Source organism: Saccharicrinis sp. 156, assembly GCF_050589685.1.
GTDB lineage: Bacteria > Bacteroidota > Bacteroidia > Bacteroidales > Marinilabiliaceae > Saccharicrinis.
The window spans coordinates 1-57,671 of record NZ_JBNGOS010000030.1; the positions used below are offsets into that span (position 1 = coordinate 1).

Consider the following 57,671-nt stretch of genomic DNA (forward strand, 5'->3'; position numbering starts at 1 on the left):
TATGCCTCGTTTCAGTAATGCCTTGTTTTATTGTACTTGCAATGCTCATGACGAACCCCCAATACATAATCCGGGTTAAATCGGTAAGCATTTTATATTTGACTTTCAAAAATGCTTATGGGTTACCTCCGATTTTGCAACTCACTCTTTGGAGGATTGTATGCGAGCCAAGGAGATGGATGCTCCTAATTGAATCCACAAAAGATACAACCAGATAGCTGAGAGATTTTTTGCGGATTTTGGTGTAATACTTTTTATATTGCTGTAAACTATTCTGGAATATACTCGTTTAAGATTATATTTACATTTTCCTTTAAAAAGATGGTGATGGCACATAAAGTTCCGGTTATAGTATTTATCGTTTTAGCAATTAGTATTCATTCTTTGCGTTCTCAGGAAACATCGAAAGTATCCCTTGTTTTTATGGGGGATGTGATGGGGCACGGAACCCAAATAAAAAGTGCATTCAACCCTGAAACCAAGCAATACAGCTATGACGGATGCTTTAAGTATGTTAGCAATATTTTTGAAGATGCCGACTTTGCCATCGCAAACCTGGAAGTAACATTAGCCGGTCCCCCGTTTGAGGGATATCCTCAGTTTAGTTCGCCCGATGCGCTGGCCGTTGCCATGAAAGATGCGGGTATAGATGTTATGGTGACCGCTAACAATCATTGCGTGGATAGGGGAAAACAAGGATTGGAAAGAACCATTGATGTGCTGGATAGTCTGCATATTCCCCATACAGGAACGTTTAAAGATGAAACGGAAAACCAACGTAATAATCCTTTGTTGTTGCAAAAAAATGGAATAAAAATAGCTGTCATTAATTATACTTACGGAACGAATGGAATTCCTGTGACGAAGCCCAATGTGGTTAACTTTTTGGATAAGGATGTGATTGTTCGCGATATAAAGAAGGCCAAGAATCTTAAACCTGACAAGATTATCGCTTTTGTTCATTGGGGGCTGGAATACCAAACCCTGCCCAACGCCGAACAAAAAATGTTTAACGATTACTTTAAGGAGAACGGTGTTGATGTTGTCATCGGTTCACATCCTCATGTACTACAACCCATTCAATACGAAAAGGATCATTTTGTGGTATATTCCCTGGGTAACTTTATTTCCAATCAACGAACGGCTCCCCGGGATGGAGGGGTTATCATTCGGCTGGAGTTGACCAAAACAGGGAATAAAACGGAGGTTAGCGATGCGGGCTATTACCTGACCTGGGTTCATACACCACTGGTAAATGGTAAAAAAGAGTTTATGATACTACCAGTCACTGCCTTTGAGCGGGAGGCCCAGTTTATGGATCAAGAAGCTTATGAAAGATTACAAGAATACGGACAAGAAGCCCGTGATATCTACAAACAAAATACCAATATTCAGGAATATTTTTTCGATAAGAATCTACCTGGCTGGGTTAGGGTCGGTGATCAGTCAATAGTGATCAGTCAACAGTAACCCGGAGCTGAGTGTAATGATAAATTTCATATGTTTAGCAAACTAAGTTAACGGTTATATAAAGGTAAACTGGTCATTAATCATTGGTCAATTTTGGAGTCTGGTCCGCTCGTAGGGTACTGAAACGATATCCAATCTCAAAAGATTTAGTTTAACCAGATCATTCTGGTTTTTTCCTAAGCCGAGAGGCTCGGGTAATTACGGTTGCGCAGCAACTTGGCAGGAAGATTACCCGGAGATAATAGATGTTGGAAACTAATTGTTTAAAAGTATTGCCGGTGAATCAATGCTGTGATGTCTGTTTTTCCTATCTTTGCATTAAATTAGGATTCCATGAAGCTTCCAAAAATCAATTTGCCATCGTACCTAAAAAACAAGTACATACTTACACTTGCGGTTTTTGGCGTTTGGGTGGGTTTTTTCGACCAAAATAACCTTTGGGACAGGACCAAGCTTTCGTCAAGGATACGTCAGTTAGAAAAACAGAAGCACCACTACGAAATAGAAATAGAACAAAACGAGCGCAAGCTGAGCGAAATCAAGGAAAGCCCGGAAAGTCTTGAGAAGTTCGCACGTGAAGAATATCTGATGAAAAAGAAAAACGAAGATATTTTTGTGGTGATCGAAAACGAAGATTAAAGCTTGATTGAGTTACAATTGATTGCTTCGGACTGGCTATATATGATCTACTCCAATCATTTTCTTCTTCTTAGTTCTCTCGTACTGCCCGCAGCATTTCTCTCTTACCGGGAGGGCCGGGCAAACGTTCCACAGTGAATCCTACTGCCTGCATGGTTCTGCGAACCACACCTTTGGCACAGTAGGTAGTTAAGATCCCCCCTGGCAACAAAGAACTGTACGCTCTTTCAAATATCTCTTTGCTCCAAAGTTTGGGTTGGATATCCGGTGCAAAAGCATCAAAATAAATGAGGTTGTATTTTGGTTCGAGTCTTACTTCCTTAAAATCAACTTGCTGTTTGTTAAGGTAAAAACCGTCCTTTATTTTGTTTTCTTCTTCCCAGTTTGATTGATGTAAGCGCTTAAAAAGTTCCTTATGTTTTCCCTCAAAAAGATCACCATAATTGAGTTGATTGATCATGCTTGATTCTATGGGATATTTCTCCATGGAATGATAATGGATTTCATTACTCTCTTTATTTAAAGCAGTTAGAAAGGCATTAAGACCCGTTCCGAACCCAAATTCCAGGATGTTTATTTTGTCCGCGGTAACCAGTCTTAAACCAGCATTGATAAACACGTGCATCGATTCCTGCACGGCGCCATTGGTAGAATGATAGTGCTCGTTTAAATCAAGTACATAAAGTGTATGGGAACCATCGTTGGATGTTATTATTTTGTGTTTCATTAATATGCTTAATCTATTTTTTTTTATTTTTCTTCAATCTATATTCCTTAAAGTAGTCATTAATTATACTGATATAGGATTCATAAGCATTTATGCCATTTTCTGTAATAGTACAAGTTGTAAGAGGGTAATTGCCTTTAAACGATTTTTTTATATCTACATACGCTGCATCTTTTAGCTTGCTCAACTGAAAACTTAAATTGCCTTTTGTAGTGTTTATATTATCTAAAAGATAAGCAAACTCAGCACTTTCAACACCAACCAAAATGGACATTATAGCAAGCCGAATTTGTGAATGCAATATGGGGTCAAGATCTTTAAACATTATTTTTTTCTTTGCGTTGAGCATATAACATATGTCCGGGGATCACAAATGCAACAAACCAGGCAATAGCTTCAATAAGCATTTGACTAATTAATAAAAAATATGACGCTGTTAATCCCAATATGGCAAATAAAATACCCCCAATGATAATCATTTTATACCTGATAACAACGCCTGAAATAGTAATGGCAAAAGCAATTAGAATCATAAAAATTGGGTGTTGAAGTTCAAAATTTATCTTCTGCAATACGTTGAATTGAATAAGATTAATAAATACCATACAAAAGAACATTGACACCCAAATATACCTAAGCGAAATTCCTATGTAGGTTTTTACTTTCTTTCGCTCTTTGGTGATATAATATATGGTGAAACCAATTGCAAACAAAGGTAATAGTATTCGCAAAGGACGAACTATTGACATAACTTGCTGAGAAGTAACCAGAATACTTGTCAGATAGTTTAGAAAGAAATAATTGATAAACATGGTCCAGCCCCAAATGATAAAAAGAATTCCGTCATTTTGTAGTTTTTTACGTGAAACTTCAATCATATCCTTAATTACCCTTATGGATTGTTCTTCATCGAATACATGTATGTTTTCATCTGGTTTCATAATTAAATAATTTAGTATACAGACTAGTTTGTAATACAAACTTAATGAAGTTTGCGTTACAAACCAAAAATATTTGAATGAATAATTAATAACAAATCTTTACGGAGGTGTTTAAACAAAAGCTATTTTTACATGATACATGAAGAAGGAAGCGCAAATAGGAGAAGAGGGAAAAGTAAGGAAGATTATCCATATTGATATGGATGCTTTTTTTGCTTCGGTGGAGCAGAGAGATTTTCCGGAGCTAAGAGGTAAACCGGTTGTTGTGGGTAGTCCTTCACCACGGGGGGTAGTTGCGGCAGCTAGCTACGAGGCACGTAAATTTGGGGTAAAATCGGCTATGCCTTCGAAAATTGCACTAAAAAGATGCCCACATCTAATTTTTCAGCCACATCGGTTTGATGTTTACAAATCTGTTTCGGCACAAGTAATGGATATATTGTACGAGTACACCGATTTGGTAGAACCATTAAGCATTGATGAGGCTTTTTTAGATGTTACCACCAATAAAAAGAACCATAAGTCGGCCACCATCATAGCGCGTGAAATTAAGCAGCGTGTGCGGAAAGAGACTCAGCTGACAGCCTCGGCCGGAATTAGTGTAAACAAGTTTCTGGCTAAAATAGCATCCGATCAGGACAAGCCCAATGGCCTGTTTGTGATTAAACCCGATGAGGTACTTCCATTTATCGAAAAATTATCTATCAGGGATTTTTTTGGTGTAGGTAGAAAGACGGCGGAAAAAATGAACAAGCTGGGGATTTATACTGGCAAGGATTTGCAGGCCTGGAGTTTAAACGGACTGGTAAGGCATTTTGGGAAAGCGGGTAATTTCTTTTACTCCATTTCCAGAGGGGTAGATAACCGACCGGTTGTTCCCAATAGAGTAAGGAAATCTGTAGGTATTGAAAATACGTTTGGTAAAGACCTGGAAACTGATGCTGAGCGAAACGATCAGTTAGGCATACTTAAAACGGGTTTATGGCAGAGAGTCAATAAATCGAGGAAATTTGGAAGAACGATAACATTTAAAATAAAGTTCAACGATTTTAAGCAGATCACCCACAGCAAAACGGTTTTGCATAAAATTGAAACTGAGGAAGAAATGTCGAAACTTGTGATGCAGTTGATGGAGGAGGTGAAGTTCGACAAGAAAGTTCGTTTGATGGGATTAAGTATTTCCAATCTGGAAGGAGAGAAGACCCATCATAATCCGGTTCAGTTGACCATTGACTTTGACTGACCGGAAGAAACTTTTCCAAAGTTCTAAACTTTGGAAAAGTAGCAGTTGGTTATTTGATTTCTTGAATTTTTTCAAGCAGTTCTAGGGATTTGGTCATGAGGTCGCTACGGAGCTTGGTGTAGTATTTTTTCACCAATTTTTTGTTGTGTTTGCCGTCAGGGTGATTGGCTCTTGCAACGAATTCGTTTCTCATTTCAATCGCTTCGGTTAATATAGGCGTAAGATCTTCTTCTTTTACGTTTTCCATCAGCGTCAGCTTCAAATACCCTTGCGTTACAATTTCTGATGCCAGGTAATTAATATCTTTTTTAAGTTCTTTAATGTTTGCCATTGCATAAATTTTTACGATAGAATAATAATGCAAGATACATTATATTTTACAGGCGTCAATTAATACTATACGAAAAGTATTAATTGATTTTAAAATTAATCAGACAATTAAACGTGTTTATAAAAATATATATCTACTTGGCCTTTTAATAATATATTTAAGAATGATTATTACTATTTTTAGGGTAATTATGGGATTGTGTATCGAGCATGATGGGGTTGTAAGTTGTAATTTTTACAATTACCATTGAATTATTCTTGCTTAATAATGCCGAAACTCCCTTTTGTTTTGAATCGCAATGAGACCAAGTATTCTTTTTTGATGTTCGTTGGTTGTAATAGCGACTAGAATGTAATAGATGAATAAAAAGACCTAGCCTATGAAGAAAGTATATTATTTATCCACTTGTTCTACATGCCGCAGGATAATTAGGGAGGTGGAGCCAGATAGCGAATTTGTATTCCAGGATATAAAGAATGAAACGATAAGCAAGGCGCATTTGGATGGTATTTACAAACTTTCGGGCAGCTATTCAAGTATATTTAATAAGCAGGCCCGTAAATACAGGGAAATGGGATTGCATTCGCAAGAACTGGGCGAGGAAAGGATGCGCCAATTGATATTAGAGGAATATACTTTTTTGAAGAGACCTATCTTTATCATTGACAACCAAATATTTATTGGAAACAGCCGTAAAGTTGTGAATGAGCTAAGCACATTTATGCAGATTTATAAAAGGCATTCGGTTTCATCCAACTAACTGTCTAGCCACTCCTTAAAAACGGAGGCTTTAGCTCTGCTTACCATAAACTTTTCATCGAACTGAGGTAGTAGCTTAACCACCAGTTTACCGCCAAAATGATTTTCGAGCGAGTGAATAGCCTTAAGGTTAACTATTGCTTGTCTGTTGGCTCTTATAAATACGGCAGGGTCAAGTTCTTCTTCCAGCTTGTCGAGTGTGAAATTAATAATGTGTTGTTTCCTGTCAAAAGTCACCACATAGGTTATTTTAGCCTCAAAGTATATGTAAGCAACATCTTCTACCGGAATGGCAAAAAAAGCATCTCGTTTAGATACTAAAAAACGCTTGCGATAGTTGGCCTTCCCTTCCTTAATCCCCTTAACCAGCTCGGCGTAATTAATGTCCGGTTTATTCTCTTCCTCAAAGCGTTTAAGTATTTTTTCTACTTTTTCAATAGATTCCAGCAAAGATTCTTTTTTAACCGGTTTTAATAGGTAATCAATACTGTTTAACTTAAAGGCTTTTACTGCGTATTCGTCATAGGCTGTCGTAAAAATTATCCCACTCTCCACCTTTACCTTGTCGAAAATTGAAAAACTTAAGCCATCGGCCAGTTGAATATCCAAGAATATTAATTGGGGATGCTCGTTGCTTTGTAACCAGTTAACCGTATCTTCCACACTATCGAAAATACCAAGTATGTTCCAGTCAGGGCGTAGTTCTCTAATCATGCTTTCCAGCATTTGTGCGCTAAACTGTTCGTCTTCTATAATTATGGTGTTAAAAGCCATGGTCATTTTTTTAAGGTTAATCAATTAGCGGTATTTCGACCTTGAAGTTATACTCGTCTTCGGTAATCTTGTATTCCTCGTCGGTTAGTATTTTCAACCTTTTGCCAAGGTTGGATAGTCCCGTTTTAGTGGAATATGTAGACTCTTTCTTTTGTTTGTTATTAATCACATAAAGTTTTCCGTCCTCGGTACCAATTTTAACAGACAGTGGTTTTGAACGCGAGGTAATATTGTGTTTTATCGCATTTTCAACCAAAACCTGCAGTCCGAGGTGCGGTAACCGTTTGTTGAGCATATCGTCGGGTACATTCACTTCAACCTCTAATCCGTCCCCAATTCTGGCTTTATGCAATGTGGTATATGCTTCAACAAAAGCAAGCTCTTCCTTTAAACTAATGGCTACCTGTCCTTCTTCAATTAAAAGATATCGGTAAACATCGGTAAAGTTTTCTGCAAAATCAATGGCTTTTTCCTTATCTGTTCTGATAATAGCAATCAGCGTACTTAAGTTGTTAAATAAAAAATGCGGGTTCACCTGATCTTGTAGCGCTTTGTAATCGGTTAGTATTTTGTCCTGCTTTAGCTTTTCATTTTCCACCATAAAATACTCCATGCTTTTATGAAAGTTTCTTGCTATTATCATAATTAGGAAGATAGCCATATATAGAATACCAAAAGCAAAGGTGAGGTTGTATTTTTCGAGGTCGACTATGGGTCTGGATACAAAATATGGTTCGATTTGTGGTGCTATCCATTTTGTAAGTAGCATCCAAATGATTGCAAAAACTATCAAAAGGAAAGTCCTTGTTTTGACTTTTTCGTGCCAGGGGAATTTTTTTTCTATGAATTTATCGAATAAAACAACTGATTCTATGTAAAAAACAAAAATACCCGAGGTAAACACAAGACCTCCCCAATCAAATGTTTCACTACTGAAGATAAGTTTATGTACTATAATATAAAAAGATATGTTCATCATCAGCTCAAACACAATTCTTCTTCTGAAACTTACAAATCCTTTGTCTCGATGTAACTTTCTCCAATGTTTACACTTATCGTCTATGTTCAAAAGCTTTTTCATTCCCATGCATTAAAATTAAAGGTTACCCGCAAAAATCCAATAATTATGAAAAGATTATTTACACTGCATTTTAAAACCTAATTGTTAACATACCTTTGTATGCTTATTTTCGCAGGCAACCTTTTTCTTATAATAAACCTAATGCTTTTTGATATCTTGTTTTTAACACCTGAAAGTTTGTCAATGCTTCAATTTCTTTTGAATACGCATTTTGCCACGAAGCCTGTGCATTTAATAAATCTGTTGTGGTATTTAACCCCACATCGTAACTAGCCTGTGTTTCCTCCAGGCTTTCCTGTGCTTCTTGTTTGTTTTTTTGTGCCCAAAGTATCGATTCGTACTCTTCCTGTAGTTGAATCATCACTTGTTGAACCTCCAATTGAACCAGCTCCTGTGTATCGTGCAAGTTAAGTTGAGCCTGTTGAATACGGGCCTGCGCAGCCGACTTTCTGTGTTTCTTTTCTCCCCAGTGAAAAATAGGTATGGATAAAGAGGCACCCAAGGTTACCATTCCGTCTTGGTACAAATCGCCATACTGATTATATTGGTATGCCACCTGTGCGCCCAATTGAGGCAGAAACTCGGCATTAACCATCTTCTTTTGGTAATCTGAAATTTGAGCCTGACCATCCAATATTTTTAATTCCTGACGTCCGGCAAGGGCTTTTTCCTTACTGTCCGACATGTTGGGTAATGTTGGGTTTGGATTCACCTCCTCGGTTATGTCAATTTGGGTATTTAGGGGTAAGCCAATAATCCGGCACAAATTCATTTGCATAATACGATAGCCGTTACGGGCTTTTAAAAGATTCAGTTCTGCTTCATTTTTCTGAACGGTAACCCTTAGTTTTTCACTTTTGGGTATCAGGCGTAACTCGTACATGTCGTTTAGCTGGTCTTCCAGACTATCCAACATCTGCACGTATTTCTCGGCAAGTTTTACCGTTTCGTTCATGGCCGCCAATTGCCAATACGCTTCATCTGTATTTAAAATAACCTGGGCTTCCTGCAACTGATAAGCCTGCTCGCTGATTTCAACACCCGTTTTGGCCATCTTATTACCCAGGCGAACTTGTCCTCCGGCATATATCGCTTGCTGGGCAGTAACCCCAGCCTGAAGTATAGATAAATTTTCGGTTTGAAGAGCTATTCCCGGGAAATACGCATCACTTGCAGCTGCACCTTCTTCAGGTCCTGTTGGTAACTGGAAACCTGGCAGTTCAATATTATCCAATGTGGGTATTAAGGAAGCAGACCCGTTACCATCGATACTTGGTAAGTAATTGGTGAAAGCTTCTTTTCTTTGTGCTTCTGCTTCTACTTTTTGCAAGGCAGATATCTTTAAACTCTTGTTGAACTCCAACGCAAGGTTACGAGTCTCCTCAAGGTTTAAAGGTTTTTTTTGAGCTTCGGAGGATAGTCCAAAAACTACCCATCCTATGCCTAATATTATAATTTTTGAATAACCTTTCATATGTTTAATAATTTATTCTGGTCATGCCAGTTAATCATGTAAAACTTTAGTGTTCACTCTGTAAAGAATGGCGTACAATACAGGTACTACTAATAAGGTAACCAATGATCCGATTAACAGACCAAACATTACCGCTACTGCCATACCCTTAAACATCACATCAAACAATAATGGCATCATACCTAAAATAGTAGTTAAAGAAGCCATCATCACAGGACGCATCCTTGAAAGTGCGGAATTGATGATAGCATTCAACTGATCTACCCCCTGATTAATTTCAAAGTTGATTTCATCGAGTAAAACAATAGCATTTTTAATCATCATTCCAATTAGTCCCAGTGTACCAATAATTCCCATAAAACCAAATGGGGTGGCCATTACGTGATGCCCAAGGGCAACACCAACTAAAGCCATTGGTACAACGCCCATTACAATCATTGGTTGTTTTAAGTTGTTAAACAGTAGAATGATAATCAGTACCATAAGTCCAAGTGCCAATGGTAACAGAGCAAACAAATTCTTGTTTGCTTTTGCACTATCTTTATGGTCACCTAACCATTCTAGTTGGTAACCATGAGGCAGTTCTATAGCCTCAACACCTTCGTGAACAGAGTTCCATAACTCAGGAGCGGTAACGTCTGCAACCGGGTTGCATTGTGCCTTGATGGCTCTGATACCATCGTATCGACGTATGGTTCCGTCCTGCCAGCTTATGTTCACGGAATCGATAACCTGACCAAGCGGTGTGCTCGTCATGGCGTTACTCCAAACCGGTACCGACTCTATGTTTTCAACATGATTTCCAATAGGTTCTTCCATTTTTAAAATTACCGGGAGCATGTCTACTCCTTCGTATAATGCACCTACAGGCATGCCGTTAGAAGCTATGGCCAATGAATTAGCCACATTACTCCTGGAGATTCCTGTTAATCTTGCCTGATCAACAGAATATTCAGGTGTTAATATTTTGGATTGGTTTTTCCAGTTATCGGTGGCCACTTGCGTTAACGGGCTGGCTCGCATCGCTTCTTTTGCTTGTTTGGCCAGGTCGCGTAATACGGCTGGATCGGGTCCTGTAAATTTAGCTTCTACCAGATACTCGCTAAAAATTGGGCTGTAGGTTCTCACCCTTACAAACGCCTGCGGATATTTTTTCTGCAGAAATGGAAGGATTTCAGCTGATGATTTTTGATATGCTTCAAAATCCGTTGCGTCGATAATCAACTCGCCATAGTTGCTGTTCAATGTATTCATCGGACGTAATAACGTATACCTGGCAGGTGTTTGTCCTATGGCCATGGTGATGCTTTCTACGCCATCCCAATCTTTCAAATCTTCATATACATTGTCCAGATCTTCTTCTACCTGATATATATCACTACCTTGTGGTAACCAATACTCAATTACATACTGAGCATAGTCGAGTCCTGGCATAAACTCTTGCCTAACAAATTTGAAGGACCATAAGGATATAAACAATAGTATAGTTGTAATGGCTATAAATACTGATTTGTGCCATAACATTTGCTTCAGGGTATTTTTAAACCATCTGTAAATACCATTATCATATGGATCTTTGTCTTCACCGTCCTTTTTCAGCCCATCCTTCTTATAAAACCAACTGGCCATGTAGGGTGTTTGAATCATGGCAAATACCCAGCTCAGGAAAAGAGAAATGGCCAATACGTAAAAAAGTGACTTTAAAAATTCACCGGCCCCTCCTGGAGAAAACCCTAATGGCATAAAGGCCAGGATGGCAATAACCGTGGCTCCTAATAGTGGAACAGCTGTTTTTTGAGCGGTATTGACAAAAGCTTTTTTGCGCTCCACACCTTTTTTAAGGTCTATCAGAATTCCATCGGCAATCACAATGGCATTATCTACCAACATACCCATTGCCACAATGATGGCTGCCAAGGATACACGCTGTAGTTCAATCCCCATAGCCTGCATCACAATAAATGTAGCCAGTATGGTAAAAATAAGTCCACTAGCAATTAGTAAACCGGAACGAAGCCCCATTGCAAATAACAGTACAACGATTACAATTAATACCGATTCAATCAGGTTGATCATAAAACCTTTGATGGCAGTACTAACCGCATCGGGCTGAAAGTAAACTTTGTTGATTTCGATACCTACTGGTAAATCTTTTTGAATATCTGCAATTTTTTCGTCAAATACCTTTCCTATCTTAACTACGTTTACTTTACTTTCTACCGAAATAGCCAACGACATGGCAGCTTTCCCGTTGTATTTAAAAGCACTTCTTTGTGGCGTATAAAAACTTCTTTCTATCGTTGCAATTTCGCCTAAAACAAAAGAACCACCTTCTGGCACCTGCACCAATAAGTTCTTGATATCATCGATACTTTTAAATTTGGCACCGAGGCTTAATCTGATACGTTCGGTACCCACTACCACATCTCCCGGATTTACGATACTTGCCTGGTCATTGATAGATTGAACAATTAACATTGGGTTAATACCCAGTGAAGCAAATTTCTCAGTAGAGAACTTGATATCAATTGTTTCTGTTTGTTGACCGAAAATTTCGATTCTACGAATATCATCAACCAACAATAATTCACGTTTAATATACTCTACATAATCGTTCAGTTCACTGTACGAATAACCATCGGCACTGACCGATATAAATATACCATACACATCACCAAAATCATCCACTACTATCGGTTCGCTTGCTCCTTCAGGGAGGCTACCCTTGGCATCGTTAATTTTTCTTCGCAGATGATCATACAACTGCGGCATTTGGGGTGTTCGTACTTTGTCACTAACATTTACAGTAATCTCAGACATGCCATCAACAGAACGGGATTCCACAAAATCGATGTTCTCTAGTTTTTGTATAGCTTTTTCCAGTACATCGGTTACTTCTAACTCTACTTCTGCTGCAGAAGCGCCTGGATAAGGAGTCATCACAACGGCCGACTTAATTGGAATTTCCGGATTTTCTAATTTTCCTAAGCCATCAAAAGCAAGAAAACCTCCCAAAAACACAGTAAACAAAAGGGTGGTGATAAACGCCTTTTGATTCAATACCTTTTCTAACATTCCTTTACTCATTATAGTAAACCTCCGATATTTGTTTCAGATTGTTTAGGTAAAACTTTTACTTTTTGGCCTTCGATTAAAGAATGCACACCGGCAGTTACTACTTGCTGGCCTGCTTTGATATGGTTTTTAATTTCGATTAAACCATTTTCGCGAACTTTAGATGCAAAGACTTCATGTTTCTCAACAGTTGAGTCTTCAGAAATAATCCAAACATGTTTTTTCCCGGCTTCGGCAAAAACAGATTCAATAGGAACCAACATTCCGTTTTCACCTTCTTCGAATTTTAAAACGTTTACTTTGGCCACCATACCGGGTTTAATGCCTTTGTTTAGGTCGTTGCCTTGCAATAGTATTTTAGCTTCAAACATACGATCGTCGCCAGTCTTTTTGCTTAAGGTTTTTACTTTAGCAGGAATATTGAACTGGTTCGCATTTTTAATATCGCATGTTATTTTGCTTATCTCGTTCATCGCATTGATCTGTCCTTCAGGGATACTGACAACCACTTCTAAATCTGAAAAGTCAAGCAACTCCACGACAGGTTGACCGGCGCCGACTGTTTCAAAGTTTTCAATTAGCTTTTGGTTTACATATCCGGCAAAAGGAGCTCTTAAATCGGTGTCGGTTAGAGCATTTGTGGCAGCTTCATATTGGCTTTTAGCCATTAGATAACCTGCTTTTAGCTGATCTAAAGTGTTTTCCGGAAGTTTTTTGCGTTCGTAAAGTTCCAGGTATCGTTCGTATTCCGCTTTCGCCTGGGTGTATCGGGCTTCCGTGGCCTGAACTTGTACATTGTAATCACGTTTATCTATACGTGCTAGTACTTGACCTTTTTGCACATAGTCACCTGCATCTACTAATAACTCTTGAACCGGGCCACCCACTTTAAAGGATAACGTAACTTGTCGGTTTTCCTTTACCACTCCATTGTAAATTAGTTTGCTGTTTCCGTTGGCGGGCAACACTTCACTTGACTTTACATACCTTACTTGTTCTGCTTCCTGTGTTGCGCACTTATCGCCACACGATGTAAATACTACGGCAATCAAAACTAGCATTGAGAGCCATAAACTTTTACTTTTCATCTTAATTATTTTAGGTTTTATTTTTATCGGTTTTATGACGTTACAAATGTATTATTTGAATACGTGCGCGTAATGTTTAAATAAAACGAAATGGTTAAATTTCTGATTGAAATAAATGATGACGGAATTGGATGGGGAATGGTTGGTGTCTTCTTAAATTTAAGGGAGGAAGTGTTTAAGAATGTTAAACCCGGATTATGCAATAGAACTTCCTCGTGAACATTGAAAGTGCAATCTTACTAGGTTTTCATCGTTATGGTGAGTTGAAGTGAAGCAGCGGAGTGTCTTGTTTTGAAACAATTTTAATGTGTAATAGATTTTCTAATGCATATTGCGGGTTAAAGTTAAGGTGGCTTTTAAAGCCAGGTGGCATTTTATAATGATAGGTGAAAATGATCCGGCTAGTCACTTTTGTTCAAGCAATGCCCACTTTTGTTCAAGCAATACTTTCTATAGTTCAAACAATGCCCATTTTAGTTCAGGCAATAACCTCTTTAGTTTAAACAAAGCCTTCTTTAGTTCAAGCAATGCCCGCTTTAGTTCAAGCAAAGCCTACTATTGTTCAAGCAAAGCCTACTATTATTCAAACAATGCCCACTTTAGTTCAGGCAATAACCTCTTTAGTTGAAGCAATGGCTTCCCATTGTTTTATGGCAAGAGAATAAAACAACCATACCCCTTGGTAAAATTGCGGCATAAATGCTTAGTTTCGAATCATTAAGTTTTATAATTTAGGTTCATTCTAATAGGAGCGGCTATGATCAACATTTGAGCAGTATCTATATCTATAATAAGTTAGAAAGCTACTTACTTTACCGGTACGGTAAATTTAAATTCACTACCTTTCCCAAGTTCGCTTTCCACCCAAATTTTACCGTTGTTTTTTTCAACAAATTCTTTGCAGAGAATCAAACCTAAACCTGTACCTCTCTCCCTGGCAGTTCCTGTTTCCGATAGTTTGCTGTCAATTCTAAAAAGTTTGTCGAGATATTCTTTTCGGATACCGACTCCGTTGTCCGAAATTCCGAATTGGATGCCGTGTTTTATGCATTGTGTGGTTATTTGCACCGTTCCTCCCTCACCTGTAAATTTTAAGGCGTTGGAAACCAGATTTCGCAATACGGTTTTAAGCATGTCCTGGTCTGCCCATATTTCAAGGTCACATTCTATTTTCGACAACAATTGAATCCCCTTTGCCTTTGCTTGTTGATCTGCTTGTGAAATGATTGCGTTGATGGCTTCCGAAGGTCTAAATCTTTGTGGGTTTGTATTCAGCTTATTGGATCTAAGGCGAGACCAATCCAGCAGATTTTCAAGCAATTTAAAGGTGTGTGTAGCCGCTTCGGTAATTGAATTAGCATACTGTTGTATTTGATCTAAGTTGCCGTTTTTTACGCTGTCGGACAGTATTTTGGATAATCCCAGTAAAGAATTGAAAGGATTTTTGAGGTCATGGGCTATTATCCTAAAAAACTTATCTTTTGTAGCATTTAACTGGGATAGTTGATCAATCTGGTCGCTAATCAACTCCTCGATTTCCTTTCGTTGGGTAACATCTCGTTCAATATACAACACCCCAACAGGTGTATCGTTCCCATCGCGCAGCACATTGGTGTTGACCTCGCTATAAAACTTGCTGCCATCCTTACGGACCATTAAATATTCGGCGGCACCGGTTAAATTGCCTTTTATCACTTCCGAAATAAAGAATACCGATTTGTCGTGAAAGCTTGGGTCAACAAATTCCAGTGCATTCCTACCGATGATCTCATCTTCATAATCATATCCCCACATCGAAACTATTTTAGCGGTAACAAATTCTACTTTTCCGTCCAGGTCTGTTATCGCAATTCCATCAGGAGACGTTTCGATGATGGTTTTGAATTTTTGCTCGCTTTCTTTCAGTGCTCTTTCAACCAATTTTCTTTCCTGTAACGTAAAAATAAGTTTGTTAAAATAGAAGGATGTGTCTCCCAGGTAACTAAAGTCTTGATGCAGATCGCCTTCCGAGATACGCTGAATTTGCCACATTAAGTGGTTTAGGTTGGTTTGCAGTTGCTTGAAAAGAGCTATGTATGGGTTGTTTTCCGGAGCCTGTGTTTCAAAGTTCCCTTTGGATAATTCTGTAATAAAATTCCGGGATTCGTTGTTTTTGTGGGCAAGATCGATGATAGAATAATATAGGTCCTTTTCGTCACGATCCGCGATTTTTTCTAGGTCCGATTTGAGGTTGTGGAGAGAAAGATCGACACTTTCGCCTTTTGATATTTGCTTTATGATTTCGGTTAATTTTTTTTTCAATTTGCGGATGTTATATGATGAGAGCAATGTTATATCGACAAACTGCGTGCCAGTCGACCGATAAATTATTTCTCTTACATTTTATAAAAATAAGCAGGCGCCACAACTAAATAAACATCGATTTTGACTATTCCTCACCACTAAACCAACAACTGGTATAGGAATAATCAACAGGTTTTATTGGGGCGTATTCTGTCGCGCTAAATTAACACAAAAAATCAGATTTTCATTAAACATTGATGCAGGCATCAGTTGAACGTATCTCATCCAATATTATTCAATCGTAAGGTTATAGGCACCTTTGGTAAGTACTTTTCCACTGAGGTTTATTTTTTCTTTCAGTTCGGAATAAAGGTTATTTTCGCGAACTATATTTACTTTTACCTTTTTAAAGGAATAACTTTCATTGGTTTCATTATGAAGGAGTAAAATAAATCGATCATTATCGCTATTTAAAACAGCGGATGTATTTATGGCCAAAGCGGAATCTTCTGTTAATATGATATCTCCTTCAACATACTGATGGTTTACCATATTTGTAACATTCTCTATGTTGGCAAAGCATTCGACGGCTTTGGTGGTTGAATTTATGGTTTTTCCAACATGAGTGATTTTACCGTAATAAGCATTGCGGCTACTACCGGTAGTATTAAATTCAATTCTTTGGCCGTTAAATATTTTCCCGATGTCCTTACCGAAAATAGGAATGGATAAACGGAAGGTAGATTGATCGACAATTTCGGACAATGCGACCTGCGGTTCCACAAATTGACCAATAACTGCATTCAATTGCGTAATATAACCATCAATTGGTGTTTTTAAAGTATAGCTTGCTGAGAATTTGCCATTGGCAATTGGCGTAGTGTTTAATCCGGCGTTTTCAAGTTTTATTTTAAGTGCATTGTTCCTGGCCAATTCCACCTTATATTCACTTTCCGATTGCATAAAGTCTTTTTGGGCACCAATGTTTTCCTGAAACAAATTACTGGTTCGTTCAAACTCTTTTGTTAGGCGATGAAGGGTAGCCGCAGACTCGGCAAAATCTTTCTGTAAATCGATAATGTCCAGGCCTGAAATCTCAATTACGGGAGTTCCCTTTTTTACCTGATCACCATTGGCAACACGAATACTTTTTATGGTTCCTGCAATAGGTGCGCTGATGATCGCTGTTCCATTGGGAGAAGAAACAACTGTTCCCGTAAAATGGAGCTTATCTGCAAATGGAATGGACTCTATTGATCCTAACTCCATGTTTTCCGACTGAAATTGTAGTTTGCTAATTTCAATCAGTTCTAAACCAGAATTGTCATCAGACTCAACCGCCTGGTTTTTGCAGGCTGTCAAGAGCAAGATAATGGCGAATAGGAGGGTGTTTATTCTATTGTTCATGGCGGAGTTGTTTATTCGGATATGTACATTAATTCAGATGTGCAGCGGTTATACTGATAAAGGTTTTCTAAATAATCGATTTTTATTTTTAGGGCATTTTCATACCCGTTGATAAATTGATGAAAGCCGATTTGCCCCAACTGGTATGATTTTAAAGTGGTTCTGGTCAGTTCTTCTTGCAGCTCTTTTCCTGACGAAATATAATTGTCAATCAGGGTTTTGTGTTTTAACTGTTCGTTTTTCAACGCTTTCAAACGGGTTTTGAACGCAATGGATTTATATTCGTTTTGCAAATGTTGTGCGCTGCTGGCAAATTTAGCCGCTTTAATTTTGGCGGAGTGACTCCCATAAAATAAGGGCACGGCCACACCAATTTCAAAACCATGATAGTTTTTAGCGTTGTCGTAGCTATTGCTGCCTACAAAATAGTTGAGTGACAAATCGGGCAGTACCTTCTGTTTTTCTATTTCTATTAAGGCATTGGAATAATCGTTTTTGTACTGGTAAAACTGCTCTAGGTGAGATGTGGCTTGTGTGCCTTGTGGCGTTTCAATCATCTCTGGGAGATTGGAGATCTCAAAGTCATCCTGATAATTCATCAATGTTTTCAGGTTGCTGTATTCGCTCTGAATATCTAATTGGGTGCCATTTAGCAACGCCAAGATTTCATTGCGTTTGGCTTTTATGTTAAGCATCTCCAAATAACTGGCGTCTTCCTGTTTCAATCGTTTTTGTGTTTGCAGATGCAATTCATAAAACAGGCTATCCAGATCGTCATACACCAGTTTTTTATTGAGCAGCATTTGGTATTTATAGAATACATCGGCTATATTTCTTTTAAGCTCATTTTTTAGTAATTCTAATTCTAGCTCAGCAATTGAAATATTAATCTTACCGGCTTTTTTGTTTTTCAAATACAAAGTAGGAAAACTAATTTCCTGACCTATTGCCCATACGTTGAGTGGATGGTTGTTTTCTGCGATGTTATTTTCGTCCGTGCTATACGCAATACTGGTTTTGTTAATATCAAAAGAAGCTTTTTTCAAGCTTTTGCTTTGCTCAATATTTAAGGTATAAGCCTTTATTTTCTGATTGTTCTGCAGGGCAATATCAACAATCTGATTCAGGTCCAATTGCTTTTGTTGTGCTGTGCCTGTAACGCTGAAAAATGCGAATAAAAGAATGACAACGGTGCATTTGCTTCGTATCACCCTAAATGGAAAAAGTTTAATAGCTGTTACATTGTAAAATATTTCAAACAATAAAGGCAAAGCGATCATTGTGAGCATGGTAGATGTGATAAGGCCTCCAATTACAACCGTGGCTAGGGGACGCTGTACTTCGGCTCCCGCACCTGTGGAAATGGCCATGGGTAGAAAACCCATGGCGGCAGCACCTGCCGTCAGCATCACAGGGCGTAATCGATCTTTGGTTCCTTTTATTATTAACTCCCGCATGGTGTGTTTTCCTTCTTTTTGCAGTTCTTTTAGGTGTTCTATCAATACTATTCCGTTTAAAACCGCAATACCAAACAATGCAATAAAGCCAACCCCAGCCGATACGCTGAAAGGCATGCCTCTAAGCCAGAGTAACAGTACACCACCAACTGCCGACAAGGGAATGGCCGTGTAAATCATAATGGCATCCTTGACCGACCGAAAAGCAAAATGAAGAAATATAAATATAAGCAACATAGCTACGGGAACAGCTAACATCAGTCGATTGGTAGCGTTTTTTAGGTTCTCAAATTGTCCCCCGTATTCAATGTAGTTGCCTGGTCTCATTCGTACGTTTTCGTCAATTTTGGTTTGGATATCTTCGATAACGGATTGCAAATCGCGGTTTCTGACATTGACACTGACTACCACACGCCGGTGCGTATTGTCCCGGGATATTTTGGCTGGGCCGGTTGTATATTTAATATCGGCCAATTCAGATAAGGGAACTTGGACTCCGTTGATGACCGGTACCTGTAGCTCGCGTATGTTGTTAATATCGGTTCTGCTGTTCTGGTTGAAACGCATCGCCATATCAAAGCGTTTTTCTCCTTCGAATACCACACCGCTTATTTTTCCTCCAAAAGCCGTGGATATATACGAATTCAAAGTATTTATATCTATGCCATAGTAGGCCATTTTATTTCGGTTGTAGCTTACTTTTATTTGCGGCAACCCGGTTGTTTTTTCAAGGATAATATCTCCCGCACCCGGAATGTCAGCTATCAAGTTTTTAATTTCAGCCGCTTTCGTATTGATATAATCCAAATCCTCACCGAACACTTTGATAGCGATATCGGATCTTACCCCCGTAATCAGTTCGTTAAAACGCATCTCTATGGGCTGGGTAAACTCGTATTCAATGCCCGGGATAATCTCTAAAGCTTCTTTGAACTTGTCGGCAAGTTCTTCCTTGTTTTCAGCATGTATCCACTCGTTTTTTGGTTGGAGTTTGATGATCATGTCAATTTCCTCTATCGACATAGGATCCGTTGGGACTTCGGCAGCCCCAATCCGCGAAACGATTTGATCGATCTCATCAGGAAAGGCTTTTATTAGTATTCCTTCCATTTTAGTGGTGGTTTCAACCGTTTTTGTTAGGGATGTCCCGGTTTTTAACACGGGCTGAATAACAAAGTCGCCTTCGTCCAGTGTTGGCACAAATTCTCCACCCATGTTGTAAAACAGCCCTCCGGTCAAAACCAATACAGCAACGGCTACCCCTAGCACAAGTCGTTTATTACGGCACGACCAATGCATAACGGGTGTATATGAGCGCTTAACCATTTCCATAAACTTATCGGAAAAATTGGGTTGTTCACTTTTCTGGGGGCGCAAAAATAACGAAGAGGCAACGGGCAACCAGGTTAAGCCCATGACCATGGCACCTATTATGGCAAATGAAAAGGCCAGCGCCATAGGCCGAAACATCTTGCCTTCAACGCCTGTAAGGGACAAGATTGGAATAAAAACAATAAGTATGATGACTTGACCGAAAATGGCTGAATTCATCATTTTGGACGAGCCTTCAAAAGATATTTTATCCATTAGGTTTTGTCGTTCCTCCCCTGAGCCATTGATAAGATCCTTTCTTTTGAGCGTGGTTTTAATAGCAATATATTCCACTATTATGACCGCTCCATCAATGATAATTCCAAAATCGAGTGCGCCCAGGCTCATCAGATTTGCATCCACCCCAAAAACATACATCATGGAGATGGTAAATAGGAGAGCAAGGGGTATCATAGAAGCTATGACCAAAGCAGAGCGCAAGTTCCCTAGCAATAAAAGTACCGTCAACATAACGATGATGGCACCCAGAATTAGGTTTTCGGCGACAGTGTTTGAGGTTTTCGAAATCAGTTCACTACGTTCTAATATTGGATTCACGAAGACACCTTCGGGCAGGTTCTTTTGAATTTCTGCTACCCTGGTTTTTACTTCGTTTATAACTTCTTTTGAGTTTGCATTCTTCAACATCATTATTTGGCCGAGCACGGTTTCGCCTTTTCCATTTGCGGTTATTGCTCCATAACGATTGGCATAACCAAAATTCACCTCTGCAACATCTTTCACCAGAACAGGAGTGCCTGAATTATTTTCTATTAATATATTTTCTATGTCACTGAGCGACTTTACCAGCCCATCTCCACGGATGAAATAGCTCTGGTTGGTTTTTTCAATATAAGAACCTCCGGTAATGTTATTGTTGTTTTCCAGAGCTACAAATATTTGCATCAGGGTAATGCCCATGCTTTTTAATTTGAACGGATCAATAGCCACTTCGTATTGTTTCAAAAAGCCGCCCCAGCTGTTAATCTCTACCACGCCATTTATTCCGGATAGCCGGCGCTTTATCACCCAATCCTGAATGGTTCTTAATTCCATGGCTGTATATCTGCCCTCGTATCCGGGTTTAACATCAACGATATATTGGTAAATTTCGCCCAGGCCGGTGGATATGGGGCCCATTTCGGGAGTGCCGTAGGCTTCAGGAATATTGGCGGAGGCGCTTTTAATTTTTTCAGCAATGAGCTGTCTTGGCAAATAGGTGCCAAGATTTTCTTCAAACACCACCGTCACCACCGAAATGCCAAATTTGGAAATCGACCGGATTTCTATAACTCCGGGTAAGTTTGCCATCTCCATTTCTACCGGAGCCGTGATAAACTGCTCAATTTCCTGGGTGGAGAGATTTCCTGATGTTGTGATTACCTGTACCTGGTTGTTGGTGATGTCAGGTACGGTTCCTACCGGTATTTTAAAAATGGCATGTACACCAAAGAGCACAATGGATATCGTAAAAAGAATGACGATGAGCTTATGCTTTACACTGAAATTAATTATTTTTTCAAGCATAGTAATGTTGTCCGGGTTATACTTTTAGCATATCTGTCTGTATCAACGGTATCAAACTATTGAACAATACGTTTATGAATCTGAAAATTTAGCGATAATTTTAGTTTTTTGCAAATCGCAAAACATAGGACATGAACAAATAGTTCAAATAGTAAAATTATGCTTTACAGCAGATATGTATGTTTTTTGTTTAGGAAATCTTACTATTTTGCCAACGAAATTGGGGATAAACAATTAAGAATGGTTTGGTGTTACTTGTACATCGAACAAACCAAATACGCGAAAAATAATTATTATTTAACGAATTACTTGATTAACTTCGGTTACTGAAAACATTTTCGGTAGCCACCAATACAACTATCAACTAAGTATATACCTATGAACGACAATAGGATTCCATTTAAGAAGTTTCATTTACGAAACGAAAGCCTTCAAAGCCAGTACGATGAAACTTATTTTTCGAAACAACATGCCAAGGGAAAACTGACTGCCAGAGAGAGAATTGAATTTTTAATGGACGAGGGCAGTTTTCGTGAAATAGATGCTTTTGTAAAGCCATTGGGAAACGAAAGTGAAAAAAAATATGGCGATGGCGTTATAGTAGGAAACGGAACCATCAATGGCCGAAAAGTATTTTTGTTTGCCCAGGATTTCACTTTTATGGGTGGTTCTTTAGGAAGTGTTCATGCCCGTAAAATTCAAAAAGTACAGGAAATGTCGCTAAAAATGGGACATCCCATTATTGGCCTGATAGATTCCGGGGGTGCCCGAATACAGGAAGGAGTGGCCAGTTTAGCCGGATATGCCGGTATTTTTATGCAGAATGTTAAGAGCTCCGGTGTAATTCCGCAGATATCTGTAATACTGGGACCCGCAGCAGGTGGAGCGGTGTATTCCCCTGCGCTCACTGATTTTCGTTTTATGACCAAGGATACCTCGTATATGTTTGTTACAGGCCCCGAGGTTGTTAAGGAGGTGTTAAACGAAGATGTTACTTTCGAAGATCTGGGAGGTGCAGAAGTACATGCCACGGAAAGTGGCGTGGCCGATATGATTTTTTCCGATGAGGAGCATACGCTGATGGGTGTTAAAAAACTTTTGAGTTATCTGCCATCCAACAATGTGGAGCATCCGCCGGTAAATCGCGACGAGGATATTGAACCGGGTAAACCTGAAAAACTCTCTTTGTTATTGCCTGATGATGCGAACAAACCGTATGATGTGGTGGATGTAATTCGTTTGATTGTGGATAAAGGATCGTTTTTTGAGATTGCGGAAAAACACGCCCAAAATATTGTAATAGGACTTGCCCGGCTGAACAACCATGTAATTGGCTTGGTGGCCAATCAACCCAAAGTAATGGCAGGATGTTTAGACATCAATGCATCTAAAAAGGCTGCACGTTTTGTGCGTTTTTGCGACTCGTTTAATATCCCTGTACTGGTATTGGAAGATGTTCCAGGATTTATGCCAGGTAAAAGTCAGGAACAAAATGCGATTATTATGCACGGCGCCAAATTGTTGTATGCTTTTGCAGAGGCTACGGTACCTAAAGTTACGGTAATTTTGCGAAAAGCATTTGGTGGGGCTTATATTGTAATGAACAGCAAAAATATGGGAGGAGACTTCAATTTTGCATGGCCAACAGCCGAAGTAGCTGTTATGGGACCCGAAGGTGCCGTAAAAATATTGAACAGGAAGGAACTGGCAAGTGCCAAAGATCCCGAAGAGTTGAAACGCAAGTTGATTGCCGATTACAAAGAAAACGTGGCCAATCCGTATGTGGCCGATGAAAAAGGGTATATCGACGAGGTAATAGATCCTTCGGAAACCAGGGCAGTAATTATTAACGCGTTTGCTTTACTCGAAAACAAAGTTGAACAAAACCCGGCACGTAAACACGGGAATATACCGCTTTAGATAATAGATATGTAGATGAACTGCATTTGGTTTCAGAACTATTATCGGTACTTAAAACAATTAAAATTAACAGACTTGAGCATTGTAAAGAGCCTATTATCTCTTATCTTCCAGTCTCTTATCTAATAAAATCATGAAAATTAATTCAATTTTAATTGCCAATCGTGGCGAAATAGCTATTCGAATTGCCCGAACAGCTAAAAGTATGGGTATTAAAACCTATATGTTTATGTCGCACCACGAACCTAATGCATTGCATCTCGATCATGCCGATGAGGTGATTGATGTATCTGACAATACCTTTATAAATGTTTATACAAACATCGATAAATTAATAGAAACAGCATTAGAATATAAAATTGACGCTATACACCCCGGATATGGGTTTCTTTCAGAAAATCCATTTTTGCCCCGGGAATGCGAACGTAACCAAATAATTTTTATTGGGCCTTCTTCAAAAGCCATTAGCAAAATGGGTAACAAGGGTATGGCACGGGATATGGCGGTTAAGAACAAAATCCCTGTGCTGCAGGGTAGTAAGGGCGTAATTACTACTTTGGAAGAGGCGGAGGAAACCGCTAAAAGTATTGGTTATCCAATAATTCTTAAAGCCGTTGCCGGAGGTGGGGGTAAAGGGATGCGTGTGGTGCGCAAAAAAACAGAGCTCCCGTTAATGTTTAAGCTGGCTACCAATGAGGCCAGGTCGCTTTTCGATAACGATTCTATGTTGATTGAGAAGTATGTGGAGAATCCTCGCCATGTTGAGTTTCAGGTACTGGCCGACAAGCATGGTAACATTATTCATTTGTACGAAAGAGAATGCAGTATTCAGCGCAAACACCAAAAGCTGTTGGAAGAAGCACCATCCGCAGCACTGACCGAAGAGCTTCGACAGAAGATTGGTGCCGATGCGGTGAAGATATGTAAAGCCACCAAATATTATAGTGCGGGTACGGTTGAGTTTCTTTTGGATGATGAGCTGAATCATTATTTTATGGAGATGAATACCCGGGTTCAGGTAGAACATCCAATCACAGAGGAAATTACCGGTGTGGACATCATCGAACAGCAAATTAAAGTTGCACAGGACGAAAAGTTATCGTTAAAACAGGAAGATATTCAAATTAACGGATGGGCGATAGAACTGCGGGTGAATGCAGAAGATGTACAAGCGGGTTTTGCCCCCTCTACCGGACTAATTGAACATATGGAAGTACCTAACAAGAAATACTTACGCTGTGATTCCGGTTATCAAACCGGTAAAGTGGTGGTTTCTAGTTTTGATTCGCTGGTGGCAAAACTAATCATTACCGGGAAAACAAGGAACGAGGCGATCAAGAATTCCCGTTTGGTTTTAAATGACACCATCATTAAAGGAGTTAAGACTACCCTTCCGTTTTTTAAGCAGGTAATGCAAACCCCTTCTTTTGTAAAGGGAAAATATACCACTTCATTTATTGAAAAAGATTTGGAACAGAGTTACTACCAGGAGGATAATGAGATTGTTGCCGCTGCCGCCTTAGCCATGGAAGCCTATTTAAACGAGCAGGCTAAAATTAATTCCGGCGAGCTGGACGATAAGCAAGTGTCTGCCTGGGCCATGAGTAAAAAAATTAAAGGATAGTTTTTAATTGTGAATCGGTAGCCAAATACAGCATTATTCTCGTTTTTTTAAAAAAACTGTCATTTACAAAAGTAAACTCCTTTTTTTAATATCGAAAGTCTTGTATTTTGACTCCCGCTTACATGAAAAACGCTTTTCTAATTTATTTTTAACACAGTGTATTGTGTTCGTTATCTTGGTATTTAACACCTATGTCTTGACACTAAAAACAATTATATGAAACTGATACATCATACAAAAAATTATACACTAACTGGTGATAAGAAAGTAAACATACAGGTTAGAGATAATAAGTTACATAAAATAAATAACCGCAGAGCAGATATCGAAATTGAAGACATTGAAAACGATGAGTTTTTGATTAAGATAAATGACAAAACACACGTAGGGGAGGTGCTAGACCTGAAGCAAAACGAGGTTTCTGTGATGATCAATGGTAATACCTATCACTTCACTATCGACACAGAGCTTGCCAGCAGAAGGAAACAAAAATTGGCAAAAGATTCGGGTAAAAAAGTTTCAAAAGTAAATGCACCATTGCCAGGCGAGATTGTGGCTGTGCTTATGAGCGAAGGCCATGAAGTGCATAAAGGTGAACCTGTGTTGATTTTAGAGGCCATGAAAATGCAAAACGAAATTACCAGTCCGGTGAATGGAAAAATAAAAAACATACACGTTAAGGCCGAAGAAACTGTTATGAAGGACCAGATTTTATTTGAGGTTGATCCGGGTAAGTAATGCAATCAACAGTCAGCAGTCAGCAGTCAATCACACTGTGGACTGTAGACTGTGAACTGATAACTATTTTTAAACAATTCTTCTCAATCATGGTTTGAATATCTAAACATGTAAAAATACGACCATGAGAAATCCAATGTTAATTATACACCTATTATCTGTAGCGACTTTTGTTGGTGCTGCACTTTCGGCCTTTGTTTTAAGTAGGGTAGCCAGTAAATTCGATTCGGAAGGAAAATTAAAAGTAAACACCGCCTTGCTCTCTTTGAATTATTTAGGAAAAACAGGTTTAACACTTCTTATAATAACAGGCGGCTATTTAATGACCCCGTATTGGGCGGCTTTAGGAGCAATGCCTTTGTTGGTGGCTAAATTAGCCATTGTAGTGATATTGCTTGTCGTTTTGGTGTTACTCAGTATTAAAGCTAAAAAGGCCAAAAAAAATCCAACAGAAGGCAGTTTCGCAGCAGTTAGTAAAATTAATACTTTAAATCTTATTTTAGGTGTTGTTGTAATTGTTCTTGCGGTTTTAGTGTTTGGTTAAAATTAGGACTTCGACCCAATGGAGAAGGTCTTCGTTGGGTTTTGTTTTATTAAAGCGGTGACCGCATCTTTGGCGGTACAATTAAACTTTGTTCGCCTCTATTCTTTGCGCTCAGCCACCTGATCTCCTCCCTCATTCTCCTCCCTTGTGGTATGAATTGTTAATCCCAGGTTAAAGATTTTTGTCCTGTTTGTTTTCCATCTGCTAAAAGCCTATATTCGCCACCGTTAAAAATAATAGGAACAAAGATAAATGGAAAAGTTAAGTTATTCGTTAGGACTAAGCATTGCCGGAAACCTTCAAAAGTCGGGTGTTGCTGAATTGGAATATGAATCGTTTGCAAGGGGGGTGAAGCACCAACTTGAAGCCACAAAACCGGAAATTGCTCCTGAAGAGGCTAATCAAATTATCAATGAATTTTTTACGGCATTGCAAAGCAAGCAGTTTGAAGCAAACATAAAAGCAGGACAGGATTTCTTGGCGGAAAATGCTAAGAGGGAAGGTGTTGTTACATTGGAAAGTGGATTGCAGTACGAGGTTGTAACTGAAGGGGACGGTGCTAAACCAGCTGCCACCGATCAAGTAAAATGTCATTACCATGGTACTTTAATCGATGGCAAAGTATTCGATAGTTCGGTTCAGCGAGGTGAGCCTGCTGTATTCCCTGTAAACGGAGTTATTGCCGGATGGGTTGAAGCGTTACAGTTAATGCCCCTGGGTTCAAAGTGGAAGCTTTATGTGCCATCGAACCTGGCTTATGGTGAGCAGGGAGCTGGACAGGATATTGGCCCGCATACCACTTTGGTATTTGAGGTAGAATTATTAGAAATTGTTTAATCATACACAATAAACCATGCAAATAAAGAATTTTATTTTAGGTCTTGGTGCAGCAGCTGTTATGGCTGTTTCCTGTACGCAAGCGCCAAGTGTAAAGAAAATTGAACTTAAAAACGAGACGGATAGTATTAGCTATGCATTAGGTTACTTAAATGCGTCACAAATGAGTCAGCAAGTTAAAGGGCCTTTCGATTCAATCGACACCAAAGCAATGGCAGCCGCTTTTGTAAATGCAGAGTTCTCTCAGCAAATGAAAGATGGTTTGGGTCAGAGTTTCGACAGTATTTCCTGGGATGTGATGAAAGCAGGTTTTATTAACACTTTAGTAGGTGAAGATGAAGCAGCTTTTGATCAACAGACTGCGAATACTTTTCTTCAAACGGCATTTCAAGCTGCTCAAGATCGTAAGAACCTGATGCCGGGAATGCCTGCATTCGAAAATAAAAAAGCAGGAGCGGAGTTTTTAGCTCAAAACGGAAAAAAAGATGGTGTTGTTACCACAGCCAGTGGTTTACAGTACGAGGTGATGAAAGCGGGTAAAGGTGTTAAGCCTACTACTACCGATAAAGTAAAAGTGCATTATCACGGTACTTTGTTGGATGGAACTGTTTTTGATAGTTCAGTGGATAGAGGAGAGCCTACTTCCTTTGGAGTTACACAGGTTATTCCGGGTTGGACAGAAGCATTACAGTTAATGCCTGTAGGATCGAAGTATAAGCTTTATATCCCGGGAGATTTAGCTTACGGCTCAAGAGGCCAAGGCCAGATAGGACCAAATCAACTTTTGGTATTCGAGGTTGAGCTATTGGATATCGAAAAATAGTAGGTGTCCATTAAAATATTACCTGCCTGGAGACAGATAGGGATTTTCTAAAGAGGGCTTAGTCCCTCTTTTTTTATGGGCCCAAACGAACTTCATATAGGAGATGGGTTTGTAAAAAGATGATAGTTCGGATAAACGGCAGGTCTGCTTGAAAAGTATGCATCACTTATTTCAAAATCTCAAATCTATTATCTTTAACATTTGAACTTGCTACTTTATATTGTACCTTTGTTCTTCTTAAAAATTAAACCGTTTGCAAGATGATTAAAGCAGAAATACATACCGAAAAAGGTGTTATGAAGGTGGATTTATACGAAAAGGAAACACCAAAGACAGTTGAGAACTTTGTGAAGTTGGCCAAGGAAGGGTTTTATGACGGGTTGGCTTTTCACCGTGTTATTCCTGATTTTGTGATTCAGGGAGGATGCCCCCATTCAAAAGATATGAGCAGCCCAAGGGTTGGAATGGGTGGTCCCGGATATAATATTGACTGCGAAACCGACGCAGACAGGCAATATCACGATAGAGGTGTTCTTTCAATGGCGCATGCAGGTAAAAATACCGGGGGATCACAATTCTTTGTTTGCCATAGCCGCAATAATACGGCTCACCTGGATGGAAACCATACTTGTTTTGGGATCGTGACGGAAGGATTGGATGTGGTGGATGCCATAGAGGCAGGAGACGGAATTGAGACAATTAAGATTATTGAAGAATAACCATTTACAAGCTGGATAGATGAATTTTGAATTAGTAGGAAATTTGATTGTAAAGGATAATGAGCAAACTATTAGTGCATCCTTTAAAAAGAGAGAATTTGTAATTGAGGTGATGAACGAGCGCAACTCGGATTGGAACGATTATATCAAGTTCCAATTGACACAAGACAGATGTGCCCAACTTGATCCTTTTAACTTAGGAGATCCGATCAAGGTGTCTTTTAATATTCGTGGTCGTAAGTGGGAAAAGGATGGGAAAGTAAATTACTTTTCTAACCTGGAAGCTTGGAGATTGGAGAGCGTTCAGGCAACGGCTGAGCCCGGTACACCCCCACCGCCTTTTACCGAAGCGGAAGTGCCACCGGCGGGAGATAAAGAAGATTTGCCGTTTTAACCGTGCGACGGCATTAAATAACTTAGATACTCGGAGTGCGACTTGGAGTCGTGCCCCGAGTTTTTTTGGCTTAAATCTCAACCCGCTAATCTATACCGGTTATTATTGCATGTTCTTGTGAACCTCAATTCGTTCTCCATCGCATGGAGGGCTGTGCGACATGTAAATTGTTATTCGTTCTCCATCGCATGGAGGGCTGTGCGACATGTAAATTATTAATCGTTCTCCATCGCATGGAACTAGTCGTTAAAGACGAATATGCCGTAACCTCCCGGATCCTGTAGTACAATATTGTCGGCAATACCCGCCCGGTTAAATGCAGTTATTTCTTCTTTAATCGGAATATTAACCTCACGTATTTTCGCAATATTCTCAAGATTCTTTCCATCGTTAAAAAAGGTCATTGAAGGATTAGTAAACGAATGGGGACAACTTAAAGGCAACATAAAACTAACGGCAAAACCATCGGGGTTAGCCAATACAATCCAGCCATGTTCGGCAGTTCCGCTCACCTGTACAAAGCCTAATTTATTCCAAAAAGCATGTGAAATGTCGAAGGAGGTTGTTTCTACGCTAATACCCATAAATTTTCCGAGGTGACTAGGTGATTGTTGTTTGTCTAATTTGATATCTAAATCATTTCCTTCTATTAAATAAATCCATATTCCATTGTTATCCCTGACTAAATAACCATTATCAATGGGAAATGACGGATAGGTGTCAGTGAGCGATTGGACTTCTTTTTCCCAACTATCCTGAATGATTTTAATTCCTGTCCTGGCATACTTATCAGTATTGATTTCAATAAGAAATTTCCCGTCGGATAAAATATTAGGTTTTTCCAGTAGGGTAATAAAATTCAGTTTTTTGTAAAAATCAAGACTGGCCTCCAGATGAACGATGGGTGAAAGTACAAGCGTTTGCATGACGAAAGATTTTATTAAAAAGGAAAGAGAATAGAAAAAGTTCAATGGGTTTTTAATGCCTTTAAGAAGGTTGTAACAAGTTAATTAACATAATACCGATGGACTTCTAATGGCGCAAAACGGGAGTATCATGAGTTATGCGGTATTTTTGAAGCAAACCGGTATTGTTTTGCGTCTTTTCTGTATCTTTTCGTCTATTCTAATAAAACTAAAAATGATAACAAAAAAGATATGGGATAACTTTAGTTTGCAATTACTTGGGTTTATTAAAAGCAGGGTTCACAATAATGTGGTTGCGGAAGATATTTTGCAAGATGTATTTATAAAAATCCACCTGAAAAAAGATTTATTAAAAGAAAACGACAAGATTACAAGTTGGGTGTATCAAATTACCCGTAATTCCATTATTGATTACTATCGAAAAGTAAAACCGGAAAAATCGGAGATAGACAGCAACATCATAATGCAAGAGGATAACGAAAATACCCCGGATTTTTCGGTTTGATTAAGGCCATTCGTTCATCAGCTGCCTGAGAATTATAAAGATGTTCTTGATAAAACAGCCTTTGGCGATATGTCGCAAAAAGATTATGCTCAATTAATGAACATATCGCATTCCGGGCTAAGTCGAGCGTGCAGAGAGCCCGGCAAAAACTGAAGGATTTGTTTTTGGAATGTTGTCCTGTGGTTCAAGCTGATAAATATGGAGATATAATTTCGATAGAAAAAAAGAACTGTAAGTGTTAAATTTTGCGTCCTTTTATGGAGGGCACGTCTATTTAAGTGACCATAGAATTATCATCTAAAAAAAATGAAAATGAGCGAAAAAGAAAAATGTTGTAATAATGAAGAATGCAACTGCAACTGCGATTGCAAGGGGAGCGAAAAACGTACATGCGAATGCGAAGATTATACGGATGGCAAATGTAAGTGTGATTGTTGTTAATGTACAATTGTAGCCAGCGTTTCTGCCTGGAAACTAAACTAAAAATGGCTTTAGCAGTGACTTTTCCATCATTGCTATAGCCATTTCATTTTCGGGTAGTCATCATCTGTTTAGACGATACAATTTGCCCTGTTTCCCGGATCTATTCGGTAATTCCTTCCAGCATAAACATAAAGCTGTATTCGAGTGCGGTCTCGCGATATCGTTTAAAACGACCCGATGCGCCGCCATGTCCGGCTTCCATATTGGTATGCATTATCAAAAGGTTATTATCTGTTTTTGTGTCTCTTAATTTGGCCAACCATTTTGCGGGCTCCCAATACTGAACCTGTGAATCGAATAAGCCAGTTGTGATCAACATGTTCGGGTATTCCTGGGCCTTAACATTATCGTATGGGGAATATTTCAGCATATAATCATAGGCTTCCTTGTTTTTAGGATTGCCCCACTCGTCAAACTCATTGGTGGTTAGCGGAATGGTTTCGTCCAGCATCGTGCTGATCACATCCACAAACGGCACGGCCGCAATAACACCATTGTATAATTGGGGTTCCATGTTAACAATGGCTCCCATCAGCAATCCTCCGGCGCTTCCTCCCATAGCATACAGATGATCGGGCGAGGTGTATTTTTTCTCGATCAAGAATTTGCTGCAGTCAATATAATCGTTAAAAGTATTTATCTTTTTCATCATTTTACCGTCTTCATACCATTGACGACCCATGGATTGTCCGCCTCTGATATGGGCAATGGCAAAAACAAACCCTCTGTCAAGCAAGCTCAAGCGGGTGGAACTAAAACCCGGATCCATTGTCGCGCCATACGAACCATAAGCATACAATAATAAAGGAGCTGTCCCATCTAGCTTGGTTCCTTTTTTATATACGATGGAAATAGGCACTTGCACTCCATCGCGAGCGTGAGCCCATTGCCTTTCCGTATGATAATTTTCGGGGGTGTGACCACCCACCACCTCACTTACCTTCTTTACGTCCTTGGTTTTTGAATTCATGTTGTAATCGATGGTTGAATATGGGGTGGTCATGGAACTATAGCTATACCTCAAAATCTCAGTGTCGAATTCCGGATTTGTGGTGGTGCCTGCAACATATACCTCTTCACCAAATTCCAGATAATGCTGCTCTTTCGTTTTTTGGTTGATGATTCTGAGGTGGTTTAAGGCGTTTTTACGTTCGCTGAGCACCAAATGGTTTTTAAAGATATCGATGCCTTCCAACAGCACGTCTTTACGATGTGGAATTACCTCTTTCCAGTTGCTTATATCAGTAGCATCTTCTGTAGTTTCCATCAGCCTGAAGTTTTGGGCCTTGTGATTGGTGACAATAAAAAACTTGTCTTCAAAGTGGCTTATCGAATATTCATGTTCCGTTCCTCTAGGCGTAAACTGTTTAAATTCTCCGGTAGGGTGGTTGGCATTCAAAATATGATAATCGCTCACCAATGTGCTGCTTTCACCAATGATGATGTACTTGTCCGACTTTGATTTGGTAACACTGATGTAAAAGGACGGATCCTTTTCGTGATATACCATGACGTCTTTTGAAATATCGTTGCCCAGCTTATGCCGCCATATTTTCTCGCTTAAAAGAGAAACCTTGTTTTTTGTGGTATAAAAGAAAGTCTGGTTGTCGTTGGCCCAGGCACCGCCGGCAGAAACGTTTGGTATTTCATCTTTGATGATGTCTCCGGTATCCAGGTTTTTAAAACGAATGGAATAAATCCTTCGACTTACCTTATCCTCGGTAAAAGCCAGCAGTTTATTATCCAAAGAAACGGTTAAGCTTCCAATGGCATAGTATTCATGACCTTCTGCCAATTCGTTGACGTTTAAAAAAATATTCTCAGGATTATCCAATGAATCTTTTTTTCTACAGAAGATGGGGTATTCCTTGCCTTCTTCGTATCGAACGTAATACCAATACCCGTTAGAAAAGTAGGGCACTGATTCATCGTCCTTTTTAATACGACCCACAATTTCATGGAACAGGTTTTCTTGTAGTTGTTTGGTGTTTTGCATTACCGTATCGGTATATGCGTTTTCTGCATTTAGGTAGTCAAGCACTTTTTGAGTCTGCTCATCCGGACTTTGTGCATTTTTTTGTTCGTCGGTCAATCGCATCCAAAAATAAGGATCTATCCGGGTGTGGTTGTGAAAAGTAATGGCGGAGTCCTTTTTTTCTGCCATCGGAGCTTGAGGAAGTTGGTGGGGTATCATTGATTTCTTTTTTGAACAGCCCAAAGCAAATAGTGAGGCTGAAAGCCATAATAAAAATAGTCTATACATAATATGAATGATGATTTGGTGTATTAAGTAAAGATATTTCCTTTTTAGAAATAATCAATACATGCATTGAATATGAACAATAGAATTATGAGCTACAGATAATGATTAATTGTGACGATTATTGGATTTTTTTATGAAAAAAACATGAAAATAATTTGGAGTTAATACAAATTACAGTATATTTGTATTAACTCATAGTTTAGGGTTAGGTTTGGTTAAAGATTGAGGGCCGCTGTCAGAACGTTGACAGCGGTTCTTTTTTTTACTAAAAGGTACTATGCATGTTTTTTAGAATTGTGAATTATTTATGATTTTAATAGAAAAAAAAGTTAAAAATTATTTGTAAATAACAATACAGTAGCTATATTTGTAGCACTCATAGTTTAGGGTTAGGTTTGGTTAAAGATTGAAGGCCGCTGTCACAACGTTTGACAGCGGCTTTCTTGTTTTTAACATTCTACAATAAAAACTTTATGGCACTTGTGTTTCATTGTAAATAATGCTGTTATGGACTGGACACCGGTTTTAAGATCTAAATACTCCTCCTCAAAATTAAAATATCATTTATCGTATTTGTTATTGACGCTGGCCTATTGGAATGTTGTGATCCGAATCGCTATTTTTATCCGGGTGTTAGGTACTAAAAGTGGTAATATTCGCGATATAATGTCGAGGGGAATGGAGTTTGTAGCCGATGAAGTTTTACTGTCTTCGGTGGTGGTTTCCATTTTTGCGGTTTTGAGTTGGTATGTGCGTAATTTCTTGTATCCCGTTTTAGTCCGTAAATACCATATCAGGCGTTTGGCAGTCATTGTCATTTTTATGGATACAATTGTTTTTTTGGCTTTTGCTATTATGCTTGGCTTTGCGCATTACATGGTAGATATGCAGTTGTCAGTGGCTGAAGCTTTTAATGCTTTAGGGCGTTTTTTATTTAATCCAACTATTCTTTTCTTTTTAATTGTGTTGTCCATAGGTAGCTATGTTAATCAATTGTTGCACACTTTGTTTCATCAAATTGGTTTTGCCAAGCTGGGAAGGGTAATGATGGGCTATTATCAAAAGCCCAGAGAGGAAAACTTAATTTTTATTTTTCTGGACTTAAGGTCTTCCACCACTTTTGCCGAAAAACTTGGACATGAGGAGTATAGCGATTTTATTCAGGATTGTTTCAGAATATTATCTGACCCATTGCTGTTGACTTATGGCAGAGTTTATCAATATGTTGGCGACGAAGTTGTGGTCACGTGGAATGCCAATAAAATAGAAAATTTTAACAAAGCGGTTGATTTCTTTTTTTTATATAAAGATGAGCTGGAAAAACATAGAAATCATTTTGAGCAAAAATATGGACTGATGCCAATTTTTACCGCTTCCATCAATTCGGGAAGGGTAATGGCAGCTGAAGTTGGTGAAATAAAAAGTGAACTTGCCTTTCATGGGGATGTGTTAAACACGGCGGCACGCATCCAGAAACAATGTAAGAAATATGGTAAGGAGATAATCGTAACAAAGAGTTTCGCTGAAAACATTAGCATAAAACCCAATGGATATCAGGTAACCTTTATAGAACGTGCAAAACTGTCGGGTAAAGCAAAGGACGTGGATCTATACGATGTGAGTTTGCAAAGTTAAAGTGGTGCTTAATGGAGTCGTGTAATTTAAATATGCTTGTTATTACATAGGATTTTTATTTTATGATGAGGTCATCTTTTTATGGAATAAATTCAATACTTTTATTATCCTTTAATCGCTGCCTTTTATTTCTTAACTTGCATTTATGGAAAAAAATCTGGTTTTTATTTCTGCCTGTTTGTTGTTGGTTTTTGGTGTCGTGTGCTATTGGGGCAAGGAAGAATCAGTTTCAAATAAAAAGCTGATACCAACAGCATCATCCGATATACTAAAACAACATATCAATAAGAAAATTGAACGCAGAAAAAATGGCTATGCCAAACCGGACAGGCCCGATAAGTATATGGAGTATTTGAAGTCGCTGGTTTCGCTGAACGAACAAAGCGATTATAAGGAAGGTTATAAGATTAAGGCTCTGAAATCGGCCATTGCACATCGAAATTCTCTAAAATCGGCCTCGGAAACATTGGCGTGGGTTCAGCGTGGGCCAGGAAATATTGGAGGTAGAACCAGGTGTGTTATTGTTGATCCTGACGATAAAAGTACCTGGTTTGCAGGAGCTGTATCTGGTGGAATATGGAAAACTGCCAATGCAGGTGCTTCCTGGGATATCATTTCACCGGATATACCCAATCTGGCAACGGTATGTTTGTCTATGGCCCCTTCCAATCCGGATGTGATTTATGCCGGAACGGGCGAAGGATATTATAATATAGATGCCGTGCGCGGCGACGGTATATTTAAAAGTGTTGATAGGGGAAACTCCTGGTCGGCCTTAACATCCACCACAAGCAATAGCCAGTTTTACTACGTAAATAGCATAGTGGTTGCGCATAGCGATGAAAATAAACTATGGGCAGCCACCAACCAAGGAGTCTTTAAGTCGGTGGATGGAGGAATATCCTGGGACGGTACTGCGCTCTCTCAATACCACAGATATCAGAGGATTATAATTCATCCTGTCAATGAAGATATTTTGTGGGTGGCCAGAAACGGCAAGGGGATTTTCAAAACGGAGAATGGAGGTGAGGACTGGTTTCTGGTTTATGATATGTCTTCGTTTGATCCGGAAAGGATTGAGATTGCGGTTTCCGGCAACAACCCGGATGTACTATATGCCATGGATGTAAATTCAAAAGTATATTATTCGCAGGATGGCGGCACGGAATGGGCCAAGGCAACCGAGTCGGGAACGCCCACTGAATTTTTAATGAGTCAAGGATGGTACAACAATGTGTTGGCAGTTAATCCAATGGACACCGATAGGGGTTTTATTGGAGGAATTGATTTATATAGCTTTGAGCTGGGAAATGATATTTCCTCCACAGGGACTCAGGCTTTCAGCGTTTCAAGTACCTTCAGTTCCGTATTGGATTTTGAATATTTTGGTGGAAGCTATTCTAACGGAGGGGTGTGTGTGTTATCTGGGTTTAACAATAAACTCAACGAAGTTCAAATCCAGTTCGGTCCTGGAAAATCCCAAAAGGCACATCGTTTGGTAAGGAAAGCTTCGGAATCGGATTTTACCCATGTTTTTGCGGAAGACTCGAGTAAGGTGGAATATGTGGGTTATGGGGATATTCCGTTTGAGGTAATAAATACAACAACTGGGGAACAGTTACATGTGTCCATTGTTGATGGCAATGAAAACGGGAAGTTTGACGTTTACCCGGGTGGGTATGAGTTGATATGGGTTCATGATGTGCTATATGAGGCAGAAAATAAAAGTGATTCGGTTAGTTTAAATAATGGCAATTACCAATTAATGACGGCTATTTATCCAAAGTTGGCCGAGAGTGCCACGTGGGACGAACCCAATTTGCCCGAAGGCTATATCAGTATTCGTTCGTATGACCTAAAGGATAGGGAGTTAATGGCTACGCAAATAAGCGATTGGTCAAAGAACCTAACGGATGACAATTACGCCCATGCCGACCATCATCATATTACGGTTTTGGAAGGTGTCGGCAATCCGTTCTCTGTAATTGTGGGTAACGATGGAGGTGTCGGTTCTTCAAGCGATGGCGGCGCTACTTGGACATCAAAGTCAAATGGATATGTTACGTCGCAGTTTTATGGTATCACGCGTCACCCCAAGCAATATCAGTATTTTGGTGGACTGCAGGACAATGGTTCCGCCCTTTCGGGAATCAATCCCAATAAGTTAAGCGATTGGGAGGACCTTCTTGGTGGTGATGGTTTCGATGTGGTATGGCATCCTCGCAAGCCGCAATTAATGATGGGAACATATTACTATAACCAACTGAGGAAAACGGAAGACGGCGGTGATTCCTGGACGGTAACCTCCGATTTATTTGCCGATAGTGATGATGGGGAGTTGGCCCCCTTTGTTACCTGCATTGCAAGTTGCCTGGCCGATCCAGACCTGCTGTTTGTGGGCGGAAATTCCGGATTGTGGAAATCGAGTGATTTTGGAGACAGCTGGAAGAACATATCTATGGGCACATATTGGGGCTACACCTCAAATTCTACGCCTAAAATAGCTATCAGCAACGCCAATCCCGATATTGTTTGGGCAGGGGTTCGAGTGAATGCGCTGGATGGTTTTACCAAAGGCAGAGTTCATGTTTCAACAGATGGAGGAGAAACTTTTAGTTCAATTGTGCCTTTTGCCAATATGGGGGCGATAACAGATATTGTAACCCACCCGGTTGATCCGGAAACGGCCTATTTGGTTTTTTCGATGGCCAATCGCCCCAAAATAGTAAGAACGACAGATCTGGGTGAGACGTGGGAGGATTTGTCGGGTTTTGGTTTAATTGGGTCGAGTGCGACCAGTAGTAATAATTTCCCCAATGTGGCAGTAAACACAATGCAGGTAATGCCATTCAGTACCCCTACTATTTGGGCTGGGACAGAAATAGGTTTGTTTATAAGTGAAGATGATGGATTATCCTGGGCCTATGCAAACAACGGGATACCGGCCGTATCCATTTGGGATATAAAGATTGTTGGTGATGAGGTAATTTTGGGAACCCATGGGTTAGGGGTTTGGACGGTTAAGATGGCCCAGTTGAGCAACGAGATAAAACACCCTTTCATAGATAACGCCGGGATTAACCCGAGAGGCGATTATGTGTTAAGCACGGTGTTTGATGTTGAACTGGATTCTTTTGAGCTATATAACGACAAAGGGTTGGTAAAAACCTATAGGAATGTGGGCGCAGGAAATAGGATAGATACGGTTTCAAGTTCGATAGAGACTTCGGAGAAACTGCAAGTATATGGTTATTTGAACGGGCAAAAGTATAGCTCAAATGTTAAGCATCTGGAAGTTGTTTCAGTTGAGCAGCCCATTACTTCTTATATCAATAAGTTTGATGATGAGGTTAACTTAGATCATTTTGTGGGTAGTTATTTTTCAATTCAAAAAGGAGAGTTCAGCAATGATGCCATCCACTCACCCCATCCTTATCCGGAAAATGTGGATCTAATTTATACTTTAAAATATCCTATCATTATTTCCAACGACGAAGAAATGGCTTTTTTAAAATACTATGACATAGCTTACCTGGAAACAGGTGAAACAAATTCTGAATACCCTGATGAAGATTTCTTTGATTATGCAGTTGTGGAAGGTTCTAAAGATGGATTGGAATGGAAAGCATTGGCACCGGGTTACGACTTCTCATACGAAGATATCTGGAATCAGGGTGTCAATGATTATAAAGCCACTCCTTCGGCAAAAGATTTTACGGATCATCACGTTAACTTATATGATACTTTTGCTGCCGGGGATACCATATTGATCCGATTTAAATTGCATTCGGATCCATTTGAAGATGGTTGGGGATGGGTAATTGATAATATTCGAATTCAAGGGCAAATATCCAGTGTAAACCAAAATAGCACAAGTGATTTTGAAGTCAGTGTGTTTCCTAACCCTACGAAGGGCAACCGGGTAAGGGTTTTGCTAAAAGATGTTTACATGGGTGTATTTGAGGTTAGTGTTTTTGGTTCATCGGGTCAGCAATTCATAAAGAAGGCATATTTTAAAGGTTCTGAAATATATGAACAGGAAATAGAACTGCCGGAGTTGCCGAAAGGTTTTTATCTTGTAAAAATACGAATGGGTCATAAACAGATGACCGAAAAATTACGGGTTAATTAGTAAGTATTTAAAATACAGACGATACCTTGGGGTGACGCCATTTTTTTTGTTTAATCTTTTACAAAGTGTTTTTTGCAACCGAAATTAATCGTAATTTAGATTTTGCTTGAGTTGTTCATTAATTTACCTGATAAACAGGCAAATGTGATATCGTTATTTAGAATGAGTAAAAATAAAATAATAAAAGAGTTTAAAATCCTTTGGTATCGTTTATAGATGTCGTATATTTGTTAAACAATCAAAGCAAATAGAGAATAGTAACAAACAGGCCAAAAACAATACACCATGACAGCAATGCAATTCAACGAAAGCTTACTGAGCTTACAGGATAAGCTAAGGTATTTTGCGCTTAGTTTAACCGCAAACGAAGAGGATGCCAATGATTTGTTGCAAGAAACAACGTTAAAGGCGCTTACATATAGAAAACAATTTGTGTCGAACACGAATTTTAAGGCATGGGTGTTTACCATCATGAAAAATACCTTTATCAACAATTATCGTAGGATACAAAAAACCAGAAACACATTTGAGTCGGCAGAAGATGCGTATAGGGTTGCATTCAAGGGCAACTATGCGTCAGAAACACCGGAAATGGTACAGTCTGTAAATGAAATGAACCAAAGTATCGAAAGATTGGAGGATGAATTTAAGATTCCTTTTACCATGCATACCTCGGGTTACAAGTATAAGGAAATTGCTGAGAAGCTCGAATTGCCCATTGGGACGGTAAAAAGTAGAATTTTCTTTACCCGTAAAAAATTACAAAGTATGCTTGAAGATTAAAATAATAGCGACATAGTTTTTAATATTGTGCAAGATAAACTTTAGTGATTATCTTGCATTTTTGTTTCCATTAATCTCGTTCTTTTTCGTCGTTTCAAATTTTGGGAAAAGATAGTTATACATATTCATGAAAGTTTTAAAAGATAATTAAACATGAGAAAAGAATCGCCTAAATTAGCCAAATATAAAAGGTTATATGCCCAAATAGAAGAGTTAACAGCTCCTGTTAATAATCCCATATCCCGGATGTCAACTATGGCTGCTCTGCTTCATCATAAAATGAAGGGCTTTTATTGGACAGGATTTTACTTGCTGGAGAATGGGGAGTTGCTGGTTGGGCCTTACCAAGGGCCTGTGGCCTGCCTGCGTTTAAAAAAAGATACCGGAGTTTGCTGGGCTGGTATAAATTCTAAAAAGACGGTTCTTGTAGATGATGTAGAGACCTTTCCTGGTCATATCGCCTGTAGCTCACTTTCGAAATCGGAAATAGTGGTGCCTCTTATTAAGGATGGCGAGGTAGTTGGTGTGCTGGACGTGGATAGTCGCGACCTGGCTCAGTTCGACCAGGACGATCAGGCTGGTCTTGAGTTGCTTCTTGAGTTGATTTATAAGTAAGAATTGGTCTACACCAAATAACGTGAAATTTCTACCTGCCCCTCGTTTGTAACGAGGGGTTGTGCTGCTCAATCGTTTATAACGATAAGGGGTTATGTCACAACATGTATTTTAACCAAACCTTGTTCGTTTGAATAACCTACTGCTGAGCTATACAAATATTCACGAGGATGCATAACTATCAAACCCGAGCAGGATTTTCATGAATATAGTTTATCCGCTGTTCAATCTTCTGATTGGTGTCCAATAAAACAGAGTGGCTGGTTTATTGCCAAAATTTATATTTCTGAATATGGTTATAGAAGTTCCCTACGAACTCAAACCTATACAACATCCAATGTTTCCTGCTTTCCGGAATTTGCTGAATAGAATTTACGATAGCCTTAGCGGTCTGCTTTTTAAAACCCCTTATTATTTCGCTTAGCTTAAAACCATCTTCAGCCTTACAGGCTAAATGAAGGACCCACCAAGCAAAAAGAGTTAAGCCTTTGTTATTAATACCATAATTTAACAAATTTACAATTTCAAATTTGTATTCCTGTCGAGTAAAAACATCAACCCAATCAACAATCGTAAATGTCAGAAAGCAGGTTGCATTTTGGTCTAGTATGCATAGTTTTCTGCAGATATTTTTATTTAAAATTTAAGGATTTAATTCTTTGACATCAAATCCTAATGATGAATATCGTTAAAAACGATTGACCAATACCCCCTCGTTGCAAACCGGGGGGTAACGTTTTGGTTTTAATTTTGACTTTAGCTCAGTAAGTGCATGCACTGTTTGAGCTAAAGTCATTATTCATGAATTCTCATGAATAAATCCGCTTAAATTCTTACATTTATTTTTTTTACCGGATAGCTGGAGAATAATCTACCATGGGAACATTAAAAATTAAAAACTTATTAGTACGGAGCAATGTGGGGTTTGAACCGCATCTCCAGGATTATCAACAGGATTTGTTGGTGACAATTACCGTTCGATATAATAGTGTTTTGGAAGAGGGGAGTGACGATCCTTCGGATGCGATAGACTTAAAGCGTATGGTGAAGGAAATTATGGGAAGGGCCGAATCCGGTCATTTTAACTTGATTGAAGCTTTTGCCCGTATGGTGTTGAATACGGTATTGGAAGAAACTAAAGTGGACAGCGCCGAAATTGAGGTTAAAAAAGTTAAGTATATGCAATTTTCCGGAGAGCTGTCGTTTAGTTTGTCAGGATCTAACAGGTAATAAAGCATGAAGTTTCTGCTGAAATACGGATTTGTTGTTCTTTTTGTTTTTAGTGTTCAGCTCAAAGCAGAGGAGTCCGTTATTAATCAGCTTCATCGAAAGCTGAAAAATGCCTCCTTGCCCGAAAAGGTGGAGGTGTACAACCAACTTTCGGCCTATTATATTTCTTCCGATGCCGAAAAAGCGATTCAATATGCCAACCAGGCGCTAAAGTTGGCCACCTCCTTAAACGATCAGGAAGGAAAAGCCAAAGCCTACGGTAATCTGGGGATGGGGTATTACTTCCTGAATGATTATGAAAATCTCTATTCGTACTATAAAAAATCACTTTCAACTTATGAGTCGATAGGTGACCAGAGCAGTGTAACTGCTTTAGCGACTAAGTTTTATCGTCTTAAAACATTTCAAAAAGCTCTCGATAGTTATAAAAACTCCTTGCTGATTTATTTAAAGGAGAACGATGTGTCCAACATTATCTCTACCTATCTGGATATGGGAAATGTGCACAAGAATTTGGGAGAGAACCAGATTGCGCTCGAAAATTATACAAAAGCCCTTGGGTACATAACGGAAGAGGGAAAAGGTTATGAGCTGGAAAAAACAGCATTATGGGAGAGTATTGGTGATATTTGGTTTAATGAGGAAGAATATGACAAAGCGTTAGAGTATTTTACTTTATTGCATAAGGAATATTTGCAAAGGGGCGACAGTCTTAGTTTTGCCTCGGTGCTGAACAATATGGGTGGGGTATATTATCGTAAAAATATGCTTAGCGAGTCCCAGGATTTCTATCGGGAAGCGTTAGAGCTGCAGGTTCAACAAAACGATCATTTGGGAGCTTCAGTATCGTTTTTAAACCTGGCCAGAATATATGGCAAATTGAGCAATAATAAAAAAGCCATCTTGCACCACCAAAAGAGTATAGCCTTGGCCAAAGTGATTGGGAGTAGGGACGTGATACAGGATAACTATCGGATGTTATCATTTATTTACAAGACTATGGGAGATTATAAAAAGGCATATGAGTATCAGGTGCGGTATTCGAATGTTTCGGATGTACTTGCCGGAGAGCAGAATGTGGCACAATTTGTAAATACGCTGGCAGTGAGCGATCTGGAAAAAAAGAACCGGGAAAACGAAATTTTGGAAGCCAAAAATGAGAACTACCGGTTAAGGCTGGAGAAAGAGAACCTGTCCGTGTGGCGGCTTTCTTTTGGGTTTACCATAGTAGTGGTGTTGATATTGGTTTTCATCATTTATTACCGGTATTACTTAAAACGCGAGGAAAACAAAAACCTGGAGATCAAAGTGAAGGAGGCGCTACAAAAACAAGTTGAGCAGCAACAAATCATTGTGCATCAGGCAAGCCTGTCTTCCCTGGGCGAATTGGCAGCCGGAATCGCTCACGAAATAAACCAGCCCATCCAGAATATTTCATTATCGGCCGAAGGGATACAATTTGAACTGGAAGAAGAGGTGCCGGACCAAAACTACGTAAAAAAATCGGTGGGTGAAATATTTGAAGACATCGCTCGTGTCCGCGAAATAGTTGACCATATCAGGGTATTTTCCAGCGGCCAAAAGGAAAGTGTCTACGAGCGGTTTTCTGTGTCAGACTGTGTGGGTTCAGCAGTTTCCATGCTCCGCCGACAGTACCAAACACACAATATCGATTTACGGCTCAGCCTGAACAATGGAATACCGGATATTTTGGGGAACCCGCATAAGGTGGAACAAGTAATTCATAACCTGCTTTCCAATGCAAGAGATGCGGTGAGTGAAAGGGAGATGGGTGAAACTGGTTTTAAAAAACAGATACTCATAGAAACGGGTTCTGAGGGAGATGAAGTGTTTATAAAACTAATGGACAATGGGGTAGGTATTCCTCACGAAAAACAAACCGATATATTTCTGCCCTTTGTAACCAGCAAACAGCTGGGGAAAGGAACGGGACTTGGTTTGTCTATTTCGTATAGTCTGGTAAAAGAAATGAAAGGACGTATTGAGGTGCAAAGTCGTGTAAAGGATGGCACTATTATGAAGGTGATTTTTCCTGCGGCGAAATAAAAACCAGTCTTTCTACTTGGTACTCTAATATTGATACGATGAACAACCTAAAAATATTAATCCTGGACGATGAATCCCGGATCACGGAAAAGCTAAAATATCATCTCGACAAGAGAAACTTTGAGGTATTTACGGCCAATATGCCCAATGAGGGTTTTGCCTTGCTTGAAAAGGAACAACCGGGAATACTGATTCTGGATGTGTTGCTTCCGGGTATGAACGGACTGGACGTGCTGAACAAAGTAAAAGAGGATTTCCCGAATACCGAAGTTATCATGATCAGCGGCTATGGCGATATGGACATGGTGATTGAAGCCATGCGTAGCGGTGCCTCCGACTTTATCCGTAAACCATTTCAGGTGATGGATATTCAGGTGGCTGTGGAGCGAACCGGAAAGTTTGTGGAACTTCAGAAAAAGCTGGAGAATGCTGAAAATATTGGATCTTTGGTTTCAAAGGAGTTGGAAGGAATGATCGAAAAAGATTTTGTCGGAGAAAGCGAAGCCATCAAACGTGTTATAAAAATGGCACTAAAGGCTGCCAGGGATAGGGATGTTAATGTATTGGTGACAGGTGAAAACGGAACAGGTAAAGAGATTATTTCCAGGATAATTCATTACGGAAGTCCCAGGAACGAACAGGTTTTTGCCCCGGTTAACAGTTCCGCTATTCCTGTCAGTCTGCTCGAAAGCGAATTTTTTGGACACGTAAAAGGAGCTTTTACAGATGCCCGCGAGGATAAAAAAGGGTATTTTGAGCTGGCCAACAAGGGAACCCTTTTTCTGGATGAGATAGCCGATATGCCATTTGCGTTGCAAGCAAAGCTGTTGCGCGCAATTGAGGAAAACAAAGTGAAGCGGGTAGGAGGTACCAAAGAGATGCCGGTGGATGTGCGGATTATTTCGGCCACCAATAAAAACATTGAGCAGTTGATAGAAGAGAACAAGTTTCGCATCGACCTGTATCATCGAATCAATACCATTGAAATAAACATACCTCCGTTGCGCGAAAGACCGGAAGATATCCAACCGCTACTGATGCATTTTGTGCAATCTTTTGCACGAAAAAAGAACATCGAAGTACCCGCTATCAGTGTCGACATAATTAAAAAACTGCAAGCCTATTATTTTCCGGGCAATGTGCGCGAACTCCGCAATATGGTGGAGCGTGCACTAATATTACTGGATGGGGATAAGTTGACACCTGAAGATTTTCCGTTAAAAGGAGATGTTAAAAAAGTAGCCATGGCTTATGATACCTTGGATTTGGAAAGGAACGAACACAAGTTAATAATGGAAGCCCTAAAACGCTGTGATATGAACCAAACGCAGGCAGCGGAACTTCTTTGTATTTCGAGGGATGCGTTAAAACGAAAGATTAAAAAGTTTGGGATTGAGATTGATAAGAGTATTGCGTGATATTCGTTGTTTGCTATTGACATCCATGTTTTTTGTTAAGAAATTAGGACCCTAAAGATTTTGAAAATTCTATTGACGGTGTCCGCGATTTAGTGAAGCAATTGCTAACACTATCTTCCGGAATCATGGCTATAACGATCTCTTTTACTAAGGATTTTGTTTCGTAAGACAGTATTTCTGCATCCATTAAATTGGAACTGCCACAGCGCTGACTTCATAGTCAAAATGTTGTAATAGCTTTTCTAATGCATATTGCGGGTTGAACCTTATTACCCGAATCACAAACCATTCTGCTAAAACTGTATCCTTTATTGATTGAATCACAAACCTTATTGATTGACTTCCGAACCTCATTGTTTGAGTCATGAACCTTATTGTTTGACCTCCGTACCTCATTGATTGAATCGCAAACCTTATTGTTTGGCCTCCGAATTTCATTGTTTGGGTCTCTGACCTTATTGTTTAGCCTCCGAACCTCATTGTTTGAAAAAAAGAGGATGTAAAGAATACAACCTCTTTTTGTCTGCAAATTTTGTGAACCTTTAATATAAATCACATAAAATATGTTGTTAATACTATAAGATAACGAATAAGGTTACGCTACAGTGCGATTTTGTTGCTGCCATTCGTATCGGCGATTTACTTTCAGTTTTGGCCATTATTCTAAATACTTTGGAAAGGGTTACGATTAGACGTTTACGTTTTGTTCCTGTTGTTTAATGGCTTTTTTTAATAGTGCTGTTCCGGTTTTATAGGCAGTAACACTTCCCGGCCCGTTCATACATCCACCTTCGCATCCCATTACTTCAATAAAATTGTAATCGGGTGCTTTTGTACTAAAGGCCTTCAGTAATTTGATGTTCTTTTTGTGCAGACCATCGATCAAAAACTCTTTAAAGGCATATCCGTTGGGTACGCTATTTTTAATGGCTTGGGCTACGCCCCCGCTTAATGCAAAACCCCGTGCTTCGGCAGAGATGTTCGAACCTAATGTCACATTCTCGATAGTCGCAAAATCTATTTCATAAGCGGTAAAAAAAGAGTTTAGTTCTTCAAATGTCATCACAAAATCAATTTCTCCTGATGCACTGGCTTCATGTCGTTTGGCCAGGCATGGGCCAATAAATACACGTTTGGCGTTTGGGAATTTCTTCTTCGCTATGTGTGCAGTATAAATCATGGGCGATTTGGTATGCGATACCAATGGCTGAAGTGTTTTGATATGTTTTTCGCTCAGTAAGGTGTGAGCAGGACAACAAGATGATGTCAGAAATGGATCATTTTTCTGAACTGTTTCGATCCATTCTTCCGTTTCGTTTTTGGCGGTAATATCGGCACCTTCGGCAACCTCAATTATATGTGTAAAACCAATGGCTTTGAGGGCCCCTAATATTTGTTCGGCACTGGCTTTAAACTGCCCCAGAATAGCGGGGGCAACCATGGCGACGGTCTCCTCCTGGCTTTTTAATGTTTTGGCCAGCTGAAGCACCTGTGACTTTTCCATGACAGCACCAAACGGACAGGCAGTCATGCATTTACCGCAATATATACATTTGCCCATATCAATCACCTCAATACCCTCTTCGTTCTTTTTGATCGCTTGCACGGGACAGGCTTCTTCGCAGGGTACAGGCAAATAGGCGATTGCATGAAAGGGGCAAGCCTTTTGACATAATCCGCAGTTCACACACTTTTGGTTGTCGATAATCGCTTTGCTATTCACCACTCTAATGGCATCTTTGGGGCAGTTGACCTGACAAGCACGTCCGGCACATCCCTGGCAAAGGTTGCTAACCGTATAATTTACCTGTACACAAGAACTACAAGCCTCGTCGATAACAGTTAAATGCTCTTTGGGGATTTCCGTTTTTTCCAAAGCTTTCTGGGCATATTCACTTAGTGGTGTAAGTTCGTCTTCTTCGTCCTCGGTGCAAAAGCCCATGATAGCCATCGATTTGTACTTGATCACAGCCCGGTCCTTATGCACGCAGCACCTAATGGGCGTTTTCGATTTAGGTCGCATTTCCAAAGGTATACGATCTATTTTTTCGATAAGTTGATCTTGCTTTAATAGTTTGATTAAGGTAGTTTGTAGCTCCCTTTTAGTTTGAATTGCGTTGTTAAAATAAGTCATTCGCTAGTTCAAGTTTATATTTTCAGATATTTTATTACGATCTCTTAATCTACAGTCTGGGTCCTAAAAAGTGACGTGCTTTTCCCGAATAAAACAAAGTTTAAATATGGGATGTTTTTCGAGTACCCCCGGAAACGCTACAAAATCATTGATTTTGATATTTTCGGGACTGCGTACAACCGACTGCTGACCGGTAACTGTTAACTTTTTACTTCTCATTCTGCTTTGTTATAGATACGTGATAGAGGTTTTCTTTAAAAATTTGTTTTCCAGACGGTGTGAAATCCTTTTGACAACGTTACGTCTGATTTCCAACTCTACCGGAAGGTTGGGGTCCTGGTGTGCGTTGTTCACTCTTGTGCCGGAAATAAATTGTATCTCATCGCTTTCCATCATCATCTTAATGATTTCGCCGGATGTGGAACTGGGCACTTGCCCGATAGAATTAATGGTTTCAAGTTCTTCGGAGACTTTAGCCAGGGTGATAATTCCTTCGGTAACCAGGTCAACACCCTTCATGGTAGCTTTTGGGGGCAAGCCTGGAACATAATTGTTCAGGTCAATTTCAACTTCACTTCCTAATTCCCGGGCAACAATTTTAGATGTTGTTCCGCCGCAAACAATTGTCTTGCCATAAAAATCGCTGATGGAGCGGGCCAAAACAGTATCGTTTTCTTTATGAAAGGGAGGGCCCGTTACAATAAGCAATTTCCTGGGTCGCCTGTAATATAGTACGCAACAGGAAGCATCATCTTGTAAAGTGTTGTTGTCAATGTGCATTGATTGTGCAATAATGTCTCCCGCCAGCTCATGCGCTGATATGTTGGGTTGTTGGTTGATGGTTTTCCGGATAAAAGATTTTAATCCAGAGAGTTGCCATCCAAAGTGCATCTCGTCACTTCCCATGCCGCATTGTGTTACCCCATCGGTCACCATAATGATGCGATCTTCCTTCTCGAGTTTAAAATCGTATTGATAAATCTTGTTTCTGCAAGATTGAATATTGCTGAGCGTTTTTTCTTTTTTATGGAGTTCGATAAATTCACCACGTCTAAAAACCAATATAGGGGGATTATCATATTCGATAACTTTAACCTTGCCTTTGTAATTAATGTCAAGTATAGAAAAAGTAGAATAGCTCACTTTTCGTTTGGAATCCAGGGGCAAAGTGTTGGTAATGAATTCTGCAGTTCTTTCAACCGGCTCTCCGGCAATGGTAAACTGAAGTGCCATAGTGCTTGTCATCGTGGCCGAAATATTGGCCTTGACACCACTTCCCAGTCCATCAGAAACAACGGCAACCAATCTGTTTTCCTCCTTTATCTTGCTAAACAGGATGGAGTCGCCACAGGTTGATTCACCGGCCTTTGCATGGCTGATGTGTTCAGCTTCTATCACAAAAGGACTATTCATTGTTGGCCATAATTTTTGGTTGTGCCGAAATTCCCTCCGAGGAATAGTCGTTCAGGATGGAGTTGAGCAAGGAATCGGTATGTGAAGCGTTTTCGCCAAGTAAAGCAGCAATCTTCTGAACTGTTTCCATGTTCTTTTTAATCACTTCTCGGGTCCTGTTTTCAATGATGTCCGCTTTAAACTCTTTGTTTTTGAAATTTTGAATGATTCCGGTAATCAGCTTGTGTTTTTGAATGTTGAATATGGAGAGCTGAAAATTATTTCCGTTTTGGTTGATAGCGATTTGGTTATATTCTTTACCGGTGTGAATAGCTGTTTTAAAATGCTCTGTAAAATACCCCAGGTCGTCAATGGTGATGCCCTTTAGTCCATTGTTTTTTAAATAGCTTTTTTCAATGTCAGGTCCCAACATTTTTGCGCAACTCAGGTTCATTTCTGTCACCATGAGGTCTTGGTTGACAACCATTACGCCCGATGGAATCTTTTTAAGTAATACAGTGGCCTGGTTGTGGGCGATTTTTCTAAGATGTGAAACGCACATGTTTGTCTCCGCCATACCCGCTAAAGTTGCTTGGGCAAACTCCCGGCAGGTATTGTAACCGCAACTCCCACAGTTCAGCTCTTCGGACGGATCCGATTTCCCGATACTGTAAAGTGTCTCCTGGATTTCTTTGGGCGAAAACTCGGGTTGTCGAATAGGTTTTGCACCAAAGTAATCACATTCAATATTTATAAGAACGGGATCATGTTCTTTTTCTACGGAATTATTTTGGCTGTAAAGTATATCAATCTTTTTTTGGACGGGGTTTGCTTCGCTGATGCAACCGGGGCCGTTGATGCAGCCTCCTTCGCATAACAGGAGTTCCAGGAAAACAGGGCCATTATGTTGAATATTGTCCAGATTTTCAAGCACCCGTTTTACTTCGTAGATACCTGAAAAAGAAAGGCTTAAAATATTGCTGTCCTTGGTTTCGGACAATGTCTTAATCATCCCGCCATCTACGGGATAAACGTTTCCGGTATTGGCGCGGTGAGGAAAAAACGGAGTGTTTTGTAACTCCTTGTCCATTTTTTCCATTATTCCCTCTTCTTCCATCCACTGGTTCAGTTCCGTAAACGAGATGGCCGTGTCTATTAGTTTGGGCCAATTGTCGGCTTCGGCCTTTTTGGCAATGCAAGGACCTATAAAGACAACAGAAATATCATCGCCCAGTTCTTGCTTCAGCATTTTGGCATGTGAAAGCATGGGAGACAGAAAAGGGGTGATGTTGGGAATGTGTTGTGGATAATATTTTTTTATGAGTTCAACAACACCGGGACATGCCGAGGAGATAAATACACCTTTCTTGCGGGCTTTCAAAAACTGCCCGGTGTGCTCGGTCACTATTTGAGCGCCTAACGCAGTTTCCGAAATGTAGTTAAAACCCATTGCTGTTAACGCGGCAATTAATTGTTGTTCAGATATGTTTTTAAACTCCGAACGAAATGAAGGGGCTAATGACACCACGGTTGTTGTGTCTGATTTAATCAGTTGTTTAACCCTGGAAACACCATCGCGCACCTGCTTGGCACCTGCAGGACAAATAGAAACACAATGGCCGCAGTAAACACAGCGTTCGTCAATAATCGAAGCTTTTTGCTCCGTTATTTTTATAGCTTTCGACGGGCAATTGCGAATGCACTTGTAGCAATCCTTGCAGTCGTTTTCTATGGTATAGATGGGTTTTGTGTTCATGGTCTATCCGAGTGTTTCCTCAAGCAGTTTTTCTACCTGAAAAGGTTGCACTTCTTCGTACGATTGGTCATCGATGGTTATTACCGGACCGCGGTTGCAGTTTTCGTTGCAAAGGTGACCTCTGAAGTCAAGTGAAGCGCCAATGTTTCTTTCTTCCACAAAAGATTGAATAATCTTCAGGTTTTCGGCATTACCCCTTGTATAACAAGAACTTCCCAGGCAAATTCTTATTGTATGTGTTTTTTGATTTTGACCCATGACATCCATAATTTAAACTTGTGATATCCAATTGTGTGCCAACTTGCTTAAATGGAAAGTATTCAGAAAGTTAAGAAGGTGTCGTGTTGCATGGTAAATTAGCAATGCACTAAAATAGGACATTTATATTTGTTCAGAATGTCCTAATATAATACATTGTCCTAATAAAGGACGCTATGTGTTTAGCTGAATCTGAATTTCGGGAATGGAAATTTCGTATTTCTTTGATTTCAGGTACAGGGTGTTTCTGCTAATGCCTAAGGTTTTGGCCGTTTTTGTCATATTTCCCTTGTGCTGTTTCAGGGTGTTGATGATATGATTTTTTTCTACTTCTTTAAGCGACTGAGGAGCGGCGAATTCCGATTGTGCCTGGACGAAAGGAATATGGGTGATCAATTGTTCTTCTTGTTTAAGTTTTTGAAAGCTGTCCAAAGAAATTTTCCCGTTAAAGTTGACCAGTTGCTCGATAAAATTCTCCAATTCCCGCACATTGCCCGGCCAGTCATAGTCCAACAACTGTTGCAGGGTGGAATATCCCATTTGAGGGATATCTTTTTGAAGCTTAAGACTTTTCTGGTTCAGGAAAAAACGGATTAAAGATGGCAGGTCGCTTTTGCGTTCACGTAACGAAGGGATGTGCAAAGGAATAACGCTTATCCTGTAATATAAGTCCATTCTGAAATTGCTTTTTTCAACCTCTTCGGCCAGGTTTTTATTGGTAGCGGCAATGATTCTCACATCCACAGGAATCACCTTGTCGCCACCAATTCTGGTAACACTGCTTTCCTGAATGGTTCTGAGCAGTTTTACCTGCATGTCCGGTTTCATGTCTCCAATCTCGTCCAGAAACAGGGTGCCCTTGTTCGCCAACTCAAATTTTCCGGACTGGCCACCTTTCTTAGCACCGGTAAAGGCACCATCGTCATAACCAAAAAGTTCGCTTTCAATCAAATTTTCTGGTATGGCCGCACAGTTAATGGCCACAAATGCGTTTTTTTTGCGATTGCTGGCATTGTGGATACTTTGCGCAAAAACTTCTTTCCCAGTGCCGCTTTCGCCTTCGATTAAAATCGTAGATGGACTATTCGCAATGGTTTCGGCATACTCAATCACCTGTTTCATCGCTTTGCTCTTGCCAATAATATCTTTAAAACGGTACCTGGCTTCCATTCCCAAATTCTTTGAATACGACGATTTCATTTTCTCCAAAGTGCGGAATACAATGCAAAAGCCTATCATGCTATTATTTTGGTCGTTAATTGCAGCAGCATCCATATTCAATTTAAGCAAGCTTGCCTGATTGGTAATTATAACCTCTTCATTTTTGACGAGATTCCCCGCGCTTAATTTCTTAAAAATAGTGCTCCAATTGGGGATCAATTTGCGAATAGATGTTTTTGTTAGGGATTCCTTATTGATTTTTAGTGTTCTGCAAATGTGCATGTTGGCATAAAGAATATTACCGCCCTGATCGGTGGCGATCATGCCTGCTTTTACGGAATCAATCATCGCCGAAAAAAAAGCCTCGCTTTGTCCTAGCATATTCAGGGTGTGGCTTTCCTTGATGTGCTGATCGATATTCTCGCAGATTAAATTTAGATAAGTAACTACATTGGTCTCCTTATCCATTAATCCTAGTGCCAAAAACATTTGTGAACCATATAATGCTTTTGACACGATCGTAAAATCGTTGGTCGTAAGGTTTTGTTGAGATTCCCGGATGTGTTTTAGGAATGAAACCTTATAAGGCGCAAGTTCCCCGGTAATTCTCGTGTAAACCAATTTCTTTTCAGCGTCAAGAAGAGCAATCGCACAAGGACAGGGAAAAAAGCTTGTGAGTCGGTCTTCTAAAAAACGATGTATCAAAGATAAGGTCGTATGCACGTTCAATCTGTTCGTAAAATCAATAGGTTGAGTACAAAACTAATTAAAAAATAAATATTAGGCTTGCAATTACTGATTCATTGAAAAATAAATATTGGGTGGGCTATTGCGCCCAGTCGGGCGGTTTTACATTATTCTACTTGTATTTGGTTTGTCTGGCTTAAGAGTGGTAATATTCAGATATGCAGATACATGCGATTATTGAACTCCCCGGTTTTGTTTTTTGGTATAAGGCTTGGTTAAAAGAAAGTGTAGCTGAATATTTCAGTTACATAATCTTTAAAACGTTAGACAATGGAAGTGAAAAAAACGAAAGAAGCCGACCTGGAGCGAAAACGGTTTATGTTTTTACAGATTGGTTTAGTGGTGGCTTTGGGAGCTTCGCTAGTAGCATTCGAATGGAAGACTATCCGTCAGAATCCCGGAGTACTGGTCGATAACTCGATTTTTGATAACGATGAAGAAATGATCCCTGTTATTAGGGAGAAAGAACCTGAAGTAGAGCAGCCGAAACCAAAACAGATTGTTTTGGAAGAGTTGCTTATCGTTGATGATGAGTACGATTTGCCAGAAGAGGAGTTGGAAATTAATTCAGAATCATTGGAAGATATGTCCATCGCACTGGAACACATGGGAGAACAAGAGGAAGATACCGATCCAATACCGTTCTTTGCCGTGTCCGACAAACCAGAGTTTCCGGGCGGAGAAAAGGCGTTGAGATCCTTTCTGGCTTCCTCGGTAAGGTATCCGGTAATAGCCGCCGAAAACGGCATTGAAGGTACTGTTTATCTGAGTTTTGTGATTAGTGAAACCGGCCAGGTTGAAAAAGTTAGCATACTCCGGGGGGTCGATGCTAATTTGGACAGGGAGGCTTTACGGGTGGTATCGGGTATGCCCGATTGGAAGCCAGGTAAACAAGGCACTCGCGCGGTGCCCGTGTCGTATCAGGTACCAATAAAGTTTGCTTTACGATAAGTTGTTAATATATAGTGATTACCAATAATTCCCAAGCAAGCAATAAAAATAAAATTCTTAGATATAGCTGCCTCGTTTTCCCTTTTCGAGGCAGGTTTTTTTTAACTAAAATATGAACTCCATGATTATTCTTAATGTACTTTCTTTGCGTAATTTTAACGTAGTGTTCGTTGCCTTGTTCTTTTATATTTCCGGCTGTCAGACTTCTGGAGATTCCATTAAAAGCCGATCGGTTGGTGCCCCTGGTGAGCTTTTGGTGGTGATGGATAAGGGCTTGCAAAAAACAGAAGTAAAAAGAGTTATAGCTGCCTTTGCCAACCAGGAATTCCCTTGCGTACCGCAAGCGGAACCGACCTTTAAAGTATCTTCCATAACGCCCAATGACTTTGAAGGGCATTTTAAGGCATATCGAAACATTATTATCGTGCAACAAAAAGCATTAGATAAACCTAAGATTTTATTCCGGAGAAGTGTTTGGGCAAGGCATCAGCAGGTTGTTGAAATTGAGATCCCAAATATAGCTTCTTTCTCGAAAGTATTTAAAGATCATCAATCACAAATATTTGATTTTCTGTATTATGGTGATATTAAAACCATGAAATTGGCTAACTTTAAAGGTGCTGATACCGCAACAAGACGATATATCCACGATAAGCATGGGGTGAAAATGGTGCTGCCCAAAGGTTATAGATTGGTTAAAGATACAGCTGACTTTAGTTGGTTTAGGTTCGATCGATTAGAAACATCCATGCACATTGTGCTAAAATCTTTCGAACTGGAAAACATATCGTCCATTAGCGATAAGGACTTGGTACACTTGCGCGATTCGGTAGGCAGGGTATTTATTCCCGGACCTTCGGAGCTAACTTGTATGCAAACGGAGAAAACAATACCTGTAGTTTCTAAAAGGATGGTTGTGAATGGTTTAAATGTGATCGAAGTCCGAGGATTATGGAAGGTGGAAGGTTTTTTTATGGGAGGGCCATTTGTCGATTATTTTATAATAGATGATGCCAATGGCCGGTTATTGATGATTGATGGTTTTGTTCACGCCCCGCAGAAGCAAAACAAAGCTTATTATGTAAGGCTGATCGAATCTATATTGCAATCTGTTAAAATTTGATAAATGTGATAACGGTACGATTATTGAAGATCAGAGTTAAATATTTCTGTGTAATTTCGCGTTCCAGCAATTAAAGAAGCGGAATACCGTTTAAAATATAAATAAACTTAATTCTAAACAGATAAAATACCCATGTCTGTTGTTATACAAACAAAGTGATGATTAAAAACATAGGCCCTTTGCCTCCTATGCTATAGAGGAGCAGGTGATGTTCGTTAGTCTTGATACTTGATACTTATTTTAATTAGATGAATGCTAGAATAATAATCGCAATAATTATATCCTGTATGCTTGCGCCATTGCAAGTACATGCTCAAACCTCCGATTTTGAAACCATCTTATCAAGGGGAATATCCGATTATCAAACCGGAAAATATGAAAAAGCCTTGTCTTGGTTTAAGCAAGCATATAAGCTTGATAAAAGCTCGGATTTGGTTTGCTACCAAATGGCGGCAACTTATCTGGCTTTGCAGGATGATGCGCAAGCCGCCGTTTACAGCAGTAAGTTGTTGGATAAAGGAGGGGAGTATTGCGAAGATGCATATCTCATAAATGGTTCGGCCTGGGAAAACCTTGGGAGATCCAGGAAAGCCAGAAAAATCTATAAGGAAGCTTTGAAGAAATATCCGGCTAGCTATTTGTTGCATTATAACCTGGCACTGTCCCAATTTAATAATAAGCAGTATGAAGAAGCACAAGAACACGCGGTTTTTGCCATTGAAATGTATCCCGCACATGCGAGCAGCCACCTGCTGTTAGCTTACATCATGTTCGACATGGGGGAAAGGGTGCGCAGCATGTTGCCCCTATACTACTTTTTGCTGCTGGAGCAGGACAGTGATCGCAGCACAACGGCTTATGATCTGTTGGGGTCTCTTTGGAACCAGGGTGTTCGTGTAAAAGGGCAGCGTGATATCCAGCTTATTAAGGCCGGTTTTAACTATGGCGAATTTGCCAATGCAGAATTGGCTGTAAGTATGATTAAAGCCTCTGAATTTGAGAAAGAGGCCGAAGGAACTGAGATAGGTAATAGTTTGTTGGTTAAATTTGCTAACAATAGTACAACGCTTTTTAAGATTTTGGAAGAGTCGTCTGTTGATAAAAATGGGTTCTGGTGGGATTTTTACGTGAACTTCTTTTCAAAGCTCCAAAAAAATAATTTTTCGGAAACATTCTGCTATTTTATTAGTGGTTGCCGATATAACGAGGATGTGTTATTGTGGATGTCGGAACATCACAATGAATTTCAGCGTTTTACATCTTGGATGGAGGCGCAGTAACAACTGTTGTCAAATAATTCCCGGGATTACCTGTTCGTTTTTCGATACTCCCCTTAAGCGTCGCATATCCTCCATTTTCATTCATGGATAAAAGCCGGATAAACTTTATTCATCAATTTTGAATCAAATTGGCCAAAGCCTCGTATGCACAGAAAAGCATGTAGAACTAATAAAAATAAAAAATTATGGGCAAGGTTAAAACAAAGCATTTTCAATATACTGGAGTGGATGATTTCGATACCGCGATAGATCTGCAAATCAATGACTTTATTGATGAGAATAATGTTGATTCTGACAATATTGTAGATATAAAGTACTCTGCTCACTCCAGCCAGGAGGTGAACACATACTCAGCATTGTTGGTGTATATCGAGGAATAAAATAATAAATAAAAGATATGGAAGGTCGTTACTGTTGGGAACGACCTTTTTTTGTGTGATTTTTTTAATGTATTTTTGCCCCATCCAATTTTGCGCATAGGAACTTTTTGTAATGAATATATTAGGTGACTAGAACGGAGAATGGATGTAATGTGGTGTTGCATATAGCATTGTAAAAGGGAATCCTGTAACCGATGTTTTCGGGAGTCAGGAACTGTACCCGCAGCCGTATTCTGCCCTAATGGGTGAGCGAAAAATCACTGACAGGCAACAGCCTGTTGGGAAGATGCTCTAAATGAAAGTCGGAAAACCTGCCACGAAAGAAATAAGTAACCGTTTAACTTTCGGGAGTATAAAGTGATGACAGTAAAAAAAAGTGGATTATTTGTGGTGCTTATATTTGTGCTGATGGCCTGTAATCAAAAACAAAACGCCAAGCACAAAAGCCGGAATGAACTTGAGGCTGATGCGGTTTATCAGCCTGCCTATGCCAATCGTTTCTCCATCCAATACTTTAAGGATCATAAAAAAATAGAGGTTAAACATCCGTGGGATGAAAGTGAAAAACCTATGGTTACTTTACTTTCCGACGATGAACAATTCCTTAAAGACCACCCTTCGGCCATAAAAATACCGGTAGAAAAATGGATTTCTGTAACATCGACGCAAATATGTTATGCGAACGAACTAAACGTTATTGACCAATTGGTTGGTATGGCAGAACCTGAATATGTATCTAACCCCAAGATTCAAGAGGGATTAAAAAAAGGAAACATAAGGAATATAGGAACAGCTTTTGCGCCTGATTTGGAGTTGTTGTTAGCCTTAAATCCTGATATGATGATGATATCCCCATTTAAAGAGGATTTTTACGGACCCGCGCGGAGCGCCGGCATTAATATCGCTACAAATAGCAGCTATCTTGAAAATACTCCATTGGGGAGGGTGGAATGGTTGGTATATGTGGCCGCATTTTTTAATAAAGAAGAGGAAGCTATTTCAAAAGTAACCGAAATTGCCCAAAGATACCACAAAGTGAAAGCGCTTGCGGCTAGTTCAAAAATACGGCCGAGCGTTTTTTTAGGTAAGGTGTATCAAGGCGTTTGGTATACGGCGGCGGCAGAAAGTTATAACGCAAACTTTTTAAGGGATGCAGGTGTCGACTATGTTTTTAAGGACAGGCATG

The 57,671-nt window shown here is 39.6% G+C and carries 45 protein-coding genes and 1 riboswitch (1 of these 46 running past the window's edge); of the genes, 25 read left to right on the forward strand and 20 right to left on the reverse strand.

Annotated features, from left to right (window positions below; genetic code table 11):
• Positions 1–327 precede the first annotated feature (327 nt).
• Together ACRD64_RS17605 and ACRD64_RS17610 are read left to right on the forward strand one after the other, a co-directional pair.
• Positions 328–1,470, forward strand: a complete 1,143-nt coding sequence (locus ACRD64_RS17605) for a CapA family protein (RefSeq protein WP_430934774.1) — start codon at positions 328–330, stop codon at positions 1,468–1,470.
• 333 nt (positions 1,471–1,803) lie between these two features.
• Positions 1,804–2,109 (forward strand): FtsB family cell division protein, encoded by a 306-nt coding sequence (locus ACRD64_RS17610; protein WP_430934775.1) that lies wholly within the window; start codon positions 1,804–1,806, stop codon positions 2,107–2,109.
• 70 nt (positions 2,110–2,179) lie between these two features.
• Here ACRD64_RS17610 and mnmD read toward each other — a convergent pair whose 3' ends face one another.
• From mnmD to ACRD64_RS17625, 3 genes are read right to left on the reverse strand one after another with little or no spacing between them, the layout of a single operon-like run.
• Positions 2,180–2,836, reverse strand: coding sequence for a tRNA (5-methylaminomethyl-2-thiouridine)(34)-methyltransferase MnmD (mnmD, locus tag ACRD64_RS17615; RefSeq protein WP_430934776.1), 657 nt, complete (start codon positions 2,834–2,836; stop codon positions 2,180–2,182).
• Positions 2,837–2,849: 13 nt separating this feature from the next.
• A complete protein-coding gene (locus ACRD64_RS17620; RefSeq protein ID WP_430934777.1) occupies positions 2,850–3,161 on the reverse strand; it encodes a winged helix-turn-helix domain-containing protein in 312 nt (103 codons plus the stop codon).
• Positions 3,154–3,777, reverse strand: a complete 624-nt coding sequence (locus tag ACRD64_RS17625) for a hypothetical protein (RefSeq protein WP_430934778.1) — start codon at positions 3,775–3,777, stop codon at positions 3,154–3,156. Before ACRD64_RS17625 ends, ACRD64_RS17620 begins: the two co-directional genes overlap by 8 nt.
• A 139-nt stretch (positions 3,778–3,916) precedes the next feature.
• On the opposite strand from ACRD64_RS17625, the gene dinB reads away from it, so the two are divergent.
• Positions 3,917–5,020, forward strand: a complete 1,104-nt coding sequence (gene dinB / locus ACRD64_RS17630; RefSeq protein WP_430934779.1) for a DNA polymerase IV — start codon at positions 3,917–3,919, stop codon at positions 5,018–5,020.
• Positions 5,021–5,069: 49 nt separating this feature from the next.
• On the opposite strand, the gene ACRD64_RS17635 is transcribed toward dinB, so the two are convergent.
• Complete coding sequence (locus ACRD64_RS17635) at positions 5,070–5,351, reverse strand: hypothetical protein (protein WP_430934780.1); 282 nt, start codon at positions 5,349–5,351, stop codon at positions 5,070–5,072.
• Positions 5,352–5,730: 379 nt separating this feature from the next.
• Between ACRD64_RS17635 and ACRD64_RS17640 the strand changes: the two genes are divergently transcribed.
• Positions 5,731–6,111 carry an arsenate reductase family protein gene (locus ACRD64_RS17640; protein WP_430934781.1) on the forward strand — a complete coding sequence of 127 codons (381 nt, stop codon included), beginning with the start codon at positions 5,731–5,733 and terminating at the stop codon, positions 6,109–6,111.
• Here ACRD64_RS17640 and ACRD64_RS17645 read toward each other — a convergent pair.
• The 8 genes from ACRD64_RS17645 to ACRD64_RS17680 all read right to left on the reverse strand — a co-directional run bounded on the left by ACRD64_RS17645 (position 6,108) and on the right by ACRD64_RS17680 (position 21,647).
• Entirely contained in the window at positions 6,108–6,884 is a 777-nt protein-coding gene (locus ACRD64_RS17645; protein ID WP_430934782.1) for a LytR/AlgR family response regulator transcription factor, read from the reverse strand. The genes ACRD64_RS17640 and ACRD64_RS17645 overlap by 4 nt on opposite strands.
• A 16-nt stretch (positions 6,885–6,900) precedes the next feature.
• Entirely contained in the window at positions 6,901–7,965 is a 1,065-nt protein-coding gene (locus tag ACRD64_RS17650; protein ID WP_430934783.1) for a sensor histidine kinase, read from the reverse strand.
• A gap of 127 nt (positions 7,966–8,092) precedes the next feature.
• Positions 8,093–9,439, reverse strand: a complete 1,347-nt coding sequence (locus tag ACRD64_RS17655) for a TolC family protein (RefSeq protein ID WP_430934784.1) — start codon at positions 9,437–9,439, stop codon at positions 8,093–8,095.
• A 30-nt stretch (positions 9,440–9,469) separates the two neighbouring features.
• On the reverse strand, positions 9,470–12,514 hold the full coding sequence (locus ACRD64_RS17660; RefSeq protein ID WP_430934785.1) for an efflux RND transporter permease subunit: 3,045 nt from the start codon (positions 12,512–12,514) through the stop codon (positions 9,470–9,472).
• 11 nt (positions 12,515–12,525) lie between these two features.
• Positions 12,526–13,602, reverse strand: a complete 1,077-nt coding sequence (locus ACRD64_RS17665; protein WP_430934786.1) for an efflux RND transporter periplasmic adaptor subunit — start codon at positions 13,600–13,602, stop codon at positions 12,526–12,528.
• Between the two features lie 807 nt (positions 13,603–14,409).
• Entirely contained in the window at positions 14,410–15,903 is a 1,494-nt protein-coding gene (locus tag ACRD64_RS17670) for a PAS domain-containing sensor histidine kinase (RefSeq protein WP_430934787.1), read from the reverse strand.
• A gap of 273 nt (positions 15,904–16,176) precedes the next feature.
• On the reverse strand, positions 16,177–17,292 hold the full coding sequence (locus ACRD64_RS17675) for an efflux RND transporter periplasmic adaptor subunit (RefSeq protein WP_430934788.1): 1,116 nt from the start codon (positions 17,290–17,292) through the stop codon (positions 16,177–16,179).
• 11 nt (positions 17,293–17,303) lie between these two features.
• Entirely contained in the window at positions 17,304–21,647 is a 4,344-nt protein-coding gene (locus ACRD64_RS17680) for a CusA/CzcA family heavy metal efflux RND transporter (RefSeq protein WP_430934789.1), read from the reverse strand.
• A gap of 378 nt (positions 21,648–22,025) precedes the next feature.
• Here ACRD64_RS17680 and ACRD64_RS17685 point away from each other — a divergent pair, with 378 nt between their 5' ends.
• The 8 genes from ACRD64_RS17685 (at position 22,026) to ACRD64_RS17720 (ending at position 29,246) form a co-directional block, all read left to right on the forward strand.
• Entirely contained in the window at positions 22,026–23,567 is a 1,542-nt protein-coding gene (locus ACRD64_RS17685) for an acyl-CoA carboxylase subunit beta (RefSeq protein ID WP_430934790.1), read from the forward strand.
• 133 nt (positions 23,568–23,700) lie between these two features.
• Entirely contained in the window at positions 23,701–25,191 is a 1,491-nt protein-coding gene (locus ACRD64_RS17690) for an acetyl-CoA carboxylase biotin carboxylase subunit (RefSeq protein ID WP_430934791.1), read from the forward strand.
• Positions 25,192–25,407: 216 nt separating this feature from the next.
• A complete protein-coding gene (locus ACRD64_RS17695) occupies positions 25,408–25,929 on the forward strand; it encodes a biotin/lipoyl-containing protein (protein WP_430934792.1) in 522 nt (173 codons plus the stop codon).
• Positions 25,930–26,053: 124 nt separating this feature from the next.
• Positions 26,054–26,473, forward strand: coding sequence for a hypothetical protein (locus ACRD64_RS17700; RefSeq protein WP_430934793.1), 420 nt, complete (start codon positions 26,054–26,056; stop codon positions 26,471–26,473).
• Positions 26,474–26,725: 252 nt separating this feature from the next.
• Positions 26,726–27,310, forward strand: a complete 585-nt coding sequence (locus tag ACRD64_RS17705) for an FKBP-type peptidyl-prolyl cis-trans isomerase (protein ID WP_430934794.1) — start codon at positions 26,726–26,728, stop codon at positions 27,308–27,310.
• Between the two features lie 16 nt (positions 27,311–27,326).
• On the forward strand, positions 27,327–28,133 hold the full coding sequence (locus tag ACRD64_RS17710; protein WP_430934795.1) for an FKBP-type peptidyl-prolyl cis-trans isomerase: 807 nt from the start codon (positions 27,327–27,329) through the stop codon (positions 28,131–28,133).
• Positions 28,134–28,393: 260 nt separating this feature from the next.
• Positions 28,394–28,852 (forward strand): peptidylprolyl isomerase, encoded by a 459-nt coding sequence (locus tag ACRD64_RS17715; protein ID WP_430934796.1) that lies wholly within the window; start codon positions 28,394–28,396, stop codon positions 28,850–28,852.
• 19 nt (positions 28,853–28,871) lie between these two features.
• Entirely contained in the window at positions 28,872–29,246 is a 375-nt protein-coding gene (locus tag ACRD64_RS17720; protein WP_430934797.1) for a DUF3127 domain-containing protein, read from the forward strand.
• 239 nt (positions 29,247–29,485) lie between these two features.
• On the opposite strand, the gene ACRD64_RS17725 is transcribed toward ACRD64_RS17720, so the two are convergent.
• A complete protein-coding gene (locus ACRD64_RS17725; RefSeq protein ID WP_430934798.1) occupies positions 29,486–30,172 on the reverse strand; it encodes a hypothetical protein in 687 nt (228 codons plus the stop codon).
• A 214-nt stretch (positions 30,173–30,386) separates the two neighbouring features.
• Between ACRD64_RS17725 and ACRD64_RS17730 the strand changes: the two genes are divergently transcribed.
• Positions 30,387–30,677 carry a sigma factor gene (locus tag ACRD64_RS17730; RefSeq protein WP_430934799.1) on the forward strand — a complete coding sequence of 97 codons (291 nt, stop codon included), beginning with the start codon at positions 30,387–30,389 and terminating at the stop codon, positions 30,675–30,677.
• Positions 30,678–31,260: 583 nt separating this feature from the next.
• Here the strand turns inward: ACRD64_RS17730 and ACRD64_RS17735 are convergent.
• Positions 31,261–33,354 carry a S9 family peptidase gene (locus ACRD64_RS17735; RefSeq protein WP_430934800.1) on the reverse strand — a complete coding sequence of 698 codons (2,094 nt, stop codon included), beginning with the start codon at positions 33,352–33,354 and terminating at the stop codon, positions 31,261–31,263.
• Positions 33,355–33,930: 576 nt separating this feature from the next.
• On the opposite strand from ACRD64_RS17735, the gene ACRD64_RS17740 reads away from it, so the two are divergent.
• The 7 genes from ACRD64_RS17740 (at position 33,931) to ACRD64_RS17770 (ending at position 45,303) form a co-directional block, all read left to right on the forward strand.
• Complete coding sequence (locus ACRD64_RS17740; RefSeq protein WP_430934801.1) at positions 33,931–35,058, forward strand: adenylate/guanylate cyclase domain-containing protein; 1,128 nt, start codon at positions 33,931–33,933, stop codon at positions 35,056–35,058.
• A gap of 145 nt (positions 35,059–35,203) precedes the next feature.
• The gene (locus ACRD64_RS17745) at positions 35,204–39,190 is read left to right on the forward strand and encodes a T9SS type A sorting domain-containing protein (protein WP_430934802.1); all 3,987 of its coding nucleotides are present in this window, start codon (positions 35,204–35,206) and stop codon (positions 39,188–39,190) included.
• A 285-nt stretch (positions 39,191–39,475) separates the two neighbouring features.
• Complete coding sequence (locus ACRD64_RS17750; protein WP_430934803.1) at positions 39,476–39,973, forward strand: RNA polymerase sigma factor; 498 nt, start codon at positions 39,476–39,478, stop codon at positions 39,971–39,973.
• A gap of 153 nt (positions 39,974–40,126) precedes the next feature.
• Entirely contained in the window at positions 40,127–40,588 is a 462-nt protein-coding gene (locus tag ACRD64_RS17755) for a GAF domain-containing protein (protein WP_430934804.1), read from the forward strand.
• 876 nt (positions 40,589–41,464) lie between these two features.
• The gene (locus ACRD64_RS17760) at positions 41,465–41,818 is read left to right on the forward strand and encodes a dihydroneopterin aldolase (RefSeq protein WP_430934805.1); all 354 of its coding nucleotides are present in this window, start codon (positions 41,465–41,467) and stop codon (positions 41,816–41,818) included.
• A 6-nt stretch (positions 41,819–41,824) separates the two neighbouring features.
• Entirely contained in the window at positions 41,825–43,885 is a 2,061-nt protein-coding gene (locus ACRD64_RS17765; RefSeq protein ID WP_430934806.1) for a tetratricopeptide repeat-containing sensor histidine kinase, read from the forward strand.
• A gap of 38 nt (positions 43,886–43,923) precedes the next feature.
• Positions 43,924–45,303 carry a sigma-54-dependent transcriptional regulator gene (locus tag ACRD64_RS17770; protein WP_430934807.1) on the forward strand — a complete coding sequence of 460 codons (1,380 nt, stop codon included), beginning with the start codon at positions 43,924–43,926 and terminating at the stop codon, positions 45,301–45,303.
• A 688-nt stretch (positions 45,304–45,991) separates the two neighbouring features.
• Here ACRD64_RS17770 and ACRD64_RS17775 read toward each other — a convergent pair.
• The 6 genes from ACRD64_RS17775 to ACRD64_RS17800 all read right to left on the reverse strand — a co-directional run bounded on the left by ACRD64_RS17775 (position 45,992) and on the right by ACRD64_RS17800 (position 52,493).
• On the reverse strand, positions 45,992–47,437 hold the full coding sequence (locus ACRD64_RS17775; RefSeq protein WP_430934808.1) for a monomeric [FeFe] hydrogenase: 1,446 nt from the start codon (positions 47,435–47,437) through the stop codon (positions 45,992–45,994).
• A 63-nt stretch (positions 47,438–47,500) separates the two neighbouring features.
• Positions 47,501–47,656, reverse strand: coding sequence for a hypothetical protein (locus ACRD64_RS17780; RefSeq protein ID WP_430934809.1), 156 nt, complete (start codon positions 47,654–47,656; stop codon positions 47,501–47,503).
• A gap of 9 nt (positions 47,657–47,665) precedes the next feature.
• Positions 47,666–48,850 (reverse strand): SpoIIE family protein phosphatase, encoded by a 1,185-nt coding sequence (locus ACRD64_RS17785; protein WP_430934810.1) that lies wholly within the window; start codon positions 48,848–48,850, stop codon positions 47,666–47,668.
• A complete protein-coding gene (locus ACRD64_RS17790) occupies positions 48,843–50,585 on the reverse strand; it encodes a [Fe-Fe] hydrogenase large subunit C-terminal domain-containing protein (RefSeq protein ID WP_430934811.1) in 1,743 nt (580 codons plus the stop codon). The genes ACRD64_RS17785 and ACRD64_RS17790 overlap by 8 nt, the downstream gene beginning before the upstream one ends.
• A 3-nt stretch (positions 50,586–50,588) precedes the next feature.
• Positions 50,589–50,843: a (2Fe-2S) ferredoxin domain-containing protein gene (locus tag ACRD64_RS17795; RefSeq protein ID WP_430934812.1), complete on the reverse strand. Its 255-nt coding sequence runs from the start codon at positions 50,841–50,843 to the stop codon at positions 50,589–50,591.
• 174 nt (positions 50,844–51,017) lie between these two features.
• Entirely contained in the window at positions 51,018–52,493 is a 1,476-nt protein-coding gene (locus ACRD64_RS17800) for a sigma-54 interaction domain-containing protein (RefSeq protein ID WP_430934813.1), read from the reverse strand.
• Positions 52,494–53,021: 528 nt separating this feature from the next.
• Here ACRD64_RS17800 and ACRD64_RS17805 point away from each other — a divergent pair.
• The 5 genes from ACRD64_RS17805 to ACRD64_RS17825 form a co-directional block, all read left to right on the forward strand.
• Entirely contained in the window at positions 53,022–53,702 is a 681-nt protein-coding gene (locus ACRD64_RS17805) for an energy transducer TonB (RefSeq protein ID WP_430934814.1), read from the forward strand.
• A gap of 121 nt (positions 53,703–53,823) precedes the next feature.
• Positions 53,824–54,825, forward strand: a complete 1,002-nt coding sequence (locus tag ACRD64_RS17810; protein ID WP_430934815.1) for a DUF4837 family protein — start codon at positions 53,824–53,826, stop codon at positions 54,823–54,825.
• A 248-nt stretch (positions 54,826–55,073) separates the two neighbouring features.
• Entirely contained in the window at positions 55,074–56,105 is a 1,032-nt protein-coding gene (locus ACRD64_RS17815) for a tetratricopeptide repeat protein (protein WP_430934816.1), read from the forward strand.
• A gap of 185 nt (positions 56,106–56,290) precedes the next feature.
• On the forward strand, positions 56,291–56,485 hold the full coding sequence (locus tag ACRD64_RS17820) for a hypothetical protein (protein WP_430934817.1): 195 nt from the start codon (positions 56,291–56,293) through the stop codon (positions 56,483–56,485).
• A 136-nt stretch (positions 56,486–56,621) separates the two neighbouring features.
• A riboswitch (cobalamin riboswitch) is annotated at positions 56,622–56,818 on the forward strand.
• A 27-nt stretch (positions 56,819–56,845) separates the two neighbouring features.
• A protein-coding gene (locus tag ACRD64_RS17825) for an ABC transporter substrate-binding protein (RefSeq protein WP_430934818.1) crosses the window boundary here: on the forward strand, positions 56,846–57,671 show its 5' portion. 311 nt of this gene lie beyond the right edge of the window; 826 of the gene's 1,137 nt are visible here — the first part of the coding sequence; its start codon is at positions 56,846–56,848; its stop codon lies off the right edge, out of view.

Coding starts and splice junctions, on each gene's coding strand:
- ACRD64_RS17770 (WP_430934807.1), top strand. CDS start 43,924: ATGAACAACCTAAAAATATTAATCCTGGACGATGAATCCCGGATCACG.
- ACRD64_RS17690 (WP_430934791.1), top strand. CDS start 23,701: ATGAAAATTAATTCAATTTTAATTGCCAATCGTGGCGAAATAGCTATT.
- ACRD64_RS17800 (WP_430934813.1), bottom strand. CDS start 52,493: ATGTTTTTGGCACTAGGATTAATGGATAAGGAGACCAATGTAGTTACT.
- ACRD64_RS17730 (WP_430934799.1), top strand. CDS start 30,387: ATGATAACAAAAAAGATATGGGATAACTTTAGTTTGCAATTACTTGGG.
- ACRD64_RS17705 (WP_430934794.1), top strand. CDS start 26,726: ATGGAAAAGTTAAGTTATTCGTTAGGACTAAGCATTGCCGGAAACCTT.
- ACRD64_RS17665 (WP_430934786.1), bottom strand. CDS start 13,602: ATGAAAAGTAAAAGTTTATGGCTCTCAATGCTAGTTTTGATTGCCGTA.
- ACRD64_RS17815 (WP_430934816.1), top strand. CDS start 55,074: ATGAATGCTAGAATAATAATCGCAATAATTATATCCTGTATGCTTGCG.
- ACRD64_RS17760 (WP_430934805.1), top strand. CDS start 41,465: ATGGGAACATTAAAAATTAAAAACTTATTAGTACGGAGCAATGTGGGG.
- ACRD64_RS17710 (WP_430934795.1), top strand. CDS start 27,327: ATGCAAATAAAGAATTTTATTTTAGGTCTTGGTGCAGCAGCTGTTATG.
- ACRD64_RS17725 (WP_430934798.1), bottom strand. CDS start 30,172: ATGCAAACGCTTGTACTTTCACCCATCGTTCATCTGGAGGCCAGTCTT.
- ACRD64_RS17715 (WP_430934796.1), top strand. CDS start 28,394: ATGATTAAAGCAGAAATACATACCGAAAAAGGTGTTATGAAGGTGGAT.
- ACRD64_RS17810 (WP_430934815.1), top strand. CDS start 53,824: ATGATTATTCTTAATGTACTTTCTTTGCGTAATTTTAACGTAGTGTTC.
- ACRD64_RS17695 (WP_430934792.1), top strand. CDS start 25,408: ATGAAACTGATACATCATACAAAAAATTATACACTAACTGGTGATAAG.
- ACRD64_RS17790 (WP_430934811.1), bottom strand. CDS start 50,585: ATGAACACAAAACCCATCTATACCATAGAAAACGACTGCAAGGATTGC.
- ACRD64_RS17625 (WP_430934778.1), bottom strand. CDS start 3,777: ATGAAACCAGATGAAAACATACATGTATTCGATGAAGAACAATCCATA.
- ACRD64_RS17795 (WP_430934812.1), bottom strand. CDS start 50,843: ATGGGTCAAAATCAAAAAACACATACAATAAGAATTTGCCTGGGAAGT.
- ACRD64_RS17650 (WP_430934783.1), bottom strand. CDS start 7,965: ATGAAAAAGCTTTTGAACATAGACGATAAGTGTAAACATTGGAGAAAG.
- ACRD64_RS17620 (WP_430934777.1), bottom strand. CDS start 3,161: ATGTTTAAAGATCTTGACCCCATATTGCATTCACAAATTCGGCTTGCT.
- ACRD64_RS17660 (WP_430934785.1), bottom strand. CDS start 12,514: ATGTTAGAAAAGGTATTGAATCAAAAGGCGTTTATCACCACCCTTTTG.
- ACRD64_RS17785 (WP_430934810.1), bottom strand. CDS start 48,850: ATGAATAGTCCTTTTGTGATAGAAGCTGAACACATCAGCCATGCAAAG.
- ACRD64_RS17685 (WP_430934790.1), top strand. CDS start 22,026: ATGAACGACAATAGGATTCCATTTAAGAAGTTTCATTTACGAAACGAA.
- ACRD64_RS17820 (WP_430934817.1), top strand. CDS start 56,291: ATGGGCAAGGTTAAAACAAAGCATTTTCAATATACTGGAGTGGATGAT.
- ACRD64_RS17605 (WP_430934774.1), top strand. CDS start 328: ATGGCACATAAAGTTCCGGTTATAGTATTTATCGTTTTAGCAATTAGT.
- ACRD64_RS17780 (WP_430934809.1), bottom strand. CDS start 47,656: ATGAGAAGTAAAAAGTTAACAGTTACCGGTCAGCAGTCGGTTGTACGC.
- ACRD64_RS17740 (WP_430934801.1), top strand. CDS start 33,931: ATGGACTGGACACCGGTTTTAAGATCTAAATACTCCTCCTCAAAATTA.
- ACRD64_RS17680 (WP_430934789.1), bottom strand. CDS start 21,647: ATGCTTGAAAAAATAATTAATTTCAGTGTAAAGCATAAGCTCATCGTC.
- ACRD64_RS17775 (WP_430934808.1), bottom strand. CDS start 47,437: ATGACTTATTTTAACAACGCAATTCAAACTAAAAGGGAGCTACAAACT.
- ACRD64_RS17720 (WP_430934797.1), top strand. CDS start 28,872: ATGAATTTTGAATTAGTAGGAAATTTGATTGTAAAGGATAATGAGCAA.
- ACRD64_RS17610 (WP_430934775.1), top strand. CDS start 1,804: ATGAAGCTTCCAAAAATCAATTTGCCATCGTACCTAAAAAACAAGTAC.
- ACRD64_RS17755 (WP_430934804.1), top strand. CDS start 40,127: ATGAGAAAAGAATCGCCTAAATTAGCCAAATATAAAAGGTTATATGCC.
- ACRD64_RS17675 (WP_430934788.1), bottom strand. CDS start 17,292: ATGAACAATAGAATAAACACCCTCCTATTCGCCATTATCTTGCTCTTG.
- ACRD64_RS17805 (WP_430934814.1), top strand. CDS start 53,022: ATGGAAGTGAAAAAAACGAAAGAAGCCGACCTGGAGCGAAAACGGTTT.
- ACRD64_RS17735 (WP_430934800.1), bottom strand. CDS start 33,354: ATGATACCCCACCAACTTCCTCAAGCTCCGATGGCAGAAAAAAAGGAC.
- ACRD64_RS17640 (WP_430934781.1), top strand. CDS start 5,731: ATGAAGAAAGTATATTATTTATCCACTTGTTCTACATGCCGCAGGATA.
- ACRD64_RS17750 (WP_430934803.1), top strand. CDS start 39,476: ATGACAGCAATGCAATTCAACGAAAGCTTACTGAGCTTACAGGATAAG.
- mnmD (WP_430934776.1), bottom strand. CDS start 2,836: ATGAAACACAAAATAATAACATCCAACGATGGTTCCCATACACTTTAT.
- ACRD64_RS17635 (WP_430934780.1), bottom strand. CDS start 5,351: ATGGCAAACATTAAAGAACTTAAAAAAGATATTAATTACCTGGCATCA.
- ACRD64_RS17745 (WP_430934802.1), top strand. CDS start 35,204: ATGGAAAAAAATCTGGTTTTTATTTCTGCCTGTTTGTTGTTGGTTTTT.
- ACRD64_RS17700 (WP_430934793.1), top strand. CDS start 26,054: ATGAGAAATCCAATGTTAATTATACACCTATTATCTGTAGCGACTTTT.
- ACRD64_RS17655 (WP_430934784.1), bottom strand. CDS start 9,439: ATGAAAGGTTATTCAAAAATTATAATATTAGGCATAGGATGGGTAGTT.
- dinB (WP_430934779.1), top strand. CDS start 3,917: ATGAAGAAGGAAGCGCAAATAGGAGAAGAGGGAAAAGTAAGGAAGATT.
- ACRD64_RS17765 (WP_430934806.1), top strand. CDS start 41,825: ATGAAGTTTCTGCTGAAATACGGATTTGTTGTTCTTTTTGTTTTTAGT.
- ACRD64_RS17645 (WP_430934782.1), bottom strand. CDS start 6,884: ATGGCTTTTAACACCATAATTATAGAAGACGAACAGTTTAGCGCACAA.